Below are 55,785 nucleotides of genomic sequence, written 5' to 3' on the forward strand. Positions count from 1 at the left end.
TTCGGCTATGCCTTCGCCGCCTTTCTCATCTACGCGGGCTACAGGCTCCTGAAAGGAAAGCGCGTGTATGAACATAAAGAGAAGAAAATCAATCTTGAAAAAGAAGAGCAGCCAAAGCCTTCCGCCCAGACGGAAAGCAGACAGCCGGACCTCCGCAGCTTTTTTATCGGCGAGCTCCGGATGATGAAGGACCCGTTTGAGCTGAATGATTTAAATGTTTCCGGATTCATCGGCGATGTGAAAATTGATTTGTCAAAAGCGATGATTCCCGAAGGAGAAAGTACGATGACCATCAGCGGTGTCATCGGCAATGTTGATGTGTACGTCCCGCCGGATATCGAAGTGTCCGTCAGTTCATCGGCTTTTATCGGCGATATGAACCTGCTCGGCTCTAAGAAAAGCGGCATGAGCCCGAATCTGTATAAAGTATCGTCTGAGTACGGCGATTCGCCGCGGCGGATTAAAATTTCAATTTCGTTATTCATCGGCGATGTGGATGTGAAGTATTTATGAGGAAAAAATTACTCGCCAATATTCAGTGGCGCGCCATGCGGATGACCGCGGGACTCAGTCTGCTCCTTTGCGCGGTGTTTATTACGCTGATGCTGCTGTATTACGGGCTTGACCCGATGCTGCTGTTTTCTTCCGGCTGGTTCGGTATTCCGTTTGTGGTCATCCTGCTTTTGGCGTCTCTTTCGGCGGGGTTGATTTCCGGTTATGTATATGGCGGCCGCCTTAAAACAAGAATGGATACACTGATTGAAGCGGTTTTGAAATTTGAAAACGGCAATTTTGCTTATCGGGTGCCGCCGCTCGGCGATGATGAAATCGGTCTGGCGGCAGACCAGCTCAACGAAATGGCCAAGCGGGTCGAGCTCCAGGTCACATCGCTGCAAAAGCTCTCCAACGAACGGGCGGAATGGCAGGATCAAATGAAAAAATCGGTCATCACTGAAGAACGCCAGCGGCTGGCGCGCGATCTGCACGATGCCGTCAGCCAGCAGCTCTTTGCCATTTCTATGATGACATCCGCCGTCTTAGAGCAGGTGAAAGATGCGGATGACAAAATCGTCAAACGGATTCGCATGGTTGAACATATGGCGGGGGAAGCGCAAAACGAGATGAGAGCGCTGCTATTGCATTTGCGGCCCGTCACTTTAGAAGGAAAAGGCTTAAAAGAAGGGCTGATTGAGCTGTTAAAAGAGTTCAAAGCGAAGCAGCCGCTGGATATTGAGTGGGACATCAGCGATACGGGTGTGTCAAAAGGCGTTGAAGACCATCTGTTCCGCATCGTGCAGGAGGCGCTTTCCAACGTTTTCAGACATTCAAAGGCGACCAAGGTCACCGTCAGGCTCGGCGCGAAACATCAAAAACTTCAGCTTAAAGTCATTGATAACGGGGCGGGTTTTACGATGGATCAAGTGAAAGCATCCTCATACGGCCTGCATTCCATCAAGGAAAGAGCGAGTGAAATCGGCGGCATAGCGGAAATTATCTCCGTAAAGGGAAAAGGCACGCAGATCGACGTGAAAGTCCCGATTTATCAGAAAACAAAAGGAGAGAACGACAGTGATTCGAGTGTTACTGATTGATGATCATGAAATGGTCAGGATGGGTCTGGCCGCATTTTTAGAAGCACAGCCGGACATTGAAGTCGCCGGTGAAGCATCAGACGGGCAGCAGGGCGTCGATCTGGCCGCAAAGCTTTTGCCGGATGTGATTTTAATGGACCTCGTCATGGACGGCATGGACGGTATCGAAGCGACAAAACAGATCTGCGCGACACTCAATGACCCGAAAATCATCGTGCTGACGAGCTTTATTGATGACGACAAAGTGTATCCGGTGATCGAAGCGGGAGCGCTCAGCTATTTGCTGAAAACGTCCAAGGCGGCAGAAATAGCCGAAGCCATCAGAGCGGCTGCCAAGGGCGAACCGAAGCTTGAATCGAAGGTGGCGGGAAAAGTGCTGTCAAGGCTGCGCCATTCAGAGAATCAGCTTCCGCATGAAACGCTGACAAAAAGAGAACTGGAAATCCTCTGTCTCGTCGCGGAAGGCAAGACGAATAAAGAGATTGGTGAAGAGCTGTTCATTACGATTAAAACGGTGAAAACCCACATTACGAATATATTGTCAAAGCTTGATGTCAGTGACCGCACGCAGGCAGCCGTATATGCCCACCGCAATCATCTCGTGACATAAGAAAAGGAGAGCGGTGCCAGCACACTCTCCCGAGGAACGGGGTCATTGGGACATTCCCTTTGTTCCGAAATCCCTGATGGCGACTTTGACTTTGTATTCAATATCCGATTCACTGAAGTGATGATCCCAGTCAGAGGATATCTTTTTCCATTTATCGGGATAATGAATCCGGACTTGATCGCCTAACCCGGTAATATCCACTTTCAACTCATGCTGCATGTAATCAATGAATGCCATGACATCTGAATGAATGCTGCGTTTTACCGCGTTTTTGATTTCATTTATATAGGACTCCTTGAAGGAATCTTCTTTCGGGTTCCAATCCTCAGATAGACGGCCTTCAACAAACCGGGTAACGATAAACTTGAATTTTCCGTTTTTATATTGTGTTTTTACATCATATTTGCTGGAAAATACCTCGAAAGACAAATAATAATTGTCATGCTTTGCAAACGTAACGCCTCCCTTTACCGTGCCTGTGAACAGGTTCATATTCTGGACTTGTAAAGGAGTTAGATTCGCATACCAGAATTTATTTTTAATAATGGTAGCGCCCCAGATTTCCAGTCTGCTGCCCACTTTGCGAACTTGAGGAAGGGCAAAGGTCTCGCCCTTGGCGATTCTCTCGGATATTTCCCCCAATGTCACGGGCTCCATCATCCGGATGGTGACCGCATTATTCTCCGTTAAGTCATAGATCGTATTTGACGCAGGCTCTCCCTGGTCACTGATTTTGAAAATATCTTTCGTTTTATCCGGCACCGTCATCACATTGCAGCTTCTTCTCGTACCGTTGTCCCTGATAAATTGGTTCATCAATGCGTCAAGCGGGATGTCGTCCTTTAACAGCGCCTCGGAAAACAGCATGATACGCAAGTGCTGGGAGAAAGCGGGGTGATTTTTTAATGATGCCGTTCGTAAGGCTTGATGGACGGTTTCTCCGGAAGTGGAAGTCACCTTTGTCGTGTCGCTCCCTGACGACGACTGCTGGGAACTTGCTTTTTGCGGAACCAGAATCTGCTGCGTCACTTCCACGTTTTCTTCCTCGGGTTTATCGAGCCCGACGCCGATAACGAGACTCAAATCTTCTATATTGCGGCTGTCCCAGCATCCGGCTAAAAGCAATGTGCAAAGAATGATTACGATATATTTCTTCATTGCGCTTTTTTCACCTTCCTTTTCACAGCGACGACTGCAAACATCAGTAAAGGCAGCAAAAAGAAAACCAAGAAGATATAGCCTAGAATATCACTGAACAGCATCAGCTTGTTAGCGTCTTTGGGCATCAATGATCCGAAGAATGTCGCAATGCCTACGAAAATGATGCCCTTTTTGTGCTTCAGCCCGAAAATTTTATTAAGACCCGATGTCGCGAAATATCCGTACGATACATAGGTGGCGAAAAATTGGATAATCCAGACGGCAAGCAAAAAAGACTCGAATCTTTCGATAAAAAGCCCTTTGATTTCAAATGATTGAAAAAGCGCAATCGTAGGCCAGATCATTGTTTTGACATCCTGGGTGGTTAAGGCGCCGACGACGAGCACGTAGGTAATGATGTATAAAATAATCGGGATGCCAAAGCCCATGGCCGACATACGGAACGTGTGCTTTTTATTTTTGATGTGCTCAGGGAGAAACAGCATAATCTCAATTCCTAAGAATGAAACAGAAACGACGGTCAAGGAAGCCATAACGGGAGAAAACCCCTGTCCGAGCACCGGCCGCAGGTTGTCCAGATCAAATATTTTAAAGCTGAAAGAAAACACCACCAGCAAAATAATGATCGTAATCGTTAAATAGAAAGGAAAGAGCCTGCCGAGATCGCTCATGCCGCCGATAATTAAATAAACGGAACAGGCGATAAAGATAAACAGCGTAACCGGCACGGGCGTTCTCTCCAATAAAAAGAACTTGACCATTTCCGCCATCGCCCGGGCTTCGAAGCTGGCGACTCCTATAAAATAGAGACAGATCATAAGATTGACGATATTTCCCGCCCATTTGCCGAGGCCTTCGTTCATATAATCAAACAATGATCCGTACTGATGCTTTTTCATAATGAGCGTATTGAGATAAATCAAAAAGATAAAGATGACGCCTTCCAGACATAATGCAATCCAGCCGTCCGGCGAATTCGCCCTTGATGACAGCGACCGCGGCATGGTAAGGAGTCCCGCCCCGAGCATCGTGTTGGAAATCAATGCCGTCCCTTGATAGCTAGTAAGCTTATTGAGAGTTGTTTTCTGGCTCATTTACGTTTTTCGCCTCTTTTGGTTGATTTTTAATAGGGAGACGGAGAATAGAGTCGTTTGCGTTTTTTAAGCTGAAAAATCCATTCGGCGAGAAATACGGAGAACCGAAGCTTCGCTGTCTCGATAAATGAGTGTAGATCGCCAGCATAAATAAAATCATGCCGTACAGCCCGAAAGCTGCGGCGGTAAACATCGAAATGAAACGGAGCACACGGAATGACAGACCCATCCCGTACTGCGGCACCGTAAATGAAGCAAGCGCGACAATGCTGACCACGATGACCATGATGGAGCTGACAATATTCGCTTCAACGGCCGCCTGGCCGATGACGACTCCGCCCACCAATCCGATCGTCTGGCCGAGCGGGCTGGGAAGCCTCAAGCCCGCTTCTCTCAGCAGCTCTATCGTAATTTCCATTACCATCGCTTCAATGATAGGCGGGAAGGGAACGTTTTCTCTGTTCGCCGCGATGGTGACTGCAAGCGATGTCGGCAGCAGCCCTTGGTGAAACGAAACGAGGGCGATATAAATGGACGAAAAAAACAGCGTAATAAAAATAGACGTAAACCGCAGCACCCGGATGAGCGAGGCGGAAATCCACCGTTCATAATAATCATCGGGAGACTGCATTAAAATTCCTAAAGAAGCCGGAACCACCAGCGCAAACGGCGAGTTGTCGACAAGGATGGCGACGCGGCCGTTGAACAAGGCGGAAGAGACTTTATCAGGCCGTTCCGTATTTTGTATTTGCGGAAAGGGCGAATACTTATTATCCTCAATAAGCTCCTCAAGCGTTCCGGAATCCTGGATGTCGTCCATCTTCACTTCGCTGAGGCGCTTTACAACATCGCTGACGACAGACGGGTCCGCCTTATCATCTATGTACATGACAGTGGCGTATTTTAACTTATTTTCTCCGATTGGAACCTTTTTCGTTTTCAGCTTCGGATGGTTCGTGCGCTGCCTGATCATGGCGACGTTTGTATCAGAATCTTCTATGAAGGCGATTTTCGGACCTCTTACGACCTTTTCGGATGTGGGTTCATTCACGCTTCTTTTTTCTCTTTTTCCCGTGGACAAAATGTATACGCTGTCAAGTCCGTTAATAAACACGGCGCATTTTCCCCGCAGAATGGAGATGACGGCTTCCTTCGACGTAAAGACGGGACGGGCGTCGATCTTATCAAGACGTTTCGTCACCGTATCCAGCGTCAGAGTGTCTTCCTCCCGAAGCAGCGTTTCAATCGCCTCTTTTATTTTGTCTTCGTCGTTCATTTCACTCAGATACATATAATAAAAAACAAGCCCGTTCGGAAGCATCTTTTTATTTTGAACCAGGTCATCATTCTGCTCTACGTGGGGAAGCACCAGTGCCAGATTAACGTGTATGTATTCCTTGAATTCCGATTGCGCCATCGACAGTCACCCGCCTTCCAATCCTTAATTGAGGTTATCTTTTCCTGTTAAAAAAATGATATACTATGATAAAGTATTTAATGGTACAAGTTTTTTATGAAAGCGGAGGAGAGATGTGGCACAAGTCAGACTGGCAGGAAATGCCGAAGAAATTGAACAGCTCATCAAATCATTTGAAGCGCATTACGAAGTGGCTTACACGTCGAAAGAATACCGTAAAACAAATCCGAAGTATAAATACTCTAAGGATTCGCGCGTCTATCTTGAGCTGAAATTAAAAACGGCCAATGCCGAAAAATAAAAAGGGTTTCATCTGTTACTGGCGAATAATACTCAGGGTGAAGCAACTGTTATGGAGGGATACATAAATGGACTACAGAATTGAAAAAGACACCATGGGAGAAGTTAAAGTTCCGGCAGATAAATTTTGGGGCGCTCAGACACAGCGCAGCAAAGAGAACTTCAAAATCGGTTCAGAAAAAATGCCTCAGCGTGTTGTGAAGGCGTTTGCAATATTGAAAAGAAGCACAGCGATCGCCAACGAACGCCTCGGCAACTTAGAGTCTGAAAAAGCACAGGCGATTGCCGCTGTATGTGACGATGTTTTAAACGGCAAATACGACGATAACTTTCCGCTCGTTGTCTGGCAGACGGGAAGCGGCACGCAAAGCAACATGAACATGAATGAAGTGGTGGCCAACCGCGCGACTGCTTTATTGAAAGAAAAAAATTCCGAGCTGAAGATTCATCCGAATGATGACGTTAACCGCAGCCAAAGCTCAAACGATACATTCCCGACGGCGATGCACGTTGCGGCGGTTCTTGCCGTATATGAGCAGCTCGTTCCGGCGCTTGATCAGCTGCGCGCGACGCTTGATGAAAAAGCGAAAGCTTATCAGGATATTGTGAAAATCGGACGCACGCATTTGCAGGACGCCACTCCGCTGACGCTCGGACAGGAAATCAGCGGCTGGGTATACATGCTTGACCGTTCGAAAGAAATGATTCTTGAGTCAACGGAAAAAATCCGCGCGCTTGCCATCGGAGGCACGGCAGTCGGCACGGGAATCAACGCCCATCCGCAGTTCGGTGAATTCGTCGCGGAAGAAATCACAAAAGTAACGGGGCAGACATTCAAGAGTTCGCCTAACAAATTCCACGCGCTCACAAGCCATGATGAAATCACTCACGTTCACGGCGCGTTAAAAGCATTGGCTGCCGACCTGATGAAGATTGCCAACGATGTCAGATGGCTGGCAAGCGGCCCGCGCTGCGGAATCGGCGAAATCGTCATTCCTGAAAATGAGCCGGGAAGCTCTATCATGCCGGGCAAAGTCAACCCGACGCAAAGTGAGGCGCTGACAATGATCGCCGCGCAAGTGATGGGAAATGACGCGACAATCGGATTTGCGGCCAGCCAAGGAAACTTCGAGCTGAATGTCTTCAAACCGGTTATTATCTATAACTTCCTGCAGACCGTGCAGCTGCTCAGTGACGGAATGAATTCCTTCCATGACAAATGCGCTGTCGGTATTGAGCCGAACCAAGAGACGATTCAGGAAAATCTCTCTAACTCATTAATGCTTGTTACGGCGCTTAACCCGCACATCGGTTATGAAAACGCCGCGAAAATCGCCAAGCTTGCCCACAAAGAAGGCCTGACGCTGAAAGAAGCGGCATTACAGCTGAACCTTCTGACAGAAGAACAATTTAATGAAATGGTGCGTCCGGAAGATATGGTGCACCCGAAAGCATAAAAAGAAAGAACGGCTGCAGTCATTGCGGCCGTTCTTCTAAATAAACTGCTGTTTCAGTAAAAATCTGAGCTGTTCTGCATCTTCAGCCAGCAGGTCGGATTCCTTCAAATTCAAAATCATTCCTTTGATGATTGCCGGTTTCGGCGACTTTTTCTTCATTTCCGCTTCCAGAATATCCAAGCTCTCGGTGAATTCAGATGCTTGCGTCTTATCCATCGTGCCGATGCGCGTGCGGAGGGTCTGCAAGATCGATTGGCTTAAAGGATCGGGCTGCCCGTTATGAAGGGGCCCAAACAGTGAGCTTGCCTCATCAAGAGAAATAAACGCTTCATCATGTCTGTCCGCCATTCCGTTTACGATGTCATCAATTCTGTGAATCACGGTATTTGCCAAAAGCGAAGGCTGTACGGACCGGCCGGTCAGAATGAGATATTCAAGATACATCTGACTGATTCCTTCTATTAAAAAACAAAGCTCGGCTGTGTATGGTTCAGCTTTTTCTCCGTAAATCGCAAGAAGACTGTCGATATGAAACTGCAGGATCGACCGGCGGATTCTCTTTCCGCACTGCGCCGCTTCTTCGGTATAAGGAAGTGAACCGTCTTTCATCTGCACGGTAATAAAATCCTGATGGGCGAGAATCGATTCGTAAAACACCGCAAGCTGTTTTTGGTAAGCGGCTCTCGGACTGTCACCCTCCGTTTGGATCGTCGTGATTCGGGTAAACGTTTTATCATAGTAGTAATTCAGCATGGATAGGAGCAGTGCTTCTTTGGAAGGAAAGTAAAGATAAAAAGCGCCTTTTGAGATTTTGCATTCATCGGCGATTTCCTGAACCGATGTAGATTTGTACCCTTTTCGGGCAAACAGTTTGATTGCTGCTTCAATGATCAGCTTTTCTTTTTCCTTCAATGGTTCCACCCTTTCGGAGCCAGGAGGCTGGCTTGTGCTTCTCATGTATGACTATATGGTCATATTGATATTCCGTAAATTTAACCTGATTGTAACTTGTTTTTTTGTTTTGTTTTATTTATATTATAAAGTGAGCTGACCGAATGGTCAAAGTTCTGGCGAAAGGGTGAATCTGAAAATGAAAGAATTAGATGAAATGATCAGCCGCTTGCGAAACAGAGGAATTAAAGTCGAAAAGGTGAAATATCCGAAAAAGACAATTTGTGAAAAGAAATGGGTTCATCAATGCCAAAAACCGCTGAAAGCAAACTACAGAGATTTTAACGGCTATTCCTTCACATAAAAAAAGACTGCAATGGAACACTACAGTCTACTTTGGTATGATAATTTGGTAGATTACACCCGATTGGTCATTTTCAATTGAAATTGATGCTTTATGCAGGGTTAAAATCCGTTTTACGATGCTGAGTCCTATGCCGAACTCGCCTTTCTTCCCTTTATTAAAAGGCTCGTACAAGCTGGATAGCATCTCATCCTCGATCGGAGGCCCGTCATTTTTAACCGTCATGACAATCTGCTGCTGATTTTGGCTGATCCGAATGTGAATCGCCGTTTCTGCATAGCGGATTTGATTTTCGAGAATGTTTTCAAGAAGTTTGCTCCATTGTTCCGGATCACCGGGCATCATTAATGCATCTTCTGTATCAACGGTCCACGATAATTCCTTCCGGGCCCATTTGAGCCGTTCAATGACTTCTTCCGTGACCTTCACAATGTCAAATGTCTCATGGTGCACCCGCTGCTTCATTAAATAATCAAGCTTCGTTAAATATAATAAATCCTTAATTTTCTTCTCAAGTTTTTCTGCTTCGCCTTCAATGACATCAATTGTGGTTTCCAGATCCCCCTTAGGAAAAATCCCGTCCTTTATTGATTGAGTATAGCCCCTTATCACCATGACAGGCGTTTTTAAATCATGAGAGATATTTTGCAGGAGCGTTCTTTCCGTTTCGTCTTTTTGCACCAGCTTGCTCCGCATGTCTTCAATGGTATGGCCTAATTTTCCGATTTCGTCTTTCCTGTCGACGATGACCGGATCATCCCAATCCTGTTTTGAAATCCGTTTGACATGCTTCTCTAAGGAAACGAGCGGGCGCGAGAGATATTTGGCAAGCCAAATCGCCGGAATCCAGCTTAACAAAATCACGCCGGCAATGATAAAGAGCAGCTGCTTGAACAGGGTGAATGCCAGATCATCACGATAAGAATCAAGGGCGTAAGACAGCATCATCGCATCCTGGCCGTTAATGGTGAGGCCTTTTTTAATGACGAAAAACACTTTTTCACCGCTGATGTCCGCGCTGTATCGTTTCGTGACGCTGTGCTGGCGGCCCGCGAGCTTGTACACCTTATGGATAAAGGAAGAAGAAAAGTAGTTCAAGTCTTTGTCACTGGCCGATTCCTCCCGTTCCGGCAGAAGAACGTGCTGAACGGATCGGAAAGTCGTCGGCGCGGTCGCATCCTCGCTGTAATATCCCCGCTCGATCGATCCGGGCAGCCGGTACTCCGTCAGTACATGCTGTTCATTTTCAATGGTCGTATACGTTTCATCCGTGAAAAAATTACGCAGCGTATTTGAGAACAGCACGAGAAGCAGAATCGAAATGGCTAAGAGGATGCCTGAGATGACCACCCATATTTGAAAAGCAAGCGGCTTATTTTTCATGACGTCATCATCCTGTAGCCGAATCCGTAAATGGTTTCAACCTTTAACCCGGGCATTTTTTTCCGCAGCCTCCGCACAAGATCATCGACCACCCGGTCAGTGCCGAAATAATCATGGCCCCATATATTCAGCAGGATATCTTCTCTGGAAAAGGGGTGTCCTTTATGGTGAAGAAATAAAAGCAGCAGATCAAATTCCTTAGACGTCAAATTGACCAGGCTGCCGGTTTCATCATAAACCTCTCGGGCATCTTCGATCACATTGTAGGAAGAAACGGTGATGCCGGTTTTCTTTGCGGCGGGCTGTTCTTTATACACGAGCTCGAGCAGCTTCTGGACCCGTATAATAAGTTCTCTCGGCAAAAAAGGCTTGGCGATATAATCATTGCTTCCAAGCTCTAACCCGAGGACTCTGTCAATATCGGCATCCCGCGCGGAAATGAAAATAACCGGCACATCGGGATCTTTTTCTTTTATTTCTTTTATCAATGTATAGCCGTCCGTATCCGGAAGCATGATGTCAAGAATCCACAAGTGGGGAGACGGCTGCATCTGCTTTCTGGCATCTTCGCCTTTTGTGAAAGATGTAATGTTCCAGCCTTCATTCTCTAAATATTTTGTGAGCAGTTCATTCAGGTTATCCTCATCTTCAACTAGATAAATGGTGTATGACAAGGCATTTCACATCCTTTCAACGTCATTATACTAGTTTTAACATACTCAAGCCGCATTTTCATAATTTCACATATTCTTTTCATTTTTATCCCACAATGTTTGTTTATGATGTGTATAAGGGAAGAAAGGAAGAAAAAAAGCGGGGAAGATAACATGTTCAAACACATTTTGTTTTGGAGCTTTGCTTTTCTCCTTATTATTGGGACAATAGAACTTGTACATGCGATGAATATGTAATCGATAGAATGAAAACATGCTGAAGGAGTGTGCGTGAATATGAACGATCATCGAGATGACGGCAGAAGCCGCGATCAGTCAGATCTTTCACATACGGAACAAAACAGAAATGAACAGCAGCAGATCAGCCATCAGGAGCCCGAGCTGCTCGAAGGGCCCGTCTCGAAAGAAGCGGAAAACGAGACGGCGGCCGGTACGGAATTTGAAAAAACGGCTGCCGTGAAAAAAGAAAAAAAACGGAGAGCCGCTTGGCTGAGCCCGATTTTAGGCGGCATTATCGGCGGCGGCCTCGTGCTTGGCATTGTGCCGAACCTGCCGGGTGAGCAGCATAAGACAGAAGCCGTTTCTGATACGAAACAAGTTCAGTCTTCGAATTTTACGTCAACGCCTTTGAAAAATACCTCAAGCGTAGCGGATATGGTGGAAGACTTGGAGCCCGCGATTGTCGGAGTGTCCAACTACCAAGCTTCGCAAAGCAGCCAGTTCGGACTTGACGGCGGTTCAAGCTCTGAAACGGAAAGCGGCACGGGGTCAGGCGTCATCTTCAAAAAAGACGGCGAAAAAGCGTACATCATTACAAACAACCATGTCGTAGAAGGTGCGAACAAACTGTCGGTCACTCTTTACAATGGGAAAACCGAAACGGCAAAGCTTGTCGGAAAGGATGCCATCAGTGACTTGGCTGTATTGGAAATCAGCTCGTCCAATGTCAAAAAAGCGGCCAGCTTCGGGGATTCCTCCAAGCTCCGCATTGCCGATAAAGTGATTGCCATCGGCAACCCGCTCGGCCAGCAGTTTTCCGGCACCGTCACACAAGGTGTCATCAGCGGGCTGAACAGAACGGTAGACGCCGATACATCCCAAGGCACGGTGGAAATGAACGTGATTCAGACGGATGCGGCGATTAACCCCGGAAACAGCGGCGGCCCGTTAATCAACTCAAGCGGCCAAGTTATCGGGATCAACAGCATGAAAGTCAGTGAAAACGGCGTGGAGTCACTCGGCTTTGCCATTCCGAGCAATGATGTAGAACCGATAGTCGACCAGCTGCTTGCAAAAGGAAAAGTCGAGCGCCCATTTTTAGGTGTGCAGATGATTGACATGGCGCAAGTGCCGGAAACTTATCAGGAAAACACGCTCGGACTGTTCGGCGACCAGCTGTCTAAGGGTGTTTACGTAAAAGAAGTGCAATCCGGCTCACCGGCTGCGAAAGCGGGCATCAAATCAAATGACGTCATTGTACAATTGAACGGCAAAGATGTCGGCAGCAGCGCCGATATCAGACAGATCTTATATAACCAGCTGAAAATCGGCGATAAAACGACTGTTCAAGTTCTCAGAAACGGAAGCAAAAAGACGCTGAACGTCACATTAACGAAACAAACCGAAAGCGCAAGCTGAACGCATAAAAAAAGCTGAACCTTCAACTGAGGTTCAGCTTTTTTCGTCATTCTCCCAAGTAGGCTGACAGCATCCACACATGCTTGTCCGCTTCTTCAACTAATCCGACAAACAGGTCGGCAGTTGACGGGTCATTTTGTTCCTCGGCGATGCCGATGACAAATTTTGATTCGCGGCTGATTTGTTTATAGTCTTGAACCAGTGATTCCACCATTTCAGAAGCCGTTTTTTCCTGGCCTTCATCCGTAATGGAAGCTTGTTCAAGGTAAGTGTGTAAAGTCGCCGCAGGCTGTCCGCCGATGGCCAGAAGTCGCTCTGCGATGGCATCCGCCGTTTCCGCCGCTTCGTTATATAGCTCTTCAAATTTTTCATGAAGCGTAAAGAAATGAGGGCCTTTTACATACCAATGGAAGCGGTGCAGTTTAGAGTAAAGGATAAACCAGTTTGATAATTGTGTGTTCATTGATTTCTCAACAAGAGTTTCAGTTTTTTTCGCGTTTTGTGTATTCATATTCATCGTCCTCCCTGTGATCTGATAATTTAATTATATCACATATTAAATAAAAATCAATACTAAATTATAATAATTATAATTTAGGTTTAAGTGAACAGCTTTTTCTTTATAATCGATTCCCAGGCGGACCACGGAAAGAGTGAGCGGAAAGCCAATGTCAGCTTAACGCCCCTGCCGATCGGATACCGCAGTTTCTTCAGCCGTTTCCTTTGTGCCAATTGATAAATCAGCTCCGCTACGTCATCAGGATCGCCGCTTTTGGATGCGTTGGCTTTGAAGTAAGCTTCTATTTGCTGATAATAGCGGTAATAAGGCGAATCTTTGCCGGGTGCCGTAAGATGATTGGAGAGAGACGTTTCCCATATAGATGTTTTGTAGGAGCCCGGTTCTATTAAAGCGGCATCAATTCCTAAAGGCAGCAGTTCGAGGCGCAGGCTCTCTGTAAACCCTTCAACCGCGAATTTGGAAGAGACATACGGAGATAGAGCCGGGAAACCGGTCAGTCCGCTGATACTGCTGATATTGAAGATTTTCGCCCCGCTATGTTTTCGCATATAAGGCAGCACGGTTTTTGTGACGTGAATCAGACCGAATACATTTGATTCATACTGCTGTCTGTAATGTTCCATCAGCACATCGTCAATAAACCCCCCGTACGCAGTGCCGGCGTTATTGACGAGCAGGTCAATCGGTCCGAAACCGCTGATGGTGTTCCCGAAGTCAGACACCGACTGCTCATTTGTCACATCTAAAGAAACGACCGTAACATGTTCGGATGCACCCGCTTGAGCGGCGGCCTCTTTCAGTATTTCAGCTTTCTCCGGCTGTCTGGCTGTTGCGATGACGTGATAAGACCGGGCGAGCTTCAGCGCTGTCAGCAGCCCGAATCCGCTCGTCGCGCCGGTTACAATGGCAATTTTTCTGTTCATCTTATAATCCTCCCCGTTTGTTCTTATCTCATAGTGTATAACATCTCGCGGAAAGAAGGAGAAATCGTTCGGAAATATGTCAGAATTGTTTTATAATGGAGTCAGCTTCGGATAGAAAGGGGTAAAGAAAAGATGGCATTAGAGGGATTGAAGGAAACATGGGATTTAAACTCCATTTTTGAGGGCGGGAGCCGGTCGGAAGAGTTTCAGCAATACATACAAGAGCTCAAAAAGCATCTAAGCGCTTTTCAACATGCGGTTGAAGCGTTTACGGTTCCGACGCATGCGGATGAAAGCCGGGAGATGATCAATCTGATTGATAGGTTTGAACGGTCAGCGATCATGATCAGGCAGGCGGGAGCGTTCGTCGGCTGTCTTCAGGCTCAGAACACTCATGATCAGAAAGCGAATGAATGGAGGGCGCGGATCAATCAGCTGAGCAGTGATTTTAAATCCGCTCTGGTCACCCTTGACGATACACTTGCCCGGATTGACGAGCCGGTCTGGGAGGAGCTGCTGCAAAAACCGGAACTTCAGGATCTCACATATGTTTTAAATGAGAGAAGAGATCGTGTCAAAGAGAAGCTCAGCGCTTCAGAAGAAAGGCTGATTGAAGGCCTGGCCGTTGACGGCTATCACGCATGGGGCGACCTGTATAATGCGGCTGTCGGCAGAATGAAGATTCCGTTTGAGGATAAAGAGCTGTCGGTCGGCCAAGCGGAAAATATGATGGCGCACCCGGACCGCCGCATCAGACATCAAGTGTTCAAAGAGCTTAATGAAGCGTGGAAAGGAGAAGAGGAGCTTTTCGGCAGCACGCTGAACCATCTGGCCGGCTTCCGCACGGAAATCTATAAAGCGCGGGGCTGGAAAAGCGCTTTGGAAGAGCCGCTTGCGATCAACCGGATGAAAAAAGAAACGCTGGATGTCATGTGGCAGGTCATTACCGATCATAAAAAGCCTTTTGCCGAATACCTGAATCGAAAGGCGTCTCTTTTAGGGCTTGAGCGGCTGAACTGGTATGATGTGGACGCGCCGATCGGCGAGGCTCCGAAAGAATATACATATGATGAAGCGGCCAATCTGATCGTCAGCCAATTTTCGACGTTTGGCAAAAAGCTGTCCGCATTTACGGAAAAAGCGTTCCGTGATCGGTGGATAGAAGCGGAAGACCGCAGCGGCAAACGGGTCGGCGGTTTCTGCACCAGCTTTCCCGACAGCGGAGAATCCCGGATTTTTATGACGTTTTCCGGAAGCGCTTCGAATGTATCGACGCTGGCGCATGAGCTCGGTCACGCGTTCCATCAGGAGGCCATGCTTCAAGTGCGGCAGCTGAACAGAGCCTACGCTATGAATGTCGCTGAAACAGCCTCGACCTTTGCGGAAATGATCGTCGCCGACGCCGCTTTGAAACAAGCGGAGACAAAGGATGAAAAGGTGTTCTTGCTTGAAGATAAAATTCAAAGAAGCGTAGCCATGTTTATGAATATTCATGCGAGATTTTTATTTGAAACGCGTTTTTATGAAGAGCGCAAGCAGGGCGTCGTTCCGGCTGAGAAACTGAATGAACTGATGGAAGCGGCGCAGAAAGAAGCATTTTGCGATTCATTAGGGGAATACCACCCTCATTTCTGGGCGTCAAAACTGCATTTTCATATTACGGGAGTGCCGTTTTACAACTTTCCGTATACGTTCGGTTATTTATTTTCGCTTGGAATATATGCAAGAGCTCTTCGGGAAAAAGCGGATTTTGAAGAAAAATATATCGCGCTTTTGTGTGACACGGCTTCGATGACTGTTGAGGATTTGGCGATGAAGCACCTTGGAGCGGATCTGACGGAACGGTCGTTTTGGGAAGACGCGGTCCGCCTTGCCGTACAGGATGTGCAGGAATTTTTAGAGCTGACTGAATGATAATCTGGAGATGAACCGGCCGGAGTGTTACCGCTCCGGCTCTTTTTTGTTTAATGAATGACAGCCGCCTCCCTTGGAAATACCTAAAAACGATCGGAATGGAATGGGAGTGAATCGCATGAAATGGATCAGAACGGCGGGCGTTTTATGTCTTACGCTGATGCTGATTGCCGGCTGCCGATTGAATGAAGAAAAACGGGAAGCGGAACAAGACAGCACACCCGTGTCATCCGCGAAGCCGGTTCCTTACAGCAGCTTTGCCCTTCGCGTCAGCTACGGAGCCGGAGAGCATAACCGCTATGAAGGTTTGTATGAAAGAAAAAGCGGTCATGAAAAGGCGGACATCCGGGACAAGCTCTCAGGGGTTCACAGAGAGGGCGAGGAAGCGCTTGATGAAATGAAGATGATCCTCGGAGAACTTGCCGTAAACAGCCGGATGCAGGAAAGCGAGGTCGTCCGGCAGGTGCTCTCGGCTTTTAATTTAGACAGCCGCTATGACCATTTTTATCTGAAACTGAAAAAGAACGACGGAGAAATGACAGAAATAAAAAAATAACCGCCGTCCGCTGCTTTTTTGCCCAAAACTAATTGATAATGATATTCAGAGTCATTAATTTCTGTTACAATATAATCATGATCTCACGTTGAATGTTTAGGCAATTTGTTTATATACATAGTGTTTGGGAAACTCAAAAAAGGAGCGGTTAGCGGTATGAGTGCAATTTCTACAGAGACGCTGAGCTTAGGGTACGGAGAAACTGTTATCATTGACGAATTGGATGTCGCGATTCCAAAAGGCGAAATAACTGTATTGATCGGAAGCAACGGCTGCGGAAAATCGACGCTTTTACGTTCATTGGCCCGGCTGATGAAACCGAGGGGCGGTTCTGTGCTTTTAGAAGGAAAAGCCATCGCTAAGCTTCCGACGAAGGAAGTGGCAAGAGAGCTCGCTATTTTGCCGCAGAGTCCGTCAGCTCCCGAAGGCCTGACGGTGCATCAGCTTGTGAAGCAGGGAAGATACCCTTATCAAAGCTGGCTGAAGCAATGGTCCAAAGAGGACGAAGACGCAGTGGCAAACGCGCTTAAAGCGACGAAGCTTGAGGAAATGGCCGACCGTCCGGTAGATTCCTTGTCAGGCGGACAGCGCCAGCGCGCATGGATTGCGATGACACTCGCTCAGGATACGGATATCATTCTGCTTGACGAGCCGACAACCTATCTCGACATGACGCATCAAATTGAAATTCTTGATTTGCTGTTTGAATTAAATGAAAAAGAAAAACGCACAATCGTCATGGTGCTGCACGACCTCAATCTGGCATGCCGTTATGCCCATTATCTGGTCGCCATTAAGGATAAACAGATTTACGCAGAGGGCCGTCCCGAAGAAGTCATCACTTGCGAGCTTGTACAGCAGGTCTTTGCGATGAACTGCCAGGTAACGCAAGACCCGCTGTTCGGCACGCCGCTTTGCATTCCGCACGGACGCGGCAGATGTATCGTGCAGGAAGCGGCCCTCACCGCCCGATTGTCATAATCATGAAAAAGGGAAGGGAACGGTATGGAAGAGAAACTGCAGCAGCAGCTGGACGGCCTGCTTGAAAAATACACGGAACTATTGCTTGGCGAAACAACCCCGGATGTAAAGGAAGAAGTCAGGCAGTGGATTTTGTATACACATATCGCAAAAAGCATGCCTCCGCTCGTCAAACATTGGAATCAATCCTACCCGGACGCCAAAGAGGGCATCAAAGCTGCGATACAGAACATTAAACAGCTCAATGAAGCACACAGAAAAAAACAATAAAAAAGCTTTCGGCATCAAAGAGAGGTGCCGGAAGCTTTTTTTGCTGAAAAGGAATCAATAAAGGCGCCGTTCAATTCATAGCGAAGAACTTTAATGTAACGCACCCGTTTGTTAACGTATATTTCTTCCGCTTGCTGAACCAAGAAAAGAGGACCGCCGCAGCAATCCCTTTCTCTCTTTCCTATATATCACATTTCCTTTCGGATACGTAATAACTCTTCAAATGCTTTTATATTTGTATCAAAATTGGGCACTGTTTGAGATTCCTCGGCACATTTGACTTGTGCTACAACCAAATCATGAAAAGGTGTTGAAATGCCAGTACCTTCTGCCATTTTGAGAATAACTCCATTAATATAATCAATTTCAGTTTTGCGTTTTTTCTCAAGATCCTGGAGCATACTTGCTCTTAGCAGCCTAGATGGTTCCATGGCTGCCCTAAATGTTTGGATACGTTCAGGAATATCATTTTCGCTTCTTAATTCCAAAGATTCTATATCAAGGCCGCCCATTTTCGCAAATTTGACACCATTGGCGTGTCCAACCTTAATCGTCTCATCTGCGATATGAACTGCACTAACAATGCCGATTTCATGGTCAAGAATGTCTCCGTATTCTCCGTTTAATGCTGCTGATAAACCACTGAATGCATTATTGATAAGTAATTTTGACCACTTCGTTCCAACTAAATTATCGGAAATATGTGTTCCGCCGATAAGGTCTAAAACCGATTTAATACGCTGGATTCTTTCTGTTGTTTCACCATGTAATTCTCCAATTTGAAAAGCGTACTCTTTAAATTGAGTATACTCAGTTGTAAGTCTGGATACGCCCGGTTCAATAAACGTAGCACCAAATTCAACAGAACCTGCAATAACACGTTCATCACCAACGATCGAAGCGACTTTCTGTTCAGGTATACCGTTTTGCAAGGAACATACTACACTGTCATCCTTTAAAAAAGGCAGTAACTCCTTAAGAATGGAGTCATTATATAATTGTTTCGTCAGAAGTAATATGAAATCATACTTGCCTGACTTGTTTTCAGGGGTAATGGCTTTCACCTTTGCTTGAAATTCCGTTGTACCAATTACTTTAGCACCTATTTGATTTAAAGTATCTACATGTTCTTTGTATGAATCAATCAATTCGACATCCATTCCGCCAGCAGACAGATATGCTCCAACAATGGTTCCTAAAGAACCTGCTCCTAAAACTGCAATTCTCATTGTCAACGCTCCTTATTTTTCCTCTAAGTAGTTATAAACCGGCTGTGCTGCATTTAAGGTTAAATCCGTAATAATATGAGATGCTGAAACGACTTCTAATACAGGCAAATCTGCAAGAGGTGCCAGAGCATGTTCAAATAATTGAAGCCGCGCCGGTCCAGTCCAGGCACCTTTAACTTCTATATTCGTTATTTGCGTCCGCACCAAATCACAAACCCTTAAATCACCATTGTAATCAGTGGCAATCTTAACCATAAAATTAGGTCGGCAAATTTCCCTTTTCGCTTTTTCCTTATCCATTTCGAAATGTTTATATCCCATAGTCGCAGTTGCCACACGAAGACTGCCATAATCCAATGTGCCAACAAGAGTATCAGAGTCTATATACAGCTTAGGGGCACCCAATTTCTTTGGATATGCAGTAAGTTCCCGTCCGCTTGCAATAGCCGGGAAATTGTCAACATACATAGAATGTACATAATCTCCTTCTTCACCATTAAAGCTGACAGGGATGACTTGTCCTGCCTCTGTATAGGCACCAAGTCCGGAAACATCGGGCATCCACATGACTTCGAATTTCACTAAAGGTTCAGTAATTTGAAGAGGTTCCGGCACTGCCGCACGTAAAGCTTTTTCATCCGTTCGGTAAATAATATTTAAATATTCACGGTTAACAAATTTATAATTTGGGATAGGATAAGCAGGGGCTGTTAGTGGCGTACTTAAATTTTTTGCTATATCTTTCACATCAATTTTCATTGAATGACACCCTTTCCTTTTCTTTAACTATGCTATTATCTTACATTCGCATTTACATTTAATCCAATACATAATAAGGTATATATATATTTATTGAAATAAATGAGGGGGGGTGCAGACAGATGGAATTGCTGCAGCTAAAATACTTTCAGACAGTTGCCTATACTGAACATATTTCTAAAGCAGCAGAACAATTAAAGATTGCCCAGCCTTCTTTAAGCCTCACTATAAAAAGACTTGAGAATGAACTGGGAACAACCTTGTTTGAGAGAAAAGGCAGAAATATTAAGCTGAGTTCAGCAGGGAAAATTCTTTTAAAACATGTAAACAGGATTTTTACTGAGATTGAAAATGCACAAACGGAAATTCAATTGGAGGAACATCAAATTTCTGGCACCATCAGAATATCTATTTCCAATCCAAGATTCCTTGCAGGACTGATGAGTGAATATATCAACCGCTCTCCTCAATCAAAAATTCTCCAAGCAATCGGAGTTAAAAGCGAGATCATAACAAGTTTAAAAAAAGGGGACATTGATTTAGGAATAACAGGTCATCCGATTCAAGATGAAGAGATAGAGAGTTGTGTGCTGGTAAATGAAGATATCGTTCTGGCTTTGCCCTCAAACCACCGATTTACGGGTAAAACTGAAATTTCTTTACGTCTTGTCGCCGATGAACCATTTATTACCCTTGCTAATAATGAAGAGTACAGCGGTTTTACAGCCTCGCTTTGTGAGAAAGCCGGTTTCACCCCAAATATTGCATTTGAGGCGGATTCTCATTTACTGGTCGAGATTATAAAGCTGGATCAAGGTGTGGCGTTGCTTCCTATTTCAGTTTGCAGAACATTGGGGCTGAATTTTATAAAAGTGACTGATCACTCTGCTTCATATCCAGTCGGCTTATCTTGGTTAAGACATAAGCTGTTATCTTCTTCGGTAAGAAATTTTCGTGACTTTATTATGTCGTACTATAAAGATAACTATGAAATGTTTAAGGTTTATTAAAGGGTTTCATCATTATTTTTTTGAATTTTTCCCCCAATTCCAATGAGGCGGAAGACTGGCCATTCCCAGATGATATAAAAAAATCCCGCGGCATCCGCGGGATTTTTCTTTGTTAAACGGCTTTCGCCTTTTCTTCTTGTTTGCCTGTCTTTTTGTTTGTCAGTTTAATTGATTTAACAAACAGCGTGAGGATCAATCCGGCAGCGATAAAGGCCAGGCCTGTGAAAAACACGCTGTGAAGCGAATCCATCAGTGACGTTTTCAAAACCGGCACGATATGGGAAGAAAATGCGGCCGGGATCTGCTTAATTGATTCCTGGCTGAACAAGGATTGAAGCAGCCCTTCAGGATTCTTGTCAATCATACCTTTAAACTGGGCGGCAAAGGCACTTGCCTGTTTCGGGAGTGAGTCTAAGTAAGGCACCAGTCTGTCGGTTAAAAGGCTTCCTGATCTGGCATTCATGACAGCGCCGAGCACCGTAATGCCGAACGTTCCCCCGATCATCCGGAAAAATTGGCTTGAAGAGGTCACAACACCCAGCTCTTCTTTTGAAAACGTTTCTTGCAGAGCGAGTGTGAGAAGCGGCATGACGAGCCCCATTCCCAGACCGATCACGGCCATATAGCACGTCGCCGCGAGCTTGCTTGTATCCAGCTGCAATGTCGTTAATAAGAAGAAGCCGACGGCCATGATCAGCATGCCGATCATGATTTGCGGTTTAATACCGATCTTATAAACCAGCTGGCCTCCGATAATACTTGTGATAATCATAGATACCATCATCGGCGTCATAATCGTGCCGGACGCGGTGGCGCTGACTCCGATAATTCCCTGCATAAAGAAAGGAACGAACGTAACGGCGCCGAACATGCCGATACTCATGAAAAAGCCGATCAGATTCAGTACGGTAAACGTTCTGTTTTTAAACAGGTACATCGGCAGAATCGGCTCTTTTGCTTTGATTTCAGCGAAAATGAAGCCGACAATCCCGGCAAGCGCAAGCGCAAAGAGACCGAGAATCTGCCAAGAGCCCCATGCGTAATCCTTTCCTCCGAAGCTGAGCGCGAGGAGGAGGCTGACGATTCCGACGATCATTGTGAAAATGCCGGCGATGTCAAAGTTAATCGGCCCGGTCTGTTTTCTGCCTTGAAGTCCTCTTGCGATAAAGATCACGGCTAAAATTCCGACAGGCAGGTTGATATAGAAAACCCATTTCCAATTTAATGAGTCAACAATCCAGCCCCCGATTTGCGGGCCGATCACGGAAGCAAGCCCGTAAATCGCCCCGAAAAGCCCTTGGAACTTGGCACGCTGTTTTCCTGTGAACAAATCCCCGATGACGATCATAGCCATCGGCATCATGACACCGCCGCCGATTCCCTGAAGTCCGCGGAAAATAATCAGTTCCGTCATGTTGTTGGCCATTCCGCACAGTGCGGAAGCTCCCATAAAAATCAATAAACCTGACACATAGACGACGCGGCGCCCCAATAAATCTGCAAGTTTCCCCGCAATCGGAACGATCGTCGTCGAAGTTAAAAGATATGCTGTGGTCAGCCACGTCATCATGCTTAATCCCCCGAGGTCACCCACGATTTTAGGAATCGCCGTTCCTACGATGGTGCCGTCAAGGGCTGAGAAAAACATGGCGATGATTAAGCCGGTTATTAATAATGTGCGTTTTGGATCTTTCTTGTCAATGCTCATGTTTCGGCAGCTCCTCTTTTCTATTCGTTTTCTTTTTGATCAGCCGCGTATTTCTCGGCGGCTTCCGCTACTTTGCGGATGATGTTCACGGACTGAATCAGTTCATCGTCAGTCAGAACGGACAGGTTTCGCGCCAGTATCGCTTTCCGTCCTTCCACAACGTCTTCGAATTTTGTTTCGCCTTTTTTGGTGAGGCTGATGTCGATGACGCGTCTGTCCTGCTGGTTATGTTTGCGGACGATAAGTCCTTTTTGCTCGAGGCGGTCGGCCATCAGCGTCACTGCGCTCGGCTTTACCTCCATGCGTTCCGCAATTTCGGAAACTTTGCAGCTCCCGTGTTTTTTCAGGCTGGCTAAAACAAATAATTGGGCAGGCGTCACCTCGTGTTTTGCCATGCTTTCCACCATTTCAGGCTGTATGTTTTGCAGCAGCGTCTGAAGAGATTTCTGGATGTCAGACACATATTGATCCGCGTTTTTCATAACTCCTCCTCATCTTGTTCCTTGAGAAAATAATTAACATTAGTTAAATATAAATAAGGATTAATGATAAGTCAATCTTTTTGTGCAAAAATAAAAAAAGGATTGATGCTTGTCGAAAACATCAAATCCTTCTTCGTTTTACTGCTGATAGGGAGACTGCTGCTGAATGGTCTGCCGGAACTTCTCATACGATTGCTGAAGCTTTTGGGTATCGGCTGCTTCAATGGAATACCAGCCATTTTGAAACATCACATCGTATAATCTTCTTTGCGCTTTTTGTGACTCATCGAAAATCGCCTGAATATCTTGATAAAGAGACTCGTGGCTGAACTCGTGCAGGGCTGTGCAATATGAAGACGTGATGTATTTTTCCGTCGTCAGCAGCTCATTCACCAAGTCTCTGTCATTCATTTGCGCCGTATTGGGCACGGGCGTTTGCGGATTCGTGATTTTTTGATTTTGCTGTTCCATGTATTGTCCTCCTATTGCATATAGCCTGTTGTTGTCTGTCCGCCTTGATCGGGGTTCAAGCGGCCCAATATGTGCTGATAATGCTTCTGATGCATCCGGCCGATCTGATCAAGCTCTTGTTTTAACGTCTGATTCTGGCAATGTTCCGCCATAAAATGCGCTTTTTTCATGGCAAGCAGATTCCAGTTCAGCATGTCCTCAAGATACAAATGGTCTTTCGTTGAGATGACGGCAGGCGGCAAGTTTCCGTGCTGCTCTTGGTTGTTCATATAAACGCCTCCTTCAATTCTGTTCTTTTTAGCTTTCTCTGCGATCAGGATTTCATACACGAATAAAAGAAAAAGGAGGGAGTTCATCCTTGCTGCGGAACATATGTTTATTTTTGTCGAAAAATAAAATGCTTACAAAATTCGCCCAGGCTTACGGAATCCGCTTCGGCGCGGGAAGGTTCGTTGCAGGGGAAACACTCACGGAAGCTGTGAAAACGGTAAAGCGGCTGAACCAAAAAGGGCTGTCGGCTTCGATTGATTATCTAGGTGAATATGCGGGTTCAGAGAAGGATGCGAAAAGGACGGCGGAAGAATGTAAAAAAGCAATCAGGGCGATTGCCGAGAATCAACTGGATTGTGAGCTGTCTCTGAAATTAACATCCATCGGTCTGGATATTTCCGAGAAACTCGCGGAACAGCATGTCAGAGACATATTGACGGAGGCAAAAGAACGCTGCGTGCCTGTAACGATTGATATGGAGGACTATTCAAGATGCGGCCGTACACTCGAGCTGTATAAGCGGTGCAAGCCGGATTTCCCGATGCTCGGCACCGTCATTCAGGCTTATTTGTACCGGGCAGCTGAAGACATCAGCGGTCTGATGCCATACAAGCCGCGGCTCAGGCTTGTAAAAGGCGCTTATAAAGAATCGGCGGCCGTTGCATTCCCTGATAAAAAAGCAACCGATCTTCATTTTCAGCAGCTGATTAAGCTGCAGCTTTTGAGCGGCCATGAAACGGCGGTGGCGACTCATGACGATGACATCATTTCTTATACGAAAACACTCATCAGCGAACATCAAATTCCCCGGGAGCAGTTTGAATTCCAAATGCTGTACGGCATCAGAACGGAGCGCCAGAAGGAGCTTGCCGAAGAAGGATACAGGATGAGGGTGTATGTCCCGTACGGAACCGATTGGTACGGGTACCTGATGAGAAGAATCGCCGAGCGCCCGGCAAACGCGGCGTTTGTGCTGAAAGGGATCTTCAAAAAATAACGGCTGCTCCAAAAAGCAGCCGCAGCATGTTATTCCATGTTGTCTTTTTTATATTGCTGATTTTGGCTCGTCCGTTTGCCGCCGCCGTATTTTTGCTTCGGTCCCGCATTTCCTTTCATGCTGGCCGCGCTCACTGCGGCAGAAGACGGATCTTTTCTCCCTCGCACCATTCCCTTCACCTCCGGGTTTAAGTTTCCCGCCCGCGCCATGGAACATGCGGAAGCCGAAAAATTTAAAAAAATTCCATATTTGCTATTGAAGTCATCCTGAAAATCTTTTAAGATGAAAGAAGAAAAGGGTTTCATTTTTTTTGCCGAAAAAATGAATGACTATTCATTCAAAGTTCAAGGGGGATGACTCATGCACAAGTTTATAAAGAAAGCAGCCGTTCTCGGATCAGGCGTCATGGGGTCCGGAATTGCCGCGCACTTGGCTAACATCGGAATTCCCGTCCTGCTGCTTGATATTGTGCCAAACGAGCTGACAAAGGATGAGATGAAAAAAGGGCTGACATTAGAAAGCCCGGAGGTCCGCAGCAGGCTGAGCCGATCGGCCATGCAAAAGCTGCTGAAGCAAAAACCGGCGCCGCTGACTTCGGCTGCCAATCTCGACTATATAACTGCGGGGAATTTGGAAGATGACGCAGCTCAATTAAAGGATGCTGATTGGATTATTGAAGTCGTCGTCGAAAATCTTGACGTAAAAAAACAGATTTTCTCACTCGTTGATGAATACCGGAAACCGGGAAGCATCGTGTCGAGCAATACGTCCGGTATCTCCGTCACAAAAATGGCGGAAGGCCGATCTGCCGATTTTAAAGCCCATTTCTTAGGAACCCATTTCTTTAATCCGGCCCGCTACTTAAAGCTTCTGGAAATCATTCCGATTCAGGAAACAGATCCTGACGTGCTGGAGTTTATGACTTCATTTGCAGAAAACACGCTCGGGAAAGGTGTCGTCATCGCGAAAGACACGCCTAACTTTATCGCCAACCGCATCGGTACGTACGGCCTGCTGGTCACGGTAAGAGAAATGCTTTCTTCCGGCTGCCGCATCGGCGAGGTGGACACGGTGACCGGGCCTTTGATCGGCAGACCGAAAAGCGCGACCTTCAGAACCCTTGACGTTGTGGGGCTTGATACTTTCGCCCATGTGGCAAAAAATGTGTATGATAAAGCCGACGGCGCTGAAAAAGACATGTTTAAGCTGCCTGAATTTATGAATGACATGCTGAAAAACAATTGGCTGGGCAGCAAATCAGGCCAAGGTTTTTACAAAAAAGAAGGTAAAACAATATATGAACTCGATCCGCTGACCATGACATACGGTGAGCGCTCGAAAATGAAGACGCCCGCTTTAGAAGCCGCCAAACAGGCAAAGGGTGCCAAAGGCAAAATGAAAGCGCTTATATACTCCGATGACCGCGCCGGACGCCTGCTTTGGAATATTACATCGCAAACACTCTTATACTCAGCCCGGCTTTTAGGTGAGATCGCTGATGATATCAAAGCGATTGACGACGCCATGAAATGGGGCTTCGGATGGGAGCTCGGCCCGTTTGAGATGTGGGATGCCATCGGCGTCAGAAAATCAGCGGAGCGGCTCGAAGAAGAAGGCGCAGAAATCCCCGGCTGGGTGAAAGATATGCTTGATCAGGGCCATGAAACATTTTATATGAAGGAAAACGGAACACCATTTTACTATTCAGACGGCCAATACAGGGCTGTGAAAGAAAATCCGAAACGGATCAGCCTGCAAACGTTAAAAGAAACAAAAGGCGTTATCACTAAAAACAGCGGCGCAAGTCTGATTGATCTCGGCGATGATGTCGCGCTGCTGGAATTTCATACGAAAAGCAACGCGATCGGCTTAGACATTATTCAGATGATTGACAATGCGCTTGAGGAAACCGAGCGGAATTATAAAGGACTTGTCATCGGAAACCAAGGCAGACATTTCTGCGCGGGGGCAAACCTTGCGATGATTTTGATGGAAGCTCAGGATGATAACTTCATGGAAGTCGATTTTGTCATCCGCCGTTTTCAGCAGACGATGCTGAACATCAAATACAGCGCTAAACCCGTTGTCGCGGCGCCATTCGGGATGACACTCGGCGGCGGCACGGAAGTCTGTCTCCCGGCGGCACGCGTTCAGGCGGCGAGCGAATCGTATATGGGTCTTGTTGAAACCGGCGTCGGCCTTATTCCGGGCGGCGGAGGAAACAAAGAGCTGTACATGAATTATTTGAACGGCGGAAGTGAACTGATGGACGCGGCCATTAAAACCTTCGAAACAATCGCGCTTGCCAAAGTGTCCGGTTCGGCACACGAAGCCCGTGATATGCAGATTTTGTCCGCGGCAGACCGTGTCAGCATGAATCAGGATCACCTGCTGCACGATGCGAAACAGCTGGCTGCTTCCTTATATGACAGCGGATACCGCCCGCCTGCCCGCAAAAAAGTGAAAGTCACCGGAGAAACCGGCTGTGCGGCATTACTGCTCGGAGCAGACCAAATGAGACGGTCGGGTTATTTATCCGATCACGATATGAAGATTGCGAAGAAGCTGGCCCATGTCATTGCCGGCGGAAGAGTCCCGTTCGGCACGGAGGTTTCAGAAGAATATTTACTCGAGATTGAAAGAGAAGCCTTTTTAAGCCTCGCTGGCGAGGCGAAATCTCAAGCGAGAATGCAGCATATGCTCGTCAAAGGCAAACCTTTACGGAACTAGGAGGGTGTTTATGAGAGAAGCAGTCATTGTGGCCGGTGCGAGAACCCCGGTCGGTAAAGCGAAAAAAGGATCGCTTGCAGCCGTTCGTCCTGATGATTTAGGCGCGCTTTGTGTAAAAGAAACGCTGAAACGGGCAGGCGGCTATGAAGGAAATATCGATGACTTAATTATCGGCTGCGCAACACCTGAAGCCGAACAAGGATTAAATATGGCGCGGAATATCGGTGCGCTGGCGGGGCTTCCTCATACGGTGCCGGCCATTACGGTGAACCGCTACTGCTCTTCCGGGCTCCAATCCATCGCTTACGGTGCTGAAAAAATCATGATCGGCGCGGGTGACACCGTCATTGCGGGCGGTGCGGAATCCATGTCGCAAGTTCCGATGATGGGGCATGTGACACGGCCGAATATCGCTTTGGCGGAGCATGCGCCTGAGTATTACATGAGCATGGGGCACACAGCGGAGCAGGTCGCCGAAACGTACGGCGTATCCAGAGAAGACCAAGATGCATTTGCCGTCCGCAGCCATCAGAATGCCGCAAAAGCCCTTAAAGAAGGCAAATTCAATGACGAAATCGTGCCGGTTGAAGTATCGCTGACAGAAGTCGGTGATGACCATAAGCCGCGGAAAAAACAATTTACCTTTTCACAAGATGAAGGCGTTCGTCCCGGCACATCGGCTGACGTCTTGGCGAAGCTCCGTCCGGCTTTTTCTAAAACGGGAACCGTGACGGCCGGGAACTCTTCACAAACAAGTGACGGCGCGGCGGCTGTCATGCTGATGGATCGCGAAAAAGCATCGTCGCTCGGGTTGGCGCCGCTTGTCAAATTCCGTTCCTTTGCCGTAGGCGGCGTTCCGCCTGAGGTAATGGGGATCGGTCCGATTGAAGCCATTCCGCGGGCGCTCAAGCTTGCCGGACTCGAATTACAGGATATCGGGCTTTTTGAATTGAATGAGGCCTTTGCTTCACAGGCCATTCAAGTCATCAGATCGCTTGGGATAGATGAAGAAAAGGTGAACGTCAACGGAGGCGCCATCGCGCTCGGACATCCGCTCGGATGCACGGGAACGAAGCTGACCCTGTCACTCATTCATGAAATGAAACGGAGAAACGAGCAATTCGGCGTGGTGACGATGTGCATCGGAGGCGGCATGGGCGCTGCCGGCGTATTTGAGCTCATTTAAAACAAGGGGGAAACGAAGCATGAAACAGGAAACGGTCAACGTCAAAAAAGGCGGCAGCTTTCTGATTGAAGAGACGGGATATGATCAAATATTCACTCCGGAGGACTTTACAGACGAACATAAAATGATCGGAAAAACGACAGAAGACTACGTCGTAAACGATGTGCTTCCTTATATTGATGAAATTGAAAATCATCAGTTCGAGCATTCGGTCAGACTGCTGAAAAAAGCCGGAGATCTCGGCCTCCTCGGAGCAGACGTGCCTGAAGAGTACGGCGGCATCGGCCTGGATAAAATCAGTTCAGCCTTCATTACGGAAAAGTTTTCACGTGCCGGCAGCTTTTCGCTGTCTTACGGCGCTCACGTCGGGATCGGCTCATTGCCGATCGTGTTCTTCGGAACGGAAGAACAGAAAAAAACCTATTTGCCGGACTTGGCTTCAGGACAAAGAATCGCGGCATACGCCTTAACTGAGCCCGGTTCAGGTTCAGATGCCCTCGGCGCGAAAACGACGGCTGTTTTGAATGAAGCGGGCACACACTATATTCTTAACGGAGAAAAGCAATGGATTACAAACTCCGCCTTTGCAGATGTCTTTGTCGTCTACGCTAAAGTGGACGGAGATAAGTTTTCCGCATTTATCGTAGAAAAGAACTATCCGGGCGTGTCAACGGGACCGGAAGAGAAAAAAATGGGGATTAAGGGTTCGTCGACAAGAACGCTGATTTTAGATCAGGCGGAAGTCCCGAAAGAAAACCTTCTAGGCGAAATCGGAAAAGGCCATGTCATCGCCTTTAATATCCTGAATATCGGGCGCTACAAGCTTGCCGTCGGCACAATCGGCGCTTCAAAACGGGTGATTGAGCTGTCCGCCGCTTATGCAAACCAGCGCCGGCAATTTAAAACGCCGATCTCAAGCTTCACGCTCACTCAGGAAAAGCTTGCGACGATGTCAGCGCGGCTTTACGCCATGGAGAGCTCTGTATACAGAACAGTGGGCTTATTCGAAGATAATATGAGCAGACTGACGGAAGAGGAGCAAAAAGACGGACGCGAAGTCGCGAAGTCAATCGCCGAGTACGCGATTGAATGCTCGCTCAACAAAATGTGCGGTTCTGAAACGCTTGATTACATTGCCGATGAAGGCGTTCAAATTCACGGCGGTTACGGATTTATGCAGGAATATGAAGTGGAGCGCGCTTATCGCGACTCAAGAATCAACAGAATTTTTGAAGGCACAAATGAAATCAACCGCCTGATCGTAACGAGCACGTTCCTGAAAAAAGCCGTAAAAGGTCAGCTGCCGCTCTTTGAAAAAGCAAAAGCGCTCCAAGAAGAACTCATGATGCTGATGCCTGAAGAGCCGGGCTCAGAACCTCTTGAACAGGAAAAATACATTGTCAGACAGGCGAAAAAGATCGCCCTCTTGACAGCGGGTCTCGCGGCGCAGAAATACGGCAAAGAGATCGAAGGCGAGCAGGAAATCATGGTGAACATTGCCGATATTGTCAGCGCGCTTTACGCTTTGGAATCTGCCGTCCTCAGAACGGAAAAAGCAATTGCGGCGGACGGTGCCGAAAAAGCCGCGCAGAAGCTGTTATATACGGAAATCTTTGCTCAGGAAGCCCTTCAGAACATTGAAGCGCACGCCAAAGAATCACTGATCGCCATGGAGGAAGGAGATTCCCTCCGCATGATGCTTTCCGTGCTGCGCAAACTGACGCGCCTGACGCCGAAAAACCTCATTCAGAAAAAACGTGAAGCGGCAGCCGCCGTCTTCCGTGAAGAAAAATATACGGTCTGATCACATGCTGAAAGCGCTCCTTCATCAGGGGCGCTTTTTCATGAAGCAACGTTATAGGTTTTTACAAGTGATTGTGTTAAAATAACGACGATCATTTACAAGGGGTGAAGAAGATGTCGTTAAATTTTTACTGGTACCCTAAATGCGGAACGTGCCGTAATGCGAAAAAATGGCTGGAAGACCGCGGTAAGGAAATAAACGAAATACATATCGCGGAGGAAACTCCGTCGAAAGAAGAAATTAAAGACCTCTATGAGAAGAGCGGTCTTGAGCTCAAAAAGTTTTTCAACACGAGCGGAATGAAATACCGCGAGCTGAACTTAAAGGAAAAACTGTACCATATGTCAGAGGACGAACAGCTTGAACTCCTGGCATCAGACGGTATGCTCCTGAAACGCCCGATTACGACAGACGGCGAAAAAGTCACTGTCGGCTTTAAAGAAGACCAATTCGAAAAATATTGGATGTAATGCCAGGTTCAAAGAATTATGGTATCTTCTTATTATAAGAAAAAAATGGAGGGATTTAGATGAGCACACCGAAAGAAATGCGTTATTCCAAAGAGCACGAATGGGTCAAAGTTGAGGACGGAAAAGCCCGTATCGGGATTACACATTTCGCGCAAGCCGAACTTGGCGACATCGTCTTTGTCGAGCTTCCGGAAGTCGGCGCCGAAATTAAAGCGGACGAGCCATTCGGCAGCGTGGAATCCGTCAAAACCGTATCCGAACTGTACGCACCGATTAACGGAACGGTGACGGAAGTGAACGAAGACCTTGATGACAGTCCTGAATTCGTAAACGAGTCTCCGTATGAAAAAGCGTGGATGATCGTCGTGGAACCGGCTGATGCTGAAGAAATCGAAAACCTCATGACTTCCGAGCAATATGACGAAATGACACAGGAAGACTGATCGGATAGCAAAGGGGCCATTTGGACATTCTATCTGTAACGGGAGGTGTCTAAAATGGCTTTTGATAAACAAAAGGTCGATGTGACGGAGAACGTTACGGGCCGCTTTCAAAACGGCCGGTTTTCCTTGTTTCATGAAAATGAAGCCATCGGCGAGATGACAGGCATGGACCAGTACGAGCTCAAACAGGGCTTTTCATTTGAAAATCAAAAATTTTATAAAACAGCCGATGTCATAAACGGCAGCGATCCGAAATATGTCGATTGCGATTATGAGAATGGCTGGTGTTAACAGTTGGCGGTGAATTTCACTGCCTTCTTTTTCAATCTGACGCTAAAACAATCGGCAGGTGACGCGCTTATGTACAACGGAGATGAAAAGGTCATTATCGTAGAAGGAAAATCTGATAAAATCAAAGTCAGGGAAGTGCTCATCGAACCCGCGGAAATCGTCTGTACTAACGGAACAATCGGCCAAACCGAACTGGAAGATTTGGCGGACCGCCTGTTTGACAGAGACGTCTATATTTTAACGGACGCAGATGACTCCGGAGAAAAATTAAGAAAACAGCTGAAACGGGAGCTTCCCGAAGCGCGCCATATTTATATAGACAGAACATACAGGCAAGTCGAGTCGTGCCCGGGCCATCATCTCGCATCTGTGCTGATCAGAGCCGGCTTTGATGCTGACACTGTATTTTTGAAAAAGAACGACCTGAGGTGGTAATCATGAAAGAACTCCAAGAAAATGAACTCGAATCGATTCAGGATGACGTTTATCTCCTGTATTTGTACACCCCGTTTTGCGGCACATGCCAGCTGGCGTCCAAAATGCTTACTGTCGTCGAAGAAATGCTGCCCGGCGCCGCCTTCTATAAAAACAACGTGAATTATTCCCCCGCATTCGCCAAAGCCTATCAGATTGAAAGCGTTCCGTGCTTTTTGCTGTTTAAAGGCGGAGAGCTTGTTGAGAAAGGATACGCCTTCCGCTCCGTTTCCTATTTATATGAGCTGATTAAACAAAAAACATCGCAAACGTTCCCGATGTGACAATATTTACAGGAAAATGTCGTGCGGTTTATAAAGGGTTCTGTCCGTTAAAAAGAGAAAGTGTATGTATGGCCATTAAAACGGGAGGTTATACGAGTGGAGAAAATAGAAGTTTCAGAGAATGACGGACAGCATCTGTTTTTGAAACCGCTATTAAACGCCTCAACGCTGCTGATTACATTCCAAGGAGAAACAGAAGCCTTAACGGTCTCAATTAACGGACAGGGAGAAATGAGGAAAACGTCGGTTTCAAAGGAAAAATCTAATTTGACCTTTTACGGAAACCAGACGGAAATCATCCATCTCCTGCATGGTGATGTCTCTTTGCAAAAGCTTATCCAAAGCGGAAAACTCAAAGTGAAAGGATCATTCAGAGCTCTGCTGAAGCTGGAGGCCATCCTCTGGCTGACAAACGGATTTTTTCAGGCGATCAGTAAACGGCCGTAACTGCCAATCTACTATGTGACAATAGCTTCCAATATTTATTTTATTGACTTTTTATCATTCGCCGTGCTATTCTACAGTAAGAATTTCCGGACGAAAATACGATATGTTTTCTCTTATCAAGAGAGGTGGAGGGAAGTGCCCTATGAAGCCCGGCAACCATCAACAATGTTGAAATGGTGCCAATTCACTCGAAGCGGTCTGCTTTGAAAGATGAGAGAAAGGCCTTTTTCAATCAGCCTTTCTGCTCATTTATGCAGAAAGGCTTTTCTTTTGCGGAGAAACCCGGAAGATTTCTTAGAATAGTGTAAGGCGGGTGATTGCTTTGATCCATCTTCAAAATGTTTCAAAAATTTACAAAGCGAAGCATGGGGATGTCAATGCTGTCCAAGATGTCACTCTTGATATCAAAAAGGGCGAAATATTTGGAATTATAGGATATAGCGGAGCTGGTAAAAGTTCCTTAATCCGTCTCCTGAACGGCCTTGAAAAGCCGACGTCGGGAACCGTGGAAGTCGCGGGGACGGAATTAAATAAAGTAAGCAGCCGCGGACTGAGAAAAGCGCGCCAGGAAATCAGCATGATCTTCCAGCATTTTAACCTTCTGTGGTCGCGCACCGTCCGGGAGAACATTATGTTCCCGCTGGAAATCGCCGGCGTGAAAAAAAGCGAACGGATCCGCCGCGCTGATGAATTGATTAAACTGGTCGGATTAGAGGGGAAAGAAAAATCTTATCCGTCGCAGCTGAGCGGCGGTCAAAAGCAGCGTGTCGGCATAGCCCGGGCGCTCGCCAATAATCCGAAAGTCCTTCTGTGCGATGAAGCGACATCAGCGCTTGATCCGCAGACGACCGATTCAATTTTGGATCTTTTATCCGATATAAATGACAGACTCGGTCTGACGATCGTGCTCATTACCCATGAAATGCACGTCATCCGAAAAATCTGCAACAGAGTCGCCGTCATGGAAAACGGGAAAGTCGTTGAAGAAGGCGAAGTACTCCAAGTTTTCAGAAACCCGCGCGAACTGATGACCAAGCGTTTCGTTCAGCAGGTGACAGAACCGGAGGAGACGAAAGAAACCATCCAGCATTTTCTGCAGGAAACAGCGACAGGAAAAACGATTCAGCTTTCATTTGTCGGGCAGGCCGCCGAGCAGCCCCTCATTACGGAAATGATCCGAAACTTTGATGTGGACGTCAATATTCTGCAGGGGAAAATTTCACAGACGAAGGACGGAGCCTACGGTTCTTTATTCATTCATATTGACGGTCAGGAAAAAGAAGTAGAAAACGTGATCCGGTTCATCAAAGACAAACAGGTAGAAGCAGAGGTGATCACAAATGTTTGAAAAATGGTTCCCGAACGTTGATATAACCGAGCTGTGGACGGCCACATACGAGACCCTTTATATGACGGTCATCGCATTAGTTTTTTCATTTATCATCGGAGCGATTCTCGGTCTTCTGCTCTTTTTAACGGGCAAGGGAAGCTTATGGGAAAATAAAATCATTAACACCGTGATCGCGGCGGTCGTTAATATTTTCAGGTCTATTCCGTTTCTTATTTTAATTATTCTGCTTCTCGGCTTTACTAAGATTTTGGTCGGATCGATTTTAGGACCGAACGCCGCATTGCCGGCGCTGATTATCGGCTCCGCGCCGTTTTACGCCCGTCTTGCGGAAATTGCGCTGCGGGAAGTCGATAAAGGAGTCATTGAAGCTGCCAGATCAATGGGAGCAAAGACATCGACGATTATCTTCAAAGTGCTGATTCCTGAATCAATGCCTGCGTTAATTTCAGGCATCACCGTTACGGCCATCGCCCTGATCGGATCTACCGCCATTGCCGGCGCCATCGGTTCAGGCGGACTCGGAAACCTTGCATATGTAGAAGGCTACCAGTCCAATAATACGGATGTAACGTTTGTAGCGACAGTATTTATACTCATCATCGTCTTTATCATTCAGATTATCGGTGATGTAATTACAAATATAATAGACAAAAGATAAGGGAGGATTTACATTGAAAAAGATTGTATTAAGTGCGCTGCTGCTTGTGTTCGCGGGAGTTTTGGCCGCCTGCGGATCAAACGGCTCAAATAAAAAGGAAATCGTCGTCGCCGCGACAAAAACACCGCATGCTGAAATCTTAAAAGAAGCGGAACCGCTCTTGAAGGAAAAAGGCTACACATTAAAAGTAAAAGTGCTGAACGATTACAAAATGTACAACAAAGCGTTAGCTGATAATGAAGTGGATGCGAACTTCTTCCAGCACGTTCCTTACCTTGAACAGGAAATGAAAGAAAATAAAGATTACAAACTCGTGAATGCCGGAGCCGTTCACCTTGAGCCATTCGGAATTTACACGAAAAAATACAAATCACTGAAAGACCTGCCTAAAGGCGCGACCATCATCATGACGAACAATGTCGCTGAACAAGGCCGTATGCTGGCGATGCTTGAAAAAGCCGGACTGATCACACTTGATCCGAAGGTAAAAACGATTGAAGCCACTACGAAAAACATTACGAAAAACCCGAAAAACCTGACATTCAAAAAAATCGCCCCTGAATTAACGGCGAAAGCATATAATGAAGAAGAAGGCGATGCAGTCTTCATTAACGTCAACTATGCGATTCAAAACAAACTGAATCCGTTAAAAGATGCGATTGAAGTGGAATCAACGAAAAACAACCCGTACGCAAACATCATCGCCGTACGCAAAGGTGACGAAAAATCAGAGAAAATCAAAGCGCTTATGGAAGTGCTTCACTCTAAGAAAATCAAAGACTTTATTGAGAAAAAATACGACGGAGCCGTGCTTCCCGTATCTGAATAAAGCGAAAACCCCGGATGAATCATCCGGGGTTTTTTTCGGGTATTAATCGGAGAACTGTCCATAATAAAAAGGAAGGTTAACGATTGGAGGGAATGGCAGTGGCCCAATACCAGGATAACGGGAAAAGCGTGCATGACGCATTGAAACAATATAAAGAAGGTTTAGGCATATTCGAGCAAAAAATGCCGATGATGGGGCGGAAGTTTAATGAATTTACTGAACAGTGTTTCTCTGCGGATTCATTAACTGAAAAAGAGAAACAATTAATCGCTCTGGGCATCAGCATCAGCGCTCAAGATGAATTTTGCATGATTTATCATACGAAGGGCTGCCTTGACCAAGGGGCGACAGAAGAAAACATCCTTGAGGTCATCGGCGTCGCGGCGGCATTCGGGGGCGGCGCGGCTCTCAGTCAGGGAGTGACCCTCGTGCAGCAGTGCATTCAGGAATTCGGACATACGACGCATTAGAAAGAGCAATCGTGTGAATACCGTTTTTCAGATAAAGCGAGCGCCGGTTTTCGGCACATTCGAAAGGATTCAGGGGCACACTCTCTTTGGCCGGAGCAGAGGATCATTGTTACAATAGAAACAAATATATGAAGGGATTGATTCATTATCTGCACCAGCCACGAGAGACTGGACCTTGACTATACGCCTGAAATGGAAAAAGCGATGCAGAAGTCACACGGCATCGGCTACGAGGAATACGGACGGCGTCTTTCAAAAAGGATGGAAGTCGAACGGCAGAGGGAGCTTGAATATCAAAAAAGCAAGTTCCTCGCAGCGCAGCTTAATGAGAAAATCGGTCAGTAAAAAAGGGTGGATTTCCGCCCTTTTTCTGTTTCAAACAGCTTTAATTACGCCTTGATCTTTGATAAACTTTAGGAATGTTCCGGGTAATATAAAAAGTTGTATTTACTTTTCATTTGTTATAAAATTAGAATGAGAATAAATTGAGAATAATGATTATATATTTTGGAGGTATAGATATGGCTGCTTCAACATTAACGATCAAGGATCTTCACGTTGAAATCGAAGGAAAAGAGATCTTAAAAGGTGTAAACCTTGAAATAAAAGGCGGCGAATTCCACGCTGTCATGGGGCCGAACGGTACCGGTAAATCCACGCTCTCAGCAGCGATTATGGGACACCCGAAATACGAAGTTACAAAAGGCAGCATCACGCTTGACGGCAAGGATGTACTGGAAATGGAAGTGGACGAGCGCGCTCAGGCGGGTCTTTTCCTTGCGATGCAGTACCCAAGCGAAATCAGCGGTGTGACAAATGCCGATTTCCTTCGCTCTGCGATTAACGCCCGCCGTGAAGAAGGCGATGAAATTTCTCTTATGAAATTCATCCGCAAAATGGACGAAAACATGGAGTTCCTTGAAATGGACCCTGAAATGGCGCAGCGTTACCTGAACGAAGGTTTCTCAGGCGGGGAGAAAAAACGCAACGAAATCCTTCAGCTTATGATGATCGAGCCGAAAATCGCCATTCTTGACGAGATCGATTCAGGTCTTGATATCGATGCGCTTAAAGTCGTTTCTAAAGGAATTAACAGAATGCGCAGCGAAAACTTCGGCTGCTTAATGATCACTCACTACCAGCGCCTTCTGAACTACATCACGCCTGATGTCGTTCACGTTATGATGCAGGGACGCGTAGTGAAATCCGGCGGCGCGGAGCTTGCACAGCGCCTTGAAGCGGAAGGTTATGACTGGATTAAACAAGAACTAGGCATTGAAGACGAAACTGTAGGCCAAGAAGCGTAAGCGTTAGGGGGATAATCATGACATTGGAAACGAAACTATCCGTAGATCAGGAATATGTCAAAGGCTTTTCCGAAAAGCATCAAGAACCTGCCTGGCTGAAAAACCTGCGCTTACAGGCTCTTGAAAAAGCTGAAGATCTGCCGCTGCCTAAGCCTGATAAAACAAAAATCACAAATTGGAACTTTACAAAGTTCAACAAGCATACAGTAGAAAATGCGCCGCTTGCTTCTTTAGAAGATTTAGCTGATGAAGCAAAAGCGCTGATCGATATCGAAAACGAAGACAAAACGTTATACGTGCAGCGTGACCAAACGCCCGCTTTTCTTTCTCTTTCTAAAGAACTGAAAGACAAAGGCGTCATCTTTACGGACATCTTAACGGCTGCCCGTGAGCACAGCGACCTTGTTGAGAAGTATTTCATGAAAGACGGCGTTAAGGTCGACGAACATAAACTGACTGCGCTTCATGCAGCATTAATGAACGGCGGGGCATTCCTTTATGTTCCTAAAAACGTTCAGGTGGAGACGCCTGTTCAGGCCGTTTACGTTCATGAAAGCAATGACACGGCATTGTTCAACCACGTGCTGATTGTCGCTGAAGATCACAGCTCCGTCACTTACGTTGAGAACTACATCAGCACGGTGAATCCGAAAGAAGCTGTATTCAACATTATCAGTGAAGTGGTCACAGGCGATAATGCCAGCGTGACGTACGGCGCCGTTGACAACCTGTCAGCAGGCGTCACAACATACGTCAACCGCCGCGGAGCCGCGCGCGGACGCGACAGCAAAATCGAGTGGGCGCTCGGACTGATGAACGACGGCGACACGATTTCTGAAAACACGACAAACCTCTACGGTGACGGCACATACGGCGATACGAAAACCGTAGTTGTCGGAAGAGGAGAACAGACGGAAAACTTTACGACGCAGATCATCCACTTCGGTAAGGCTTCTGAAGGCTATATCCTGAAGCACGGAGTCATGAAAGATGCCGCATCTTCCATCTTTAACGGAATCGGCAAAATCGAGCACGGCGCGTCTAAAGCAAACGCTGAACAGGAATCCCGCGTTCTGATGCTGAGTGAAAAAGCACGCGGAGATGCAAACCCGATTCTTTTAATTGATGAAGACGATGTAACTGCAGGACATGCGGCATCTGTCGGCCGTGTGGACCCGATCCAGCTTTACTACTTAATGAGCCGCGGAATTCCGAAAGAAGAAGCGGAGCGCTTAGTCATTTACGGATTCCTTGCTCCGGTGGTAAAAGAGCTTCCGATTGAAGGAGTTAAGAAACAGCTCGTCTCCGTCATCGAAAGGAAAGTAAAATAATGAATATCACCGATATTCGTGAACAGTTCCCGATCCTTCATCAGCAAGTGAACGGACATGACCTCGTGTACCTTGACAGCGCGGCGACTTCCCAGAAGCCGCGTGCTGTCATTGAAGCAGTGGATCAGTATTACAACAAATACAACTCCAATGTCCACAGAGGCGTTCATACTCTTGGCACGAGAGCGACAGACGGCTATGAAGGTGCGCGTGAAAAAGTCCGTAAGTTTATCAATGCGAAGTCAATGGCTGAGGTCATTTTCACAAAAGGCACGACAACTTCACTGAATATGGTGGCGCTGAGCTATGCCCGCGCCAGCTTAAAACCCGGTGATGAAGTGGTCATCACCCAAATGGAGCATCATGCGAATATCATTCCATGGCAGCAGGCTGTCAAAGCAACCGGCGCGACTTTAAAATATATCCCGATGCAGGAAGACGGCACGCTTTCGTTGGACGACGTCCGGCAGACTGTCACAAGCCATACGAAGATCGTGGCAGTCGCTCATGTGTCAAACGTGCTCGGCACGATCAACCCGATTAAAGAGATCGCCAAAATCGCTCATGACAATGGCGCGGTCATCGTGGTGGACGGGGCGCAAAGCACACCGCACATGAAAATCGACGTTCAGGACTTGGATTGCGACTTCTTCGCGCTTTCTTCCCATAAAATGTGCGGCCCGACGGGAATCGGCGTGCTGTACGGCAAGAAAGAACTGCTTGAGAATATGGAGCCGGCCGAATTTGGCGGCGAGATGATCGACTTTGTAGGGCTTTATGAATCAACTTGGAAAGAGCTTCCGTGGAAATTTGAAGCAGGCACGCCGATCATTGCAGGCGCGATCGGATTGGGAGCCGCGATTGATTTTCTTGAAGAGATCGGACTCGACGAGATTTCCCGGCATGAGCATAAGCTTGCAGCCTATGCGCTTGACCGTTTCGAGCAGCTAGACGGCGTGACGGTATACGGTCCGAAAGAGCGGGCGGGACTTGTGACATTTAATCTTGATGAGGTTCACCCTCATGATGTCGCGACTGTCCTCGATGCTGAGGGCATTGCGGTCAGAGCCGGCCATCATTGCGCCCAGCCGCTCATGAAATGGCTGGATGTATCTGCTACTGCGAGAGCGAGTTTTTATCTGTATAATACAGAGGAAGAGATCGATAAGCTCGCGGAAGCCCTCCAAAAGACAAAGGAGTACTTTACAAATGTCTTTTAATGCAAATTTAGATACATTATACAGACAAGTGATCATGGATCATTACAAAAATCCGCGCAACAAAGGGGTTTTGGATGACAGCATCGTCGTCGATATGAACAACCCGACTTGCGGCGACCGGATCAGACTGACAATGAAGCTTGACGGCGATACCGTTCAGGAAGCGAAGTTTGAAGGAGAAGGCTGCTCCATCTCCATGGCTTCAGCTTCCATGATGACGCAGGCGATTAAAGGAAAAGATATTGATACCGCCCTTTCCATGTCTAAGATTTTCTCAGACATGATGCAAGGGAAAGAGTATGACGACTCAATAGATCTCGGGGATATTGAAGCCCTTCAAGGCGTTTCGAAATTCCCGGCCCGGATTAAATGTGCCACCCTTTCATGGAAAGCACTTGAAAAAGGAGTCGCTGGCGAAAAAGGCGGCAATTAAAAGATTGGAGTGAAAATGGATGGCTAAAAAAATGCCTGAAATTGGTGAATACAAGTACGGTTTTCACGATAAGGACGTTTCCATTTTCCGTTCAGAGCGCGGATTGACAAAAGAAATCGTAGAAGAAATTTCACGCATGAAAGAAGAGCCTCAATGGATGCTTGATTTCCGCCTGAAATCTCTTGAGCATTTCTACAACATGCCGATGCCGCAGTGGGGCGGGGATTTAAACTCTTTAAACTTTGACGAAATTACGTATTACGTAAAGCCGTCTGAGCGTTCAGAGCGTTCTTGGGATGAAGTGCCTGAGGAAATTAAACAGACATTCGACAAACTCGGTATTCCTGAAGCTGAGCAAAAATACCTTGCCGGTGTTTCTGCACAGTACGAATCCGAAGTTGTGTACCACAATATGAAAGAAGATCTTGAAGAGCAAGGCATCGTCTTCAAAGACACAGACAGCGCGCTGAAAGAAAATGAAGACATTTTCCGCGAGCACTGGGCGAAAGTTATCCCGCCGACTGATAACAAGTTTGCGGCGCTGAACTCAGCTGTTTGGTCCGGCGGATCTTTCATCTACGTGCCTAAAGGCGTGAAGGTTGAAACACCGCTTCAAGCTTACTTCCGCATCAACTCCGAAAACATGGGTCAGTTCGAACGTACGCTGATCATCGTTGACGAAGAAGCAAGCGTTCATTACGTAGAGGGCTGTACGGCTCCTGTGTACACAACAAACTCGCTTCACAGCGCGGTTGTTGAAATCATCGTCAAAAAAGGCGGCTACTGCCGTTATACAACAATTCAAAACTGGGCGAACAACGTTTACAACCTAGTAACGAAACGTACGGTTTGTGAAGAAAACGCGACGATGGAATGGGTTGACGGAAACATCGGTTCTAAATTGACGATGAAATATCCGGCTGTCATTCTGAAAGGTGAAGGCGCGCGCGGCATGACGCTTTCTATCGCTCTTGCGGGCAAAGGACAGCATCAGGACGCGGGTGCGAAAATGATTCACCTTGCACCGAATACGTCATCCACAATCGTATCAAAATCGATTTCCAAACAGGGCGGAAAAGTAACATACCGCGGTATCGTCCACTTCGGACGAAAAGCGGACGGCGCCCGTTCAAACATCGAGTGTGATACGCTCATTATGGATAACAAATCAACTTCTGATACAATCCCTTACAATGAAATCCTGAACGACAACATTTCATTGGAGCACGAAGCGAAAGTATCAAAAGTTTCTGAAGAACAGCTTTTCTACTTGATGAGCCGCGGTATTTCTGAAGAAGAAGCAACAGAAATGATCGTTATGGGCTTCATCGAGCCGTTCACAAAAGAACTTCCGATGGAATACGCAGTTGAAATGAACCGTTTGATTAAATTCGAAATGGAAGGTTCCATCGGTTAATAGTAAAACCCCGCCATATGGCGGGGTTTTTTTGTTTATTGAATAGTGAAATTACCGTATTCGCTTGACCGGACATGAATCGGCCCGTTTAAATTGTAGTTCTTCTCTTTGACAATATCTCGGAAAACGTCGACACGGGCAACCGATTCTCTCCATTCATCCTGAGTGTCCTCATCCGACGGATTCATCAGATCGTCATAGCGCACATCCAAGAATTTATTGAGCCATTTCTTTTCATCAGTTCCGTCTTTCGGTGACCCGCCCATTTTTTTGTTCGTGCGTTTAATCAGGGCATAAAAGGAGTCCGGATCATCGCCGTCGCCATGCTGAATCACCGTATCGTACATCACTGCTTTTGCCAAGGCCGTTTTCAGTCCGGCATTTTCTGAACGTTTCATCGCCGGCTGATAATACAAGCTGTCATTTACCTTATCTTGGGCAGCGCGGAAGGCTTTATCATTGCCAAGTGAGCGCCAGGCAGAAGCGAATCCTTTCAGATTGCTGATGTCATCGCTTTCGTCCTTCGCAAGACGTCGCAATTCAGGCAAATACTTTTTCAATTTGTTATTCGGCACCGCTTTCGTGTATACTTCGACTACTTCCAGCGCATCTCCGGTAGCCGTCGTAAAGCCGGCCCGCCCGCAAGTGTAACCTCTTCCGTCATCCAACGCTTCAACATATCCGTATTGGATTTCCGTCTTTCCGTTTTCAAAGATGCTGGTCAGCTGTTCCGCCCGGCGCTTCTGATCCTTATTCAGCCCGGCCGCAAAAACCGTACCGCTCATCATCAGGGTAAAAAATATGGTGAAAATAAGAGATGAAACCGCCGTCTTCTTCCAAAAACCTGCTTTTTTCCTCAAGCTGATTTTCATTGCCATACCCCTTTCATATGTAAGTTACGCACTCAGTATACATGAGGGGGTTGTTTTTTTGTTGAAAACACACGAATTTGTCAATATTTTGAATCCTAAGCCCTATCCGGCGCTTCATAAAAAGAACGCAGCTTCATCAGACAGACAATCCCGTTCTCGCGTCATTCTCATCTGTAACATAGTCAACGCGGTGAAACCCGCATTGTACAGCCTGCTGAAAAAGGGCTTCGAGCATGTCCGGATCTTTGCAATATAACGTTACATACGAGCAATCTGCAATGAGAAGCACAAGTTCACAGGAACTCTCCAAATATTCCTCATACGTATTGATTTCCGTTACCATCCCGCCCGGGAAAGCTTTCAATTCAGCAAAAATCATATAATAAGGGTTTCCTTCCAGATGCTGACGGAGTTCTTGACCCTGAATGATGCGCTGATTTTGCGGAAACAGGTCTGTATCGGTGTCTTCTTTGAACTCAATATACGCCTCTCCATCACCGATAAACCACGTATAGGAAGAGATCGGGAACGGTTGTAATATATCTGCCGCAAACCGTCCGAATTGATTTGGGATGTTAAATGTAATGCCGCGTTTCATATGGTCGTATCTCCTTTCGGTTTTTGAATATTATGGTATAATATTTGGATAAATATTGAAAGGACTTGACGGTATGACAACACGATACGGCATTGATACGCCTTATGGAACTTTTGGGTTTATCTTTCTTGCGCTCCTTTATGCCGCAGGCACGTTATGCGGCATGATTCCTCTTTTCTGGGATTGCTGACGGGTGCCTTGTTTTTAGTGCTCGGTCTTTGGATGCTCTTGTATTCAACGGCCATTAAACTTTCACACCGCCACCGCATTCTTGCGCTTTCCGGTTTAAAGCCGGACATGAAGGTGCTTGATATTGGGACGGGACGGGGGCTGCTAGCCATCGCCGCGGCTCAAAAAGGCGCTGACGTCTCAGCGATTGACAAATGGTCAGGCTGGGATCTGGGCGGAAACGGGAGAGACGCATTCGAAAAGAACAGACGGGCAGAAGGAGCGCCGGAAATTGATTTGTATGACGGACTCGCGCAAGACATGCCGTTTCCTGATAAAACGTTTGACCTTGTCATTTCGCATTTTGTCGTACACAACATTTCAGGCAGAAAAGAGAGGGAACGGGCGATTGCAGAAATGGTGAGGGTGCTGAAGCCTGGCGGCACATTGGCCGTGTCAGATATAAAAAATACATCACAATACAGAGAGATTCTTGAGGAAAACGGCTTTCAGACAAGAACGTATTCCTTTTATTATACGTTTCCGTTTTCGAAACTCATCATTGCTGTCAGGACTCCGGTAGGAACCGGGCGCTCTATTTGTTAAAATAAATAAGACAAAACAGATAGAAAAGGTGTTACACATGAAGTCTTATATGATTATCGGGGCCGGCATTCTCGGTGCGTCCGCGGCTTATCATCTCGCAAAGGCCGGGGCGGATGTAACGGTCATTGACCGGAAACACCCGGGGCAAGCGACTGACGCCGCGGCGGGGATCGTTTGCCCGTGGCTGTCGCAGCGGCGCAATCAGGCATGGTATGCGATCGCAAAAGGCGGCGCCCGTTATTATGAACGATTGATACAGCAGCTTGAAGCGGACGGAGAAACAGAAACCGGTTATCAAAAGGTCGGTGCCGTCAGCCTCCATACGGATGAAAAAAAGCTCAGCCAAATGGAGGAAAGAGCTTATAAAAGAAGAGAGGATGCCCCTGAAATCGGTGACATTACAAGACTGACTCCGGAAGAAACGAAGGCGCTGTTCCCCGCGCTGTCGGAGGAATACGGGGCAGTTCATGTCAGCGGCGCGGCCCGGGTGAACGGGAGGGCGCTTCGTAAGGCGCTGTTAAATGCGGCCGTTAAGTACGGAGCGGCTGTTTACAATGAAGAAGCGTCAATATTGACAGAGGACGGTGCCGTCATCGGTGTGAAAACCGCAGAACGCACGCTTACTGCCGACCAGGTTCTCGTAACGGCCGGCGCTTGGGCGAGAGAGCTGCTTGAGCCGCTCGGCATCCGTTTTTCAGTATCATACCAAAAGGCGCAGATCGTTCATTTAGAGCTTCAGGGAGAGGAGACGGGCGGCTGGCCCGTCGTCATGCCCCCAAACGATCAATACATTCTCGCCTTTGACAGCGGCAGAATCATAGCGGGTGCGACTCATGAAAACGATACCGGCATGGATTTGCGGGTGACGGCCGGCGGCCTCCGCGAGATTTTTGACAAAGCATTAACCGTGGCGCCAGGCCTTTCAGACAGTACTGTAATAGAGACAAGAGTCGGTTTCAGGCCGTTTACTCCCGGCTTTCTTCCTGTCATCGGCAAAGTGCCGAATATCAGCGGACTCCTCGTTGCCAACGGGCTGGGCGCCTCAGGACTGACGAGCGGGCCGTATCTGGGGGCTGAACTGGCGAAACTCGCGCTCGGTCAGCAGACGGAAATTGATTTAAGCCTTTATGATCCGGCCGGGGCGCTTGAATAAAAAATAGCTTTTGGTGCATTCTTATGATAGGATGGAGCTTTAATGAATAAGAGGACGTGACCCATTTTGATAAAAATAAACCTTCCTGCTCCTGATGTAACCATTACGGAACGGCAGCAGTCACCGTCGGAGAATGAACCGGCGATTAAAGCGATTTACGGTTTCATTGATTTTCACCAAATTCCGAGAGACAAAGGCGGCATCTTTATGTTTTATAACATTCATGATGAGCTGCTGTTTGTCGGGAAAGCCCGTAAATTAAGACAAAGGATCAAAAAGCATTTTGAAGACAATGTGTCGCCTGTTAAACATCACAGGGACGAAGTGTATAAAATTGAAGTATGTGTCGTAAATGATCCGATGGAAAGAGAGATTTACGAAACGTACGCGATCAATACCCTTCAGTCGAAATACAACATTGAGAAAGTATTTTATAAATAAGAAAAACCGGAGCTTAAGGGCTCCGGTTTTCTTTATGTTTACAGTGCCAGCCACATCACGGCAATATGCACGATCAGCAGACAGTAAACGACGAGGAATAGCTGGACGACCTTTTTTCTGAATAACATGCAGATCATCATGAGCACAGGAAAAATCAGGACGCCGGCCGTTTTATTGATTGATGTATTCGGACGGTTTGACACGTCATAGTGAATGGCCATATCAGCAGGAAGAAACGGATAAAACACAATCGACAGAATAAAGGCGAGAACCACAGCTCCCCACAGCACTTTATCATTCATCAAAAACATATGAACACTCCCTTTTTTTACATATAATAGTATATTAGTTCGAAAAAAACTAATTTATCAATATTTTACCTGTTGATTGGTGTATAATCATGTCAATGAAATTTCCATACGCTAGGAGGGTTTCAATTGACTGACAAGAAGCAAACCAGCATGTTTTCATTCTTTCTTTTTATCATGGCCGCCTGGATCATCGTTTTGTTTTTTACCGTCATCGCGGCACTGCCAAGCTCTGCCATCCAATTAACCAAGCATCAATCCAAAACCGTTTCCATGATTTATCCGCAAAGCTGGGGATTTTTCAGTAAAGATCCGAGAGAAGACAGCTTGAACATCTATCTTCTTGATGCCGATGAGGAGCTCAGATGGCCGAATAATTCTCTGAAAAATGTGATCGGCTTAAACCGCTACGGGCGGACGCAAGGGATAGAGCTCGGCCTTATGCTGGAAAAGCTGCCTTCCAAAGAGAAGTGGAATGACTTTTCGGCTGGCCAAGACTTTAAGGATACCACATTTTTGAAAATGAAAAATGAGTCCCCCTCCCCAAGGCTGAAAGGGAAAATGATCATTACATATGAACGCATTACCCCGTGGGCATGGAGCCAGCATACCGAAACGAAAAGAACCATCAAAAAATACATCGGAGTGGATGTCAATTGATTCAGGATGCAAAAAAGCAGCTCACCTTATGGATGATGAAGAATCCGCCTTGGACAAATGTGTACGGGCTTGCCAGAAGCTTAATCGCGCTCGGCACGCTGCTGACATTGCTGTTCAATCCGGCATCTGTCTTCTTCAAAACGCAAAATCAAATGCTCAGCTTTTCCGACACGTTCAGCCTGTTTCTGCTGTTTCCCGATTTCCGTTACATTGAGATCGTCAAAGCCGTTTGTATCTGTATGTTAATCCTTGTCGTCATTGGCTGGCGGCCGCGAATCACCGGTTTTTTTCACTGGTGGATTTCGTACAGCTTCCAAAACTCCGCCGTTACCCTTGACGGAGGAGATCAGGTGGCTGCCGTTTTTACACTGCTGCTGCTCCCGCTGACATTAACCGATCCGCGGAAATGGCACTGGTCTCCGTACGAGGCGTCTTTTGAGAAAAGGCCGCTTGAGCCTTATTACCGCTCCTTGTGCTGGGCGACGCTGACAATCATCAGAATACAGGTCGCAATGCTGTATTTTAACTCCGTCATTGCCAAACTGATGGAAGAAGAGTGGCAGAACGGAACTGCCGTTTATTACTATTTGAACGATCCGATGCTGGGTCTGCCGGATGCGCTTCACGGTCTGTTTGACTTTATCCTGCAGTCCAAGCTTGTCATCATCCCGACTTGGGGCACGCTTATTGTGCAAACCATTATGTTCTGCGCTTTGTTCGCTCCGAAAACATATTGGCGTCTGATATTGTTTATATCCATTTTTATGCACGAAATCTTTGCCGTTATGCTGGGGCTTACCTCGTTTTCCATTACGGTGGCTGGTATTTTGGTCCTGTTTTTGGTGCCGGCAGAGAAAACAGTAGCTTTGAACCATTACAATCCCCTTTTTATCAGATACAATTTTTTCAATAAAAGGAAAAGGAGGAAATTATATGGTTAAAAGCAAGAAGTCCGCAGCTGCCATGATGCTGGTGTTTGTTTTAATGGTTGCATTAGTCGGCCCGCATGCCGCGGCGAAAACTGAGCCATCCGTCTCTTATTCGGGTGAAGACATTTTTTCCGGCATCTTTTTCGGACAAGGTGAGGTCGCAAAGCTCCTTCCTGAAGTATGGGATACCAAGGCTGTCAAAAAGATTGATCAGGATGAATTAAAGCAAGTTTCCGATCAGGTGATCACTGATATTAAAAAGTCATCGCCGGATTATTTTAAAGAGTTGAAAGCGGCGGTCTACAGCGGCGATTATGAGAAAGTGAACAGCGTCATTGATCAAGGTTCGCAGATTATGGCGAAAGTGCTGAAAGAAGAGTTTGACAAAAAGAGCATGGACAAAGGAAAATCAACGGCCATCGGCCAATGCGCAACGGCTGTATGGGTATTTTTAAACGCGGCGGCCGCCATTGAGACGATCGCTCTTGCGGTAGCGGCCATCATTTTGACAGTAGCAAGCGTTGACGAAGATTCCGACTTAGGAAAAGAGCAGCTCATCGCTAATGTCGTTGACCGCATTAACGCGCAGCACTGAGGCTGAAGAAAGAAAACGCTAAGGAAACGAACCTTAGCGTTTTTTTGATTGAAGCATCTCTTTTAAATATGCTTCTGAATCAAAGCCGAGTTCCTCGTCGGCTTCTTTTTTCAGTTCAAGCTGAAGTCGCACGTACGTGTCATATTTCGGGCTGAGCTTTTGAAGAAGATTGCTGAAAGGCGATCCCGCCTTCAGCGCGGGCAGATCAGAAGCGGATTCTCCGACCTTGATCAGGCTTTCTCTGTATTCTTCATCTGTCTGCACTCTTTTCACAAGCTGAATGATGATGTTTTTATGAGTGTCCCAAGTGGCAGGGTCTCTCTCCAAAATCCGCTCGATAAATTGGTCATGCTGGACTTTGTGCTGCTGGAGCTGAGCCGGATCCTCCTTGCCGACCAGCTGCATCATCGGGTGTTCAGCCGGAACTTCTTCCATATCATCCAATACTTTAATAAGCTCCGCCCATATCGCTTTTTTCTCATCTGTATCAATAGAAAAGTCGAGGAACGGTTCAAACAGCGCGGCGATAAATTCTCCGAAATCTCCCGGGAACAGTTTTTTCAGCTGAAGTCCCATATACTTCGGTTCATCTATTTTGACCTCGCCGATATCATGCAAAATTGAATCGACATTTTCCGCATCTTCCACGCGCTTGATCAGCATTTCAGTCAGTTTCCGTTCCTGCTCAAGCTCTTCAATCTGCCGGCTGAGCTTTTGATGCTGCTGGCGCAGTATATCATGCAGACTGCTGCCCTCTAAGAGGAACGCTTTAATATCGCTTACAGACAGTGCCAGCATTCGGAGGGCGGCAATCATTTTCAGCGTATTCACGTTCTGAGCGGAATACTCACGGTATCCGTTATCAGGGTTTTTGCTGACGGTGATTAAACCTTCCTGCTCATAATATTTGATGGCTTTTTTCGTGAGACCCGTCTGTCTGGCGGCTTCTTTTATATTCATTCTGAATCACTCCCTGCTTTTCATTCTAAACGTGTCTCTAAGGGTCAGGTCAAGAGAGGGCGGGAAATAAGGCGGGTTTATTTTATATTTTAGAAATTTCAGAAAATATGATTGACAACGCACCTTTGTTGCGATTAATATAACGTTATATAATGTTATATAACGTTATATAATAAAACACTGAGGAGTGAAGGATTTGAGTCAAACTGCCGCACAAGTGAATCACAAGGTTCAGGCTTTCTTGGATGATCTGAAAGGAAAAACGATTGACCACGTCTTTTTCGTCGCTTGCGGGGGTTCTTCAGCCATTATGTATCCGAGCAAGTACGTGTTTGACAGAGAGGCGAAAGCCATCAGCTCTGATCTCTACAGTTCAAATGAATTTATTCAGCGCAATCCCGTTCAGCTCGGAGAGAACTCTCTCGTGATTTTATGTTCTCATTCAGGCAATACGCCGGAAACGGTGAAAGCCGCCGGTTTCGCCAGAAAAAAAGGCGCGCTTACGATTGCGATGACCTATGAGCCTGATTCGCCGTTAGCGAAAGAAGCCGAATATGTCGCGGTTTATGACTGGGGTGAGAACGCACAGGCGATAAATACGAATTACGGGGTTCTGTATCAAATCGTGTTCGGCGCTTTACACGTGCTGGAAAACCATCCCGCGTTTGAGCAGGCGATCGACGGACTCAATAAACTCCAGACCGTATATAACAAAGCGCTTAAACAAGAAGCGGATCACGCAAAGGCATTCGCGAAAGACCACGAAAAAGAAGATATCATTTACACGATGGCAAGCGGTGCGAACTACGGCGTCGCTTACTCCTACAGCATCTGCATTCTCATGGAAATGCAATGGATTCATTCCCACGCCATTCATGCCGGAGAATATTTTCACGGACCGTTCGAAATCATTGATGAATCCGTTCCATTTATTATCCTGCTCGGCTTAGACGAAACAAGACCCCTTGAAGAGCGGGCGCTTTCCTTCTCAAAAAGATACGGCAAAAAACTGACTGTGCTTGATGCGGCAGCATATGATTTTTCCGGAATTGACGATTCTGTAAAAGGCTATCTGGCTCCTCTCGTATTAAACCGGGTGCTCAGAAGCTATGCGGATGCGCTGGCGGAAGCAAGGAACCATCCGTTAAGCCAGCGGCGTTACATGTGGAAAGTCGAATATTAAGAACGCGCATTATATTTCACCGGACTATAATGACATATAACGTTATAGTCCGGTGACAAAGGAGGAAAAGCATCTGAAAAAGCTCATCTGCCTGTTCGTTCTGTTAGCCGTATGTCTGTCAGCCGCCGCCTGTTCAAGCCAAAGCAGTTCCTCTGACGGAAAAGTGACCTTGAAGTTTTTTCACAGGTGGCCGAAGGAGCCGGAAAAAAGCTATTTTGAAGAAGCGGTCAAAGAATTTGAAGCCGCTCATCCGGATATTCATATCCAAACGGAAGCGGTCTTAAACGATTCTTATAAAGACAAGGTGAAAGTCATGCTCGGAACAACGAGCCCCCCTGATATTTTCTTTTCATGGAGCGACCGGTTTGCTTATAAATTCATCAAAGGAGATAAAGCCCTCGATCTGTCGTCTTACTATCAGCAGGATAAAGATTGGTCCTCACAGCTTGTGCAGTCACAAATCAAACCCTTTACTCATGACGGAAAACAGTACGGTGTTCCGTGGCAAATGGACGCTAAATCATTCTTTTATAATAAGGACATTTTTCATACATTACATTTGAAGCCCCCGGCGACATGGGATGAACTGATCACAGTCTCTGAGAAATTGAAAGAGAACGGATATATTCCGATCAGTTTCGGCACAAAAGCGCCTTGGACGATTTCTCATTATATCGGGACGCTGAACCAGCGTATGGTGGATGAAAAAACGCGGGCGAAGGATTACAGCCCGGAAACCGGGGAGTTTACGGACGAAGGCTATGTCAAAGCGCTTGAAAAGCTTCAGGAACTGCTGCCGTACTTTACAAAGCACGTGAACTCCGTTGATCACGAATACGTGCGCCAGCAGTTTACAAGCGGCAAAGCGGCGATGATTTATGCGGAAACGGCAGAAATTAAGCTCGTCGAACCGGTCAATCTGGGCTTGTTTCCTTTCCCGAAAATCAGCGGCGAAAAGGGATCTCCCCGTGCACTGACCGGATCTCCGGAAGGATTTATGATTTCCTCAAAAACGAAGCACCCGAAAGAAGCCATGGAATTTCTTCAGTTTTTAACCTCGAAAAAAATGGGAGAGAAGCTGATAAAAGACGTCGGTAAATACAGCGCGGTTCAAGGAACGGCGACAGAAAACAATTCCGCCCCGATCCAGCGCGAAGCCGTGCAGGATATCGTCCGCGCCGAATCAATGGTGCCCTGGTTTGATATGGATGTTGACGTTGAAATCGCCGATGTGTATGCGGCAGGCGTTCAGCAGATGCTCGGCGGCACAATGACACCGCGCGAGGTGATGAATTCCGTGCAGAAAGCGGCGCGTCAGGTCAGAGCGTCATCTGAATAGAACAGATTTCTTTGGAGAAAGGAGATGAGGATTTCCTTGGTCAGCCGAAAACGTTTCATTCCGTATCTGTTTCTCGCGCCCGCGCTGATTTTTCTGCTGTTCGTTTACATTCCGATTATTGAGAATGTGTTTTTCAGTCTGTTTGAATGGAGCTCATTTCAACCCGAAAAGACGTTTATCGGTTTGAAAAATTATATTGACCTGTTTCACGATCCCGTGTTTTTTACAGCACTCCGCAACAATGTGCTGTATGCGGTCATATCGCTGATTTGCCAGGTTGGCGGCGGCTTAATTCTGGCGGCCGTGCTGGAAGACAGATTGGTAAGAAAATGGTCGCCGTTTTTCCGCACGGTCTTTTTTCTTCCGGTCGTTATTTCCATGACCGTCATTGCGCTGTTGTTTGATTTTATTTATAACCCGGAAATCGGTCTTTTGAATCAGCTGCTGGAAGCCGTCGGACTTGATGAACTGACCCGGGCGTGGCTGGGCGATGAAAACACCGCTATGCTGTCTGTCATTTTTGTGTCTCAATGGCAGTCTGTCGGTTACATCGCCATGCTGTACATTGTCTCGATTCAGAGCATTCCCGCTGAATTATATGAATCGGCGCAGCTGGACGGAGCCGGAAAAATCCAGCAGTTTTTTCACATTACGGTGCCGCAGACGAAAGAAATGTCGTTTGTTGCCGTGGTGATGACGCTGACCGGCGCATTTACCGTATTTAATGAACCGTATATTCTGACCGGCGGAGGGCCGGGCAATGCTTCAGAAGTGCTGAGCACATTTTTGTATAAGAGCGCTTTTACAAAGGATATGATGGGCTACGCTTCTGCGATCGCGACGGTGGTGCTTTTGCTGACGCTTGCTCTGTCGCTTATTCAGATGAAATTCTTTAAGACCGGAAAGGAGGGGTAGCCGATGCTTCCTGAAAAGACGGACTTGCGTCATGCCCGTCAGGCCGTCAGAACAGGCGGAAAACCGAGAAAATGGTATGTCGGGGAAACGTCTGTGTGGCTGTTTCTCTTTATCTACCTCATTGCCGTTGCTTATCCGCTGTTATGGATGGCGGTCAGCGCCTTTAAAAGCTCGGATGAGATTTTTGAGCACAGCTGGTCGCTGCCCTCTGTCTGGCATCCCGAAAACTTCGTATCCGCATGGAACCAAGGGATTTCCGCTTATTTTATGAACAGCGTCATTGTGACCGTGCTGACTTGTCTCATCACCGTATTTGTGAGCGCCTGGGCGGCATACGGGCTGGCCCGTTTTCAATTTAAAGGAAAAGGGTTTGTGCTGATCATTTGTCTTGGCGGCTTGATGCTGACGCCGCAGGTCAGTCTTGTGCCGCTGTACTCCATTATCCAGTCATTGGGACTGTACAATACGTATTGGGCATTGATTCTTCCGTACGCCGCCTACCGTATTCCGTTTACCGTGATTCTGATCCGTTCCTATTTTTTGTCGATTTCCAAAGAGCTTGAGGAAGCTGCCTATCTGGATGGATGTACAAGTTTCGGAATATTTTTCAGAATATTCTTACCTATGGGCGTGCCGATTCTGGTGACATCAGGCATTTTGACGGCTTACCATACATGGAATGAGTTTATGTTTGCAATTATTTTTATCGATGATGAAAATTTACGGACGATTCCGGCCGGGCTGATGCAGTTCAGAGATGCGCTGCAGACGGATTGGGGCGTGCTGCTGGCCGGGCTGACGATTTCTGCTGCTCCGATCATCGCGTTGTTTTTATTGATGCAGAGATATTTTATCCGCGGCATTGCAGCGGGAAGCGTGAAAGGATAAGGAGGATGAAAAGATGAAACTGATAGCGGCCGGAGATAATGTAGTAGATTATTATCAGGATCAGGAGACGTTTTACCCAGGCGGAAATGCGTTAAACGTAGCCGTGCTTGCCCGGCGCTTAGGCCACGAAACTTCTTATATCGGGATTCTCGGCAGTGATGAAGCGGCGGATCACGTATTGAATGTGCTGAAATTGGAAAAGGTGAATGCCGATCTGATCCGCCGGGCATACGGAGAAAACGGGATGGCGGTCGTCACGCTTGATGAAAGAGGGGACAGGATATTTGCCGGATCAAATAAAGGCGGCGTGCAATCGCGTCTGACGCTCGCTTTTCAGGAGAATGACATCTCATTTATCGCCGGACATGATTTGCTGCATACGAGCGTATACAGCAGGATAGAACGTGACCTTCCGATGCTGAGCGGCCATGTGCCGATTTCCTTTGACTTCTCTGTAAAACGTGACGAAGCCTATTTAGAAGCGGTCTGTCCGTACGTGACGTATGCGTTTTTTTCCGGGAGTGATTTGAGTGAAAGTGAATGTGTGCGGCTTGCCGAAAAAGCCCGCGGTTTCGGAGCGAAAATCGTCTGTCTGACAAGGGGGGAATATGGCGCGGTGTTATCGGATGGTGAACGCGTCTATCATCAGCCGGTGGTAAGAGCTGATATAATAGATACATTGGGCGCGGGTGATTCTTTTATCGCCGGGTTTCTTACCGATTTCTTCGAGCATCAGGATATTCGGCGAGCGCTTACTGCGGCCGCCGGGACGGCTGCCAAAACATGCGGAGGGTTCGGAGCGTTCGGTTACGGGCATCCCTACAGGCCGGGCGGCGGGAAAAGCAGTGAAAAAACGAGAATACGATAAGCATTGTCTCGTTTTTTATACTTGTTACGCATAGGGACTGTTAATGGTAAACGTGACGCGGTCGGTATGCATTACAAACAGCGAGCTGTATATCGGCTGGTCTTTTGACATAAAAGCGGTTTTGTCAATTTCAAAAAGCGCATCCCCGATATCACAAGCCAGATAGCGGCTTTCTTCCTGCTTGGCGTATACGACATTTAACAGCTTCGTATTATGGGTGGGCACCACCTGATAGTGCTGTTTCAAAATGTCATGCATCGACACGCCGCCTTTAATATGCTTGCCGATGTCGGGAAATAAACTGAGCGGATAGTGGGCGATTTCGAATGAGAGCGGCTGGTCGTCGTGAAATAAAATGCGTTTTAATTCAAGAACGGGACTTTCGGAATCGACGCGAAGTTTTTGGGCGATGGATTTAGGCGCTTCAATGATTTCATGAGAAAGGATCTGGTGTTTCGGTTTTTTCCCCGTTGATTCCATAAATTCAGAGTAGCCGTTGACCGCGATGAGCTCCCGCTTCAGTTTAGGGCTTTTAACGAACGTTCCCTTTCCCTGCTGCCGGACGAGCCAGCCTTCTTCCACAAGATCAAGGATGGCCTTCCTGACCGTTATGCGGCTCACGTTGTACGTTTCGCACAGCTCATTTTCAGTCGGCAGTTTTACGGACGGCGAATAAACGCCCTTCTTGATATCGTCCGCGATAATTTGTTTCAGCTGAATATATAAAGGTTTCGAGCTCCCGTTATTTAACAATGGGACGGACCTCCTTTGTCAAGTAGTAGTACTATTATATGTATTATGACGTTATAATACAAATTTGCTTTTCATTTATGAATCTGTCAGAAACCCCGAACATTTTTAACATAACAGAAAGATGTGGCGGTTTCCAGTATTGGAGGAGGTTTCGAATGGCATCATTAACATTTGACCATATCAAAAAAACATACGGCGCCCAATCGGCGGCAGTGAAGGATTTTCACTTAGATGTAAAAGATGAGGAGCTGCTGGTGCTTGTCGGTCCCTCCGGCTGCGGCAAATCTACGACACTCAGAATGATTGCCGGACTGGAGAGCATTTCTGAGGGGAAGCTTTATATCGACGGAGACGCGGTAAACGATCTGCCCCCGAAGGATCGTGATATCGCGATGGTTTTTCAGAATTACGCGCTGTATCCCCACATGACGGTGTTTGACAATATGGCGTTCGGTTTGAAGCTCAGAAAGCTGCCGAAAAAAGAAATCGCAGAGCGAGTCCGGACGGCCGCTGATATTTTGGAAATCGGGCATCTGCTCAAGCGGAAACCGAAGGCTCTCTCAGGCGGGCAGCGGCAGCGGGTTGCGCTCGGCCGGTCGATCGTGCGGGAGCCGAAAGTGTTTCTGATGGACGAGCCGCTTTCCAACTTAGATGCGAAATTGCGAGTGACGATGCGCGCCGAAATCAGCAAGCTCCATCAGCGTTTGAAAGCGACCATCGTTTATGTGACGCA

62 protein-coding genes, 2 pseudogenes and 1 riboswitch (2 of these 65 only partly in view) are annotated in these 55,785 nt (G+C 46.9%); of the genes and pseudogenes, 44 read left to right on the forward strand and 20 right to left on the reverse strand.

Annotation, left to right across the window (positions count from 1 at the left end):
• The 3 genes in view from liaF to ACNFN4_RS08930 are tightly spaced (each overlapping or abutting the next) and all read left to right on the forward strand, a layout consistent with a single transcriptional unit that may run on beyond the window.
• Positions 1-513 carry the 3' portion of a cell wall-active antibiotics response protein LiaF gene (liaF, locus tag ACNFN4_RS08920; protein WP_003151794.1) on the forward strand. 219 nt of this gene lie to the left of the window's left edge, so only the last 513 of its 732 coding nucleotides appear in the window; its start codon lies off the left edge, out of view; its stop codon occupies positions 511-513.
• Positions 510-1,592 (forward strand): two-component system sensor histidine kinase LiaS, encoded by a 1,083-nt coding sequence (gene liaS, locus ACNFN4_RS08925; protein WP_003151796.1) that lies wholly within the window; start codon positions 510-512, stop codon positions 1,590-1,592. The genes liaF and liaS overlap by 4 nt, the downstream gene beginning before the upstream one ends.
• Positions 1,570-2,202, forward strand: coding sequence for a response regulator transcription factor (locus tag ACNFN4_RS08930; RefSeq protein WP_007410060.1), 633 nt, complete (start codon positions 1,570-1,572; stop codon positions 2,200-2,202). The genes liaS and ACNFN4_RS08930 overlap by 23 nt, the downstream gene beginning before the upstream one ends.
• A gap of 42 nt (positions 2,203-2,244) precedes the next feature.
• Here the strand turns inward: ACNFN4_RS08930 and ACNFN4_RS08935 are convergent, their stop codons facing one another.
• Genes ACNFN4_RS08935 through ACNFN4_RS08945 form a run of 3 tightly spaced genes read right to left on the reverse strand, consistent with a single transcriptional unit; the run spans position 2,245 to position 5,874 of the window.
• Positions 2,245-3,360 (reverse strand): Ger(x)C family spore germination protein, encoded by a 1,116-nt coding sequence (locus ACNFN4_RS08935; protein WP_007410061.1) that lies wholly within the window; start codon positions 3,358-3,360, stop codon positions 2,245-2,247.
• Positions 3,357-4,457: a spore germination protein gene (locus tag ACNFN4_RS08940; RefSeq protein WP_007410062.1), complete on the reverse strand. Its 1,101-nt coding sequence runs from the start codon at positions 4,455-4,457 to the stop codon at positions 3,357-3,359. Before ACNFN4_RS08940 ends, ACNFN4_RS08935 begins: the two co-directional genes overlap by 4 nt.
• Positions 4,432-5,874, reverse strand: a complete 1,443-nt coding sequence (locus ACNFN4_RS08945; RefSeq protein WP_020954311.1) for a spore germination protein — start codon at positions 5,872-5,874, stop codon at positions 4,432-4,434. The genes ACNFN4_RS08940 and ACNFN4_RS08945 overlap by 26 nt, the downstream gene beginning before the upstream one ends.
• 115 nt (positions 5,875-5,989) lie before the next feature.
• Between ACNFN4_RS08945 and ACNFN4_RS08950 the strand changes: the two genes are divergently transcribed.
• Both ACNFN4_RS08950 and fumC read left to right on the forward strand, forming a co-directional pair.
• Positions 5,990-6,175: a YvzF family protein gene (locus ACNFN4_RS08950; protein WP_182071988.1), complete on the forward strand. Its 186-nt coding sequence runs from the start codon at positions 5,990-5,992 to the stop codon at positions 6,173-6,175.
• Between the two features lie 67 nt (positions 6,176-6,242).
• Positions 6,243-7,631: a class II fumarate hydratase gene (gene fumC / locus ACNFN4_RS08955; RefSeq protein ID WP_007410064.1), complete on the forward strand. Its 1,389-nt coding sequence runs from the start codon at positions 6,243-6,245 to the stop codon at positions 7,629-7,631.
• Positions 7,632-7,667: 36 nt separating this feature from the next.
• On the opposite strand, the gene ACNFN4_RS08960 is transcribed toward fumC, so the two are convergent.
• Positions 7,668-8,543 carry a TetR/AcrR family transcriptional regulator gene (locus tag ACNFN4_RS08960; protein WP_007410065.1) on the reverse strand — a complete coding sequence of 292 codons (876 nt, stop codon included), beginning with the start codon at positions 8,541-8,543 and terminating at the stop codon, positions 7,668-7,670.
• Positions 8,544-8,721: 178 nt separating this feature from the next.
• Here ACNFN4_RS08960 and spxO point away from each other — a divergent pair, with 178 nt between their 5' ends.
• Positions 8,722-8,886 carry an anti-adapter protein SpxO gene (gene spxO / locus ACNFN4_RS08965; RefSeq protein ID WP_003151811.1) on the forward strand — a complete coding sequence of 55 codons (165 nt, stop codon included), beginning with the start codon at positions 8,722-8,724 and terminating at the stop codon, positions 8,884-8,886.
• A gap of 27 nt (positions 8,887-8,913) precedes the next feature.
• Here the strand turns inward: spxO and ACNFN4_RS08970 are convergent, their stop codons facing one another.
• Positions 8,914-10,269: a sensor histidine kinase gene (locus ACNFN4_RS08970; protein WP_047936124.1), complete on the reverse strand. Its 1,356-nt coding sequence runs from the start codon at positions 10,267-10,269 to the stop codon at positions 8,914-8,916.
• Positions 10,266-10,943, reverse strand: a complete 678-nt coding sequence (locus ACNFN4_RS08975; RefSeq protein ID WP_032869720.1) for a response regulator transcription factor — start codon at positions 10,941-10,943, stop codon at positions 10,266-10,268. The genes ACNFN4_RS08970 and ACNFN4_RS08975 overlap by 4 nt, the downstream gene beginning before the upstream one ends.
• 276 nt (positions 10,944-11,219) lie before the next feature.
• On the opposite strand from ACNFN4_RS08975, the gene ACNFN4_RS08980 reads away from it, so the two are divergent.
• The gene (locus ACNFN4_RS08980; RefSeq protein WP_007410070.1) at positions 11,220-12,581 is read left to right on the forward strand and encodes a S1C family serine protease; all 1,362 of its coding nucleotides are present in this window, start codon (positions 11,220-11,222) and stop codon (positions 12,579-12,581) included.
• Positions 12,582-12,627: 46 nt separating this feature from the next.
• Here ACNFN4_RS08980 and ACNFN4_RS08985 read toward each other — a convergent pair whose 3' ends face one another.
• Together ACNFN4_RS08985 and ACNFN4_RS08990 are read right to left on the reverse strand one after the other, a co-directional pair.
• Positions 12,628-13,092: a Dps family protein gene (locus ACNFN4_RS08985; protein WP_007410071.1), complete on the reverse strand. Its 465-nt coding sequence runs from the start codon at positions 13,090-13,092 to the stop codon at positions 12,628-12,630.
• Between the two features lie 89 nt (positions 13,093-13,181).
• The gene (locus ACNFN4_RS08990) at positions 13,182-14,024 is read right to left on the reverse strand and encodes an oxidoreductase (RefSeq protein WP_012118400.1); all 843 of its coding nucleotides are present in this window, start codon (positions 14,022-14,024) and stop codon (positions 13,182-13,184) included.
• 132 nt (positions 14,025-14,156) lie between these two features.
• Between ACNFN4_RS08990 and ACNFN4_RS08995 the strand changes: the two genes are divergently transcribed.
• From ACNFN4_RS08995 to ACNFN4_RS09010, 4 genes and pseudogenes are all read left to right on the forward strand, one after another.
• The gene (locus tag ACNFN4_RS08995; RefSeq protein ID WP_020956317.1) at positions 14,157-15,938 is read left to right on the forward strand and encodes a M3 family oligoendopeptidase; all 1,782 of its coding nucleotides are present in this window, start codon (positions 14,157-14,159) and stop codon (positions 15,936-15,938) included.
• Positions 15,939-16,056: 118 nt separating this feature from the next.
• Positions 16,057-16,494 (forward strand): YusW family protein, encoded by a 438-nt coding sequence (locus ACNFN4_RS09000; RefSeq protein WP_182071985.1) that lies wholly within the window; start codon positions 16,057-16,059, stop codon positions 16,492-16,494.
• A gap of 156 nt (positions 16,495-16,650) precedes the next feature.
• Entirely contained in the window at positions 16,651-17,475 is an 825-nt protein-coding gene (locus ACNFN4_RS09005) for an ABC transporter ATP-binding protein (protein ID WP_014418835.1), read from the forward strand.
• A gap of 2 nt (positions 17,476-17,477) precedes the next feature.
• A pseudogene (locus ACNFN4_RS09010) lies at positions 17,478-17,745 on the forward strand (YusU family protein).
• 188 nt (positions 17,746-17,933) lie between these two features.
• Here the strand turns inward: ACNFN4_RS09010 and ACNFN4_RS09015 are convergent.
• Positions 17,934-18,974, reverse strand: coding sequence for a ketopantoate reductase family protein (locus ACNFN4_RS09015; protein WP_353771524.1), 1,041 nt, complete (start codon positions 18,972-18,974; stop codon positions 17,934-17,936).
• Positions 18,975-18,986: 12 nt separating this feature from the next.
• The gene (locus tag ACNFN4_RS09020) at positions 18,987-19,733 is read right to left on the reverse strand and encodes an acetoacetate decarboxylase (protein WP_053104480.1); all 747 of its coding nucleotides are present in this window, start codon (positions 19,731-19,733) and stop codon (positions 18,987-18,989) included.
• A 122-nt stretch (positions 19,734-19,855) separates the two neighbouring features.
• On the opposite strand from ACNFN4_RS09020, the gene ACNFN4_RS09025 reads away from it, so the two are divergent.
• A complete protein-coding gene (locus ACNFN4_RS09025) occupies positions 19,856-20,743 on the forward strand; it encodes a LysR family transcriptional regulator (RefSeq protein WP_448200121.1) in 888 nt (295 codons plus the stop codon).
• Positions 20,744-20,855: 112 nt separating this feature from the next.
• Here ACNFN4_RS09025 and ACNFN4_RS09030 read toward each other — a convergent pair whose 3' ends face one another.
• From ACNFN4_RS09030 to ACNFN4_RS09045, 4 genes are all read right to left on the reverse strand, one after another.
• Positions 20,856-22,451 carry an MDR family MFS transporter gene (locus ACNFN4_RS09030; protein WP_429774327.1) on the reverse strand — a complete coding sequence of 532 codons (1,596 nt, stop codon included), beginning with the start codon at positions 22,449-22,451 and terminating at the stop codon, positions 20,856-20,858.
• Positions 22,452-22,471: 20 nt separating this feature from the next.
• Positions 22,472-22,933 (reverse strand): MarR family winged helix-turn-helix transcriptional regulator, encoded by a 462-nt coding sequence (locus ACNFN4_RS09035; RefSeq protein WP_003151828.1) that lies wholly within the window; start codon positions 22,931-22,933, stop codon positions 22,472-22,474.
• 138 nt (positions 22,934-23,071) lie between these two features.
• A complete protein-coding gene (locus ACNFN4_RS09040; RefSeq protein WP_014418831.1) occupies positions 23,072-23,404 on the reverse strand; it encodes a spore coat protein in 333 nt (110 codons plus the stop codon).
• Between the two features lie 11 nt (positions 23,405-23,415).
• Positions 23,416-23,673, reverse strand: a complete 258-nt coding sequence (locus tag ACNFN4_RS09045) for a hypothetical protein (protein WP_015418171.1) — start codon at positions 23,671-23,673, stop codon at positions 23,416-23,418.
• An 89-nt stretch (positions 23,674-23,762) separates the two neighbouring features.
• Between ACNFN4_RS09045 and ACNFN4_RS09050 the strand changes: the two genes are divergently transcribed.
• Positions 23,763-24,671 carry a proline dehydrogenase family protein gene (locus ACNFN4_RS09050; RefSeq protein ID WP_021494006.1) on the forward strand — a complete coding sequence of 303 codons (909 nt, stop codon included), beginning with the start codon at positions 23,763-23,765 and terminating at the stop codon, positions 24,669-24,671.
• Positions 24,672-24,700: 29 nt separating this feature from the next.
• Here ACNFN4_RS09050 and ACNFN4_RS09055 read toward each other — a convergent pair whose 3' ends face one another.
• On the reverse strand, positions 24,701-24,841 hold the full coding sequence (locus ACNFN4_RS09055) for a YuzL family protein (protein ID WP_003151836.1): 141 nt from the start codon (positions 24,839-24,841) through the stop codon (positions 24,701-24,703).
• 190 nt (positions 24,842-25,031) lie between these two features.
• On the opposite strand from ACNFN4_RS09055, the gene ACNFN4_RS09060 reads away from it, so the two are divergent.
• The 19 genes from ACNFN4_RS09060 (at position 25,032) to sufB (ending at position 41,816) form a co-directional block, all read left to right on the forward strand.
• Positions 25,032-27,401, forward strand: coding sequence for a 3-hydroxyacyl-CoA dehydrogenase/enoyl-CoA hydratase family protein (locus ACNFN4_RS09060; RefSeq protein ID WP_014418828.1), 2,370 nt, complete (start codon positions 25,032-25,034; stop codon positions 27,399-27,401).
• A gap of 10 nt (positions 27,402-27,411) precedes the next feature.
• Entirely contained in the window at positions 27,412-28,587 is a 1,176-nt protein-coding gene (locus ACNFN4_RS09065; RefSeq protein WP_003151841.1) for an acetyl-CoA C-acetyltransferase, read from the forward strand.
• A 19-nt stretch (positions 28,588-28,606) separates the two neighbouring features.
• Positions 28,607-30,391 (forward strand): acyl-CoA dehydrogenase family protein, encoded by a 1,785-nt coding sequence (locus tag ACNFN4_RS09070; protein ID WP_007613612.1) that lies wholly within the window; start codon positions 28,607-28,609, stop codon positions 30,389-30,391.
• A gap of 113 nt (positions 30,392-30,504) precedes the next feature.
• A complete protein-coding gene (locus ACNFN4_RS09075) occupies positions 30,505-30,861 on the forward strand; it encodes an arsenate reductase family protein (protein ID WP_003151843.1) in 357 nt (118 codons plus the stop codon).
• A gap of 59 nt (positions 30,862-30,920) precedes the next feature.
• Entirely contained in the window at positions 30,921-31,304 is a 384-nt protein-coding gene (gene gcvH / locus ACNFN4_RS09080; protein WP_014418827.1) for a glycine cleavage system protein GcvH, read from the forward strand.
• A gap of 54 nt (positions 31,305-31,358) precedes the next feature.
• Entirely contained in the window at positions 31,359-31,595 is a 237-nt protein-coding gene (locus tag ACNFN4_RS09085) for a YusG family protein (protein WP_003151845.1), read from the forward strand.
• Between the two features lie 69 nt (positions 31,596-31,664).
• On the forward strand, positions 31,665-32,030 hold the full coding sequence (locus tag ACNFN4_RS09090; protein ID WP_007410083.1) for a toprim domain-containing protein: 366 nt from the start codon (positions 31,665-31,667) through the stop codon (positions 32,028-32,030).
• Positions 32,031-32,032: 2 nt separating this feature from the next.
• Positions 32,033-32,353 (forward strand): thioredoxin family protein, encoded by a 321-nt coding sequence (locus ACNFN4_RS09095; RefSeq protein WP_003151847.1) that lies wholly within the window; start codon positions 32,033-32,035, stop codon positions 32,351-32,353.
• A 96-nt stretch (positions 32,354-32,449) separates the two neighbouring features.
• Positions 32,450-32,800, forward strand: coding sequence for an SCP2 sterol-binding domain-containing protein (locus tag ACNFN4_RS09100; RefSeq protein ID WP_007410085.1), 351 nt, complete (start codon positions 32,450-32,452; stop codon positions 32,798-32,800).
• Positions 32,801-32,910: 110 nt separating this feature from the next.
• Positions 32,911-33,017, forward strand: a riboswitch (SAM riboswitch).
• 105 nt (positions 33,018-33,122) lie between these two features.
• Complete coding sequence (gene metN / locus ACNFN4_RS09105) at positions 33,123-34,148, forward strand: methionine ABC transporter ATP-binding protein MetN (RefSeq protein WP_448200122.1); 1,026 nt, start codon at positions 33,123-33,125, stop codon at positions 34,146-34,148.
• Entirely contained in the window at positions 34,141-34,809 is a 669-nt protein-coding gene (locus ACNFN4_RS09110) for a methionine ABC transporter permease (protein WP_003151851.1), read from the forward strand. Before metN ends, ACNFN4_RS09110 begins: the two co-directional genes overlap by 8 nt.
• Positions 34,810-34,822: 13 nt before the next feature.
• Complete coding sequence (gene metQ / locus ACNFN4_RS09115; protein ID WP_014418825.1) at positions 34,823-35,638, forward strand: methionine ABC transporter substrate-binding lipoprotein MetQ; 816 nt, start codon at positions 34,823-34,825, stop codon at positions 35,636-35,638.
• A gap of 92 nt (positions 35,639-35,730) precedes the next feature.
• A complete protein-coding gene (locus ACNFN4_RS09120; protein ID WP_029973602.1) occupies positions 35,731-36,108 on the forward strand; it encodes a carboxymuconolactone decarboxylase family protein in 378 nt (125 codons plus the stop codon).
• A 192-nt stretch (positions 36,109-36,300) separates the two neighbouring features.
• Positions 36,301-36,453, forward strand: coding sequence for a hypothetical protein (locus ACNFN4_RS09125; RefSeq protein WP_003151857.1), 153 nt, complete (start codon positions 36,301-36,303; stop codon positions 36,451-36,453).
• 176 nt (positions 36,454-36,629) lie between these two features.
• On the forward strand, positions 36,630-37,415 hold the full coding sequence (sufC, locus tag ACNFN4_RS09130) for a Fe-S cluster assembly ATPase SufC (protein WP_003327022.1): 786 nt from the start codon (positions 36,630-36,632) through the stop codon (positions 37,413-37,415).
• A gap of 17 nt (positions 37,416-37,432) precedes the next feature.
• Entirely contained in the window at positions 37,433-38,746 is a 1,314-nt protein-coding gene (sufD, locus tag ACNFN4_RS09135; RefSeq protein ID WP_003151874.1) for a Fe-S cluster assembly protein SufD, read from the forward strand.
• The gene (gene sufS, locus ACNFN4_RS09140) at positions 38,746-39,966 is read left to right on the forward strand and encodes a cysteine desulfurase SufS (RefSeq protein ID WP_014418823.1); all 1,221 of its coding nucleotides are present in this window, start codon (positions 38,746-38,748) and stop codon (positions 39,964-39,966) included. Before sufD ends, sufS begins: the two co-directional genes overlap by 1 nt.
• Entirely contained in the window at positions 39,956-40,399 is a 444-nt protein-coding gene (gene sufU, locus ACNFN4_RS09145; RefSeq protein WP_003151877.1) for a Fe-S cluster assembly sulfur transfer protein SufU, read from the forward strand. The genes sufS and sufU overlap by 11 nt, the downstream gene beginning before the upstream one ends.
• Before the next feature lie 19 nt (positions 40,400-40,418).
• On the forward strand, positions 40,419-41,816 hold the full coding sequence (gene sufB, locus ACNFN4_RS09150) for a Fe-S cluster assembly protein SufB (protein WP_007410090.1): 1,398 nt from the start codon (positions 40,419-40,421) through the stop codon (positions 41,814-41,816).
• A gap of 35 nt (positions 41,817-41,851) precedes the next feature.
• Here the strand turns inward: sufB and csn are convergent, their stop codons facing one another.
• Positions 41,852-42,688 (reverse strand): chitosanase, encoded by an 837-nt coding sequence (csn, locus tag ACNFN4_RS09155; protein ID WP_448200123.1) that lies wholly within the window; start codon positions 42,686-42,688, stop codon positions 41,852-41,854.
• A gap of 136 nt (positions 42,689-42,824) precedes the next feature.
• Positions 42,825-43,286, reverse strand: coding sequence for a DUF2691 family protein (locus tag ACNFN4_RS09160; RefSeq protein WP_448200124.1), 462 nt, complete (start codon positions 43,284-43,286; stop codon positions 42,825-42,827).
• 156 nt (positions 43,287-43,442) lie between these two features.
• On the opposite strand from ACNFN4_RS09160, the gene ACNFN4_RS09165 reads away from it, so the two are divergent.
• From ACNFN4_RS09165 to ACNFN4_RS09175, 3 genes are all read left to right on the forward strand, one after another.
• Positions 43,443-44,060 (forward strand): class I SAM-dependent methyltransferase, encoded by a 618-nt coding sequence (locus ACNFN4_RS09165; protein ID WP_448200125.1) that lies wholly within the window; start codon positions 43,443-43,445, stop codon positions 44,058-44,060.
• A 37-nt stretch (positions 44,061-44,097) separates the two neighbouring features.
• Positions 44,098-45,213: an NAD(P)/FAD-dependent oxidoreductase gene (locus tag ACNFN4_RS09170; RefSeq protein WP_017418968.1), complete on the forward strand. Its 1,116-nt coding sequence runs from the start codon at positions 44,098-44,100 to the stop codon at positions 45,211-45,213.
• A gap of 66 nt (positions 45,214-45,279) precedes the next feature.
• Positions 45,280-45,654 carry a nucleotide excision repair endonuclease gene (locus ACNFN4_RS09175; protein ID WP_007410094.1) on the forward strand — a complete coding sequence of 125 codons (375 nt, stop codon included), beginning with the start codon at positions 45,280-45,282 and terminating at the stop codon, positions 45,652-45,654.
• 38 nt (positions 45,655-45,692) lie between these two features.
• Here the strand turns inward: ACNFN4_RS09175 and ACNFN4_RS09180 are convergent, their stop codons facing one another.
• Positions 45,693-45,965 carry a DUF1648 domain-containing protein gene (locus tag ACNFN4_RS09180; protein WP_007410095.1) on the reverse strand — a complete coding sequence of 91 codons (273 nt, stop codon included), beginning with the start codon at positions 45,963-45,965 and terminating at the stop codon, positions 45,693-45,695.
• 126 nt (positions 45,966-46,091) lie between these two features.
• On the opposite strand from ACNFN4_RS09180, the gene ACNFN4_RS09185 reads away from it, so the two are divergent.
• The 3 genes and pseudogenes from ACNFN4_RS09185 (at position 46,092) to ACNFN4_RS09195 (ending at position 48,146) form a co-directional block, all read left to right on the forward strand.
• Positions 46,092-46,622: an SdpA family antimicrobial peptide system protein gene (locus tag ACNFN4_RS09185; protein ID WP_017418969.1), complete on the forward strand. Its 531-nt coding sequence runs from the start codon at positions 46,092-46,094 to the stop codon at positions 46,620-46,622.
• 32 nt (positions 46,623-46,654) lie between these two features.
• A pseudogene (locus ACNFN4_RS09190) lies at positions 46,655-47,471 on the forward strand (sporulation-delaying protein SdpB family protein); the annotation flags it as partial.
• 84 nt (positions 47,472-47,555) lie between these two features.
• A complete protein-coding gene (locus ACNFN4_RS09195; protein WP_017418971.1) occupies positions 47,556-48,146 on the forward strand; it encodes a sporulation delaying protein family toxin in 591 nt (196 codons plus the stop codon).
• Positions 48,147-48,179: 33 nt separating this feature from the next.
• Here ACNFN4_RS09195 and ACNFN4_RS09200 read toward each other — a convergent pair whose 3' ends face one another.
• Entirely contained in the window at positions 48,180-49,106 is a 927-nt protein-coding gene (locus ACNFN4_RS09200; protein WP_017418972.1) for a MerR family transcriptional regulator, read from the reverse strand.
• 196 nt (positions 49,107-49,302) lie between these two features.
• Here ACNFN4_RS09200 and ACNFN4_RS09205 point away from each other — a divergent pair, with 196 nt between their 5' ends.
• From ACNFN4_RS09205 to ACNFN4_RS09225, 5 genes are all read left to right on the forward strand, one after another.
• Positions 49,303-50,289: an SIS domain-containing protein gene (locus ACNFN4_RS09205; RefSeq protein WP_104678952.1), complete on the forward strand. Its 987-nt coding sequence runs from the start codon at positions 49,303-49,305 to the stop codon at positions 50,287-50,289.
• A gap of 73 nt (positions 50,290-50,362) precedes the next feature.
• Positions 50,363-51,628: an ABC transporter substrate-binding protein gene (locus tag ACNFN4_RS09210; protein ID WP_025650319.1), complete on the forward strand. Its 1,266-nt coding sequence runs from the start codon at positions 50,363-50,365 to the stop codon at positions 51,626-51,628.
• Between the two features lie 24 nt (positions 51,629-51,652).
• Positions 51,653-52,543 carry a carbohydrate ABC transporter permease gene (locus tag ACNFN4_RS09215; protein WP_448200126.1) on the forward strand — a complete coding sequence of 297 codons (891 nt, stop codon included), beginning with the start codon at positions 51,653-51,655 and terminating at the stop codon, positions 52,541-52,543.
• 3 nt (positions 52,544-52,546) lie between these two features.
• Positions 52,547-53,431, forward strand: a complete 885-nt coding sequence (locus ACNFN4_RS09220; protein ID WP_376700529.1) for a carbohydrate ABC transporter permease — start codon at positions 52,547-52,549, stop codon at positions 53,429-53,431.
• Positions 53,432-53,444: 13 nt separating this feature from the next.
• Entirely contained in the window at positions 53,445-54,299 is an 855-nt protein-coding gene (locus ACNFN4_RS09225; RefSeq protein WP_007613586.1) for a PfkB family carbohydrate kinase, read from the forward strand.
• A 24-nt stretch (positions 54,300-54,323) separates the two neighbouring features.
• Here ACNFN4_RS09225 and ACNFN4_RS09230 read toward each other — a convergent pair whose 3' ends face one another.
• The gene (locus tag ACNFN4_RS09230; RefSeq protein ID WP_014418812.1) at positions 54,324-55,052 is read right to left on the reverse strand and encodes a GntR family transcriptional regulator; all 729 of its coding nucleotides are present in this window, start codon (positions 55,050-55,052) and stop codon (positions 54,324-54,326) included.
• 155 nt (positions 55,053-55,207) lie between these two features.
• Here ACNFN4_RS09230 and ACNFN4_RS09235 point away from each other — a divergent pair, with 155 nt between their 5' ends.
• Positions 55,208-55,785, forward strand: partial view of an ABC transporter ATP-binding protein gene (locus ACNFN4_RS09235; protein ID WP_094296269.1) — the 5' portion only. The gene runs 529 nt beyond the window's last position; only the first 578 of its 1,107 coding nucleotides appear in the window; its start codon is at positions 55,208-55,210; its stop codon lies beyond the right edge, outside the window.

Source organism: Bacillus sp. N1(2025), from assembly GCF_053470005.1.

Bases quoted from the DNA above. Each gene is read 5' to 3' on its own strand.
- ACNFN4_RS09120 (WP_029973602.1), top strand. From the start codon at position 35,731: ATGGCAGTGGCCCAATACCAGGATAACGGGAAAAGCGTGCATGACGCA.
- ACNFN4_RS09200 (WP_017418972.1), bottom strand. From the start codon at position 49,106: ATGAATATAAAAGAAGCCGCCAGACAGACGGGTCTCACGAAAAAAGCC.
- ACNFN4_RS09020 (WP_053104480.1), bottom strand. From the start codon at position 19,733: ATGAAAATTGATGTGAAAGATATAGCAAAAAATTTAAGTACGCCACTA.
- ACNFN4_RS09060 (WP_014418828.1), top strand. From the start codon at position 25,032: ATGCACAAGTTTATAAAGAAAGCAGCCGTTCTCGGATCAGGCGTCATG.
- ACNFN4_RS09030 (WP_429774327.1), bottom strand. From the start codon at position 22,451: ATGAGCATTGACAAGAAAGATCCAAAACGCACATTATTAATAACCGGC.
- ACNFN4_RS08935 (WP_007410061.1), bottom strand. From the start codon at position 3,360: ATGAAGAAATATATCGTAATCATTCTTTGCACATTGCTTTTAGCCGGA.
- sufU (WP_003151877.1), top strand. From the start codon at position 39,956: ATGTCTTTTAATGCAAATTTAGATACATTATACAGACAAGTGATCATG.
- ACNFN4_RS09055 (WP_003151836.1), bottom strand. From the start codon at position 24,841: ATGGTGCGAGGGAGAAAAGATCCGTCTTCTGCCGCAGTGAGCGCGGCC.
- ACNFN4_RS09195 (WP_017418971.1), top strand. From the start codon at position 47,556: ATGGTTAAAAGCAAGAAGTCCGCAGCTGCCATGATGCTGGTGTTTGTT.
- gcvH (WP_014418827.1), top strand. From the start codon at position 30,921: ATGAGCACACCGAAAGAAATGCGTTATTCCAAAGAGCACGAATGGGTC.
- sufC (WP_003327022.1), top strand. From the start codon at position 36,630: ATGGCTGCTTCAACATTAACGATCAAGGATCTTCACGTTGAAATCGAA.
- csn (WP_448200123.1), bottom strand. From the start codon at position 42,688: ATGAAAATCAGCTTGAGGAAAAAAGCAGGTTTTTGGAAGAAGACGGCG.
- sufS (WP_014418823.1), top strand. From the start codon at position 38,746: ATGAATATCACCGATATTCGTGAACAGTTCCCGATCCTTCATCAGCAA.
- ACNFN4_RS09015 (WP_353771524.1), bottom strand. From the start codon at position 18,974: ATGAGAATTGCAGTTTTAGGAGCAGGTTCTTTAGGAACCATTGTTGGA.
- liaS (WP_003151796.1), top strand. From the start codon at position 510: ATGAGGAAAAAATTACTCGCCAATATTCAGTGGCGCGCCATGCGGATG.
- ACNFN4_RS09225 (WP_007613586.1), top strand. From the start codon at position 53,445: ATGAAACTGATAGCGGCCGGAGATAATGTAGTAGATTATTATCAGGAT.
- ACNFN4_RS09070 (WP_007613612.1), top strand. From the start codon at position 28,607: ATGAAACAGGAAACGGTCAACGTCAAAAAAGGCGGCAGCTTTCTGATT.
- ACNFN4_RS09165 (WP_448200125.1), top strand. From the start codon at position 43,443: ATGCGGCATGATTCCTCTTTTCTGGGATTGCTGACGGGTGCCTTGTTT.
- ACNFN4_RS09085 (WP_003151845.1), top strand. From the start codon at position 31,359: ATGGCTTTTGATAAACAAAAGGTCGATGTGACGGAGAACGTTACGGGC.
- ACNFN4_RS09090 (WP_007410083.1), top strand. From the start codon at position 31,665: ATGTACAACGGAGATGAAAAGGTCATTATCGTAGAAGGAAAATCTGAT.
- ACNFN4_RS09095 (WP_003151847.1), top strand. From the start codon at position 32,033: ATGAAAGAACTCCAAGAAAATGAACTCGAATCGATTCAGGATGACGTT.
- ACNFN4_RS09215 (WP_448200126.1), top strand. From the start codon at position 51,653: ATGAGGATTTCCTTGGTCAGCCGAAAACGTTTCATTCCGTATCTGTTT.
- ACNFN4_RS09075 (WP_003151843.1), top strand. From the start codon at position 30,505: ATGTCGTTAAATTTTTACTGGTACCCTAAATGCGGAACGTGCCGTAAT.
- ACNFN4_RS08985 (WP_007410071.1), bottom strand. From the start codon at position 13,092: ATGAATACACAAAACGCGAAAAAAACTGAAACTCTTGTTGAGAAATCA.
- ACNFN4_RS08940 (WP_007410062.1), bottom strand. From the start codon at position 4,457: ATGAGCCAGAAAACAACTCTCAATAAGCTTACTAGCTATCAAGGGACG.
- ACNFN4_RS09125 (WP_003151857.1), top strand. From the start codon at position 36,301: ATGGAAAAAGCGATGCAGAAGTCACACGGCATCGGCTACGAGGAATAC.
- ACNFN4_RS08995 (WP_020956317.1), top strand. From the start codon at position 14,157: ATGGCATTAGAGGGATTGAAGGAAACATGGGATTTAAACTCCATTTTT.
- ACNFN4_RS09110 (WP_003151851.1), top strand. From the start codon at position 34,141: ATGTTTGAAAAATGGTTCCCGAACGTTGATATAACCGAGCTGTGGACG.
- ACNFN4_RS09180 (WP_007410095.1), bottom strand. From the start codon at position 45,965: ATGTTTTTGATGAATGATAAAGTGCTGTGGGGAGCTGTGGTTCTCGCC.
- ACNFN4_RS09170 (WP_017418968.1), top strand. From the start codon at position 44,098: ATGAAGTCTTATATGATTATCGGGGCCGGCATTCTCGGTGCGTCCGCG.
- fumC (WP_007410064.1), top strand. From the start codon at position 6,243: ATGGACTACAGAATTGAAAAAGACACCATGGGAGAAGTTAAAGTTCCG.
- sufB (WP_007410090.1), top strand. From the start codon at position 40,419: ATGGCTAAAAAAATGCCTGAAATTGGTGAATACAAGTACGGTTTTCAC.
- ACNFN4_RS09065 (WP_003151841.1), top strand. From the start codon at position 27,412: ATGAGAGAAGCAGTCATTGTGGCCGGTGCGAGAACCCCGGTCGGTAAA.
- ACNFN4_RS08990 (WP_012118400.1), bottom strand. From the start codon at position 14,024: ATGAACAGAAAAATTGCCATTGTAACCGGCGCGACGAGCGGATTCGGG.
- ACNFN4_RS09025 (WP_448200121.1), top strand. From the start codon at position 19,856: ATGGAATTGCTGCAGCTAAAATACTTTCAGACAGTTGCCTATACTGAA.
- ACNFN4_RS08980 (WP_007410070.1), top strand. From the start codon at position 11,220: ATGAACGATCATCGAGATGACGGCAGAAGCCGCGATCAGTCAGATCTT.
- ACNFN4_RS09040 (WP_014418831.1), bottom strand. From the start codon at position 23,404: ATGGAACAGCAAAATCAAAAAATCACGAATCCGCAAACGCCCGTGCCC.
- ACNFN4_RS09035 (WP_003151828.1), bottom strand. From the start codon at position 22,933: ATGAAAAACGCGGATCAATATGTGTCTGACATCCAGAAATCTCTTCAG.
- ACNFN4_RS09000 (WP_182071985.1), top strand. From the start codon at position 16,057: ATGAAATGGATCAGAACGGCGGGCGTTTTATGTCTTACGCTGATGCTG.
- ACNFN4_RS09045 (WP_015418171.1), bottom strand. From the start codon at position 23,673: ATGAACAACCAAGAGCAGCACGGAAACTTGCCGCCTGCCGTCATCTCA.
- ACNFN4_RS09160 (WP_448200124.1), bottom strand. From the start codon at position 43,286: ATGAAACGCGGCATTACATTTAACATCCCAAATCAATTCGGACGGTTT.
- spxO (WP_003151811.1), top strand. From the start codon at position 8,722: ATGAAAGAATTAGATGAAATGATCAGCCGCTTGCGAAACAGAGGAATT.
- ACNFN4_RS09220 (WP_376700529.1), top strand. From the start codon at position 52,547: ATGCTTCCTGAAAAGACGGACTTGCGTCATGCCCGTCAGGCCGTCAGA.
- sufD (WP_003151874.1), top strand. From the start codon at position 37,433: ATGACATTGGAAACGAAACTATCCGTAGATCAGGAATATGTCAAAGGC.
- ACNFN4_RS08970 (WP_047936124.1), bottom strand. From the start codon at position 10,269: ATGAAAAATAAGCCGCTTGCTTTTCAAATATGGGTGGTCATCTCAGGC.
- ACNFN4_RS09005 (WP_014418835.1), top strand. From the start codon at position 16,651: ATGAGTGCAATTTCTACAGAGACGCTGAGCTTAGGGTACGGAGAAACT.
- ACNFN4_RS08945 (WP_020954311.1), bottom strand. From the start codon at position 5,874: ATGGCGCAATCGGAATTCAAGGAATACATACACGTTAATCTGGCACTG.